Raw genomic sequence first — 57,671 nt, 5'->3', positions numbered from 1 at the left:
CAAAGCGCATCAGCGTCTTGATGCCCGCCGGGCCGGGCACGCCGAGGCGCACCGGCGCATCGATGCCGCGCGCGCGCAAGGTCTCGATCCAGCGCAGGAAGGGCTCGGCATCGAAGCCGAACTGGGTGACGATGACGGGCTTCATGCCGCGCGCCGTGATCGCCGCGCATTTCTCCTCCAGCACCTGCAGGCATTGCGCCCCGGTCATATGCGGGTGACCTTCGGGATGGCCGGCCAGCCCCACGGTGCGCACCCCGGCGCGCTCGAAAGCGCCCGTGGCGATCAGCGAGGCTGTGTCGGCGAAGGGCCCCGCCGGTTCGGGCGGATCGCCCGCGACGACAAAGCAGCGCCGCACGCCGGATTCATCAACCAGCCGCTTGAGGAAACCCTCGAAATCATCGTTGGAGGTCAGGCGCCGGGCGGAGAAATGCGGCATGGGCACAAAACCCAGCAGGCGCACCGCGCGGGTCGCATCAAGGCGTGCCTGAGCATCCTCGCTGGGCAGGAAGGTGATGGCGACGATGGTGCGCGGCGGGATCAGCGGCGCGGCGGCGGTCAGCGCCTCGACATCCTTGGCGGTGATCTCGATCGAATAGCCCTGGGTGACGTCATGATGGGCATCGTCGCGGGGAGGCTGGATCAGGGGCGGACTCATCATGGGATCACCTCGAACTCGGGCATCATCGTGCCGGGGCGCGTCACGCGCAGGCTTCGCCGTTCCCGTCCGCGCGATGGTGTGCGGGCGGGCGGGGCTGTCTTTGGGAGGGGGCCGGAGGGAAGATGCCCTCCGGCCTGTCCTTCTTACTTGCGGTAGGTGTTGCGGGCGTGGGCGCCATAGGGGGCCGGGGCCACCAGCGCCTTCACCTCGGCCTGGTCATGCGGCTCGACCTGCGGCTTCTTGGAAACCGGGTTTTCGCCCCACAGCACGGTGACTTCGGTGTCGGTCGCGGTGAAATCCTGATCGACCACCGCCAGCGAGACGATCTTGCGCTCATTGGCGATGTAACCGCAGTCAAGCGAGATGCCCACAGACTTGCCGCCGACCAGCACGGCATCCATCTGATAGAGGCCATAACGCGCCTTGGGCATGTTGAAGTGCTTGTACCTGGGGCCATCGCGCCAGGCCGAGGAGACGACGCGCGCCATATCGTCGGCATCCCACACCAGCGTCACCTTCTTGCGGCGCTTCTCGATCTTTTCCAGCACCTCGCGGCCCACGAAATCATGGTCGAACTTGACGATGCGGTCATAGCCCAGATCGAAGGGGGTGACGTAATAATCCTCGATGTTGGCCGAGGCGAAGCTGCCCGCCAGACTGCCCGCCGACTTGGCGGGGAGCCATTCGCGATAGGCCTTCATGCTGTCATGGCTGAAGATCGCGGGCAGGGGGCCGGGCACCCAGCCGGATTCCAGATTGGCGGTGGAATAGGCGATCGAGCCCACGCGCAGCAGGCCGAATTCCTCGCCTGCCTTCAGGATGGCGTCGCGCACGGCATCGCCCTGCGACCAGGGGCCGAACATCTCGAAGCCGACCGCGCCCGCCATGCCGTGACGCAGCGCGCGCACGCGGTGGCCGGCGATGGTGAAATCGCACATGCCGAAGAACTTCACATCGGGAACGGGCTGACCGGTGACCTTCTCCATCAGCGCGCCGGCCAGCGGGCCCTGCACCTCATAGCGGTATTCCAGCGGCGGACGGCCACCGCGGTCCATCGACTGCGGGTCGCGCTCGGTGGTGACGTTCCAGTTGCCGGTCTCGACATGATACTGCACCCAGTCGAGCGCGGTGGGGCGGCCCACGAGGTTGAACAGCTCGTCCTCAAGGTAGAAGAGCACGCAGTCGCCGAGGTAATAGCCCTCGGGCGTGCAGCAGACGAACTGCTTGGCCATGCCGGGGGTGAAGCCCTCGAAGCTGTTGACCGCCAGATATTTGAGCAGCTTGAAGGCATCGGGCCCCTTCATATAATGGTCCACCATATGGTGCGACTGGTCCATGAAGCCCACGCCCGTGCGCCAGGAGTTGACCTCGCTCTGCCAGTTGGTGAACTGGCCCGAAACCGTGCCATGCGAGAAGGCGCGGCGCTGGCTGTCGCGCAGCAGGGTGACCGCGCTTCCGGCGCGCTTGATCGCCGCTTCCAGGCTTTCGCCGAGGGGTGCATTCATGAGACGTGTCCTTTCCTTGGAACTGATGCGATCGCTTTTTCGGTACGCCCGGCACGGGGTGCAGGGCTGATGCGAAACAGGGCCTTGGCCAGCAGGGACATCCCAATGGGTTTGCCATATGGGTTCGAATGCCGGCGCCGTGTGACAGCGATGTATCAATCTGGGCGGCCCAGATAAGACGCATTTTGCGCAATCTAATCTTGCGTCAGATGATCCAATCGGACGCGTTCCTTATTTGCCCTTGGCGCAAACGCGGCCTAGTCTCGCGGCATCGGATCTGCATGACAGCCGGACTGCATCTGCGGATGCGGCGTGAAGAGGAGAGGCGGCTTGGACCGCATGAAGGCCATGGAATCCTTCGTGGAATCGGTGAAGCGCGGTGGCCTTGGGGCTGCCGCGAAGGCGCTGGGCGTCTCCCGCACGATTGTCAGCCGCAACATTCAGGCTCTGGAAAATGACCTTGGCGTCAGGCTGATGAACCGGACCACGCGGTCTCTGGCGCTGACTGAGACCGGGCAGGGCTATTTCCATTTCTGCGACGATATTCTCACCCGCGTTGCCGAGATGGATCAACAGGTTGCGGTCCAGACCTCGGAAGCGCGCGGCGAGCTATCGGTTCTCGCGCCCAAGTGGATGCAATCGACCGCGACCCATCTGTTGGTCGATTTCGTGAAAGCCTATCCCGATATCCGCCCCACGCTGATCCTGGGCGGCATGGCGCAGACAGCTTACGGCTTTCTGGAGCAGGGCTGCGACATCGCGCTGCATACAAGGCAGATTCCCGACAGCCGGATCATCGCCAAGCGCCTTGTCGAGATCCCCTATCGCCTCTGTGCCTCGCAAGCCTATATGGATAAAGCGGCGGCGCTGTCCGCCCCCGCCGATCTGCAGCATCATCAGCTGCTGGTGCAATACAATTACCATACCTGGCAGTTCACCGCAGAGGGCCGCGAGGAGCGCTTCCAGCCGGCGCCGACCTTTTCCGCCAACACGTTTTTCGCGCTGCGCGATGCCGCGCGCCGCGATCTGGGGCTGGCCCTCATGCCCGAGCCGCTGGTGCGCGAGGATCTGGCGCAAGGCGATCTGGTGGAGGTGATGCCCGGCTGGGTGCCCTTCGGCCAGATGCTCTATGTGGCGGTCGCGCCGGGCGGCTCCATTCCCACCCGCGTGAGGCTGCTGCTCGATTTTGTGCAGGGCTGGTTCGCGCAGCATGGCATTTGAGATGTTAGTCCTCCGCATCCATGATGAAGGCGGCGCGCGGCGTGAAACCGGGCGAGGCGGTGCAGCCCAGCAGGCTCCACGCGCCCAGGCTGCGGCAGGATTGCCAGAGATAGGCCGGGATCGCCATCTGGGGGCGCTGCCCTGCCGCCAGCTCGGGGCCCAGCGTGCTGGTGAGCTGCATCCGGCTGCCATTGGTGATGACGAATTCGGCCGGAGCGCCCATGAAATGACTCCAGACTTCGACCGCGTCACTCTTGTGCGGGGCCATCGGTTCGTCACCGGCAAGAAGATAATAGATCGCGGAGAGTTTCGCGCGGCCCATGGTCTCGCTGTCACTGTAGTGCAGGCAATACCAGCCTGAAACGGGGTGACGCTCCATCGCGAATGTTTCGATAATATCTCGAATCGACAGAGAGGAATTTTCAACCATGGCGATGACATCTCGCTGATCGTGCGACGGTAGAGCCGGATAACACCGGCGCCGGTCAATCAACATAGAGTGCTGACGGTTCAGACCGGTCTTTGCCGGAGTCTGGACCAGGTGGCGCATGATCTCAACCCTGTTTCGCGCGGGCTCTGCCGGGCTTGGACGGGATTTCGGGAAGGATGTGCCATGCCTGCCGTCTGCCAACATTCCCTGGAAAGTGAACATGTGATGGTGTTGAAACAAGTCATGCCGCTGGGCGGCATTCTGCTGCTGGGATTGATGGGCGCGGGCGCGCAGCTGGCGCAGTCATCCGCGCCCGATGCCGCGCCAGCCGGTGCTGCCAGCCATGCCGAGAGCGCGGGCGGCACGGTGCCCTCGCTTGCCGCGACCATCGCGGCCATGCCCAAAAACCTGCCGCGCGGCGAGGCCCCCGCGCTCGCGCCCGCCATTCTTGCTGCGCAGGCCGCGCAGGCCCGTTGTGCGCAGCAAGGCGCAAAAGTGAGCGTGCTGATCGCCGATGTTCTTGGCAGGCCGGTGGTGATGCTCTCGGGCGATGGCGCGGGTTTTCGCTCGCAACTGATCGCGCAGACCAAGGCCAACATCGTCGCGCATTATCACGAATCCTCCATCGATGTCGCCAACCGCGCGGCGCATGATCCGGCCCTGGCCGCGCAGGCCGCCGCCGATCCGGACATCGGCGTGCTGCGCGGAGGAGGATTACCTGTCACCCGGCACGGTGAACTGATCGGTATTGTCGCGGTATCCGGCGCTAGCCTTCAAGGCGGCGATCTCACCCTCGATGAGACATGTGCCCGCGCGGCGGTTGCAAGTCTGGAGGCACGATAAGCATGCGCCGGACGGACGATGCCCGGGCGGAACAATTCAAGCAGATGACGATGGGAATGATGCGGTGGTAAAAGCCTTTGACAATGCCGCGAGGCAAGACATGCGGGCAGCCAAAGCCCCGGAGGCAGCTGGCGTGTCGTCGGCGGTCTGGTCTTTGCTGTTGCTGCTCACGCTTGGCGTGCTGATCGCTTATGTCGACCGCACCAGCATTTCCTCGGCGCTGGCCGAAAAGCCCTTCATCAAGCATTTCGGACTGGGCGATCTCGATCGCGGCTGGGTCAATGCGGCGTTCTTCTGGTCCTATGGGCTGGTGCAGATGCCGATGGGCTGGCTGGTCGATCGCTATGGCGTGAAGACGCCCTATACGCTCTGCTTCACGCTGTGGTGTCTGGCCACGGTCGTCACGGGCGCGATCTCCACGCTGACGGCGCTGATCGTGATGCGCATCATTGTCGGCGCGGCCGAGGCGGCGGTGATCCCGGCGAGTTACCGCTGGATTCGTGACAATTTTCCCGAAAGCCACAGCGGCACCGCCGTGGGTATCTTCACTGCGGGCAACAAGTTGGGCCCGGCCATCGGCGCGCCGATGGCGGCCTGGCTGATCGTCACCTATGACTGGCGGGTGATGTTCTTCGTCACCGGGGCGGCGGGGCTGCTGTGGCTGGTGCCCTGGATGCTGGCGGTGAAGAACGACCTGCCCCCGCCCGAGGCGCGGGCCGAAATCCGCCGCAAGGCTGCGGCAGTGACGCTGGGCGGCATTCTGTCCAGCCCGATGGTGTGGGGCACGCTGATCGTCGCCTTCTGCTACGGCTATTTCACCTTCTATTGCATGACCTGGATGCCGGCCTATCTGGTCGAGGCGCGCGGGCTCTCCCTGGCCAATTCCGGGCTCTACACCTTCTTCAGCTTTGCGGGCATCGCGGTGGTGGCGGTGGTGGCGGGCTGGGCGGCGGATCGCATCATCGATCGCGGCGGCGATCCGGTGCTGGTGCGCAAGGGCTTCGTGATCGCCGGATTTCTGGGGGCCTGCACCGTGCTGCTGGGCGCCTATGCGCAATCGCTTCAGGCGGCGCTGTTCTGGAACGTCTTTTCGCTCTCCTTCCTGGGGCTGGCCACGGCCAACAATCTGGCGCTGTGTCGCCTGACGCTGATCCCGCGCCCCGCCGTGGGTCTGGTGACCGGGGTGCAGCAGGTGGCCACCAGCCTGTCGGGCGGTGTGGCAGCCAGCCTTTCGGGTTGGTTGCTGCATGTGGGGGGCAGCTATGTGCTGCCGATGCTGGCGATCGTGGTCTTCTGCCTGATCGGCGCCCTGACGACGCTGTTTCTGCTTCAGCCGCGCTGGGCTCCCAGCATTGCGGACTGATCCTTTTTCACATCCTTCAAACCTATAGGCAAAACATCATGGCCAAGATTGTATTCGGCATGGCAGTCCCCCATAGCGGGATGCTGGGGCAAAAGCCCGAGGACTGGCTCACCAATGGCGAGCGTGATCGCAACAATCCCGAACTCTGGTTTCAGGGCAAGACCTGGACCTATCCCGAGCTGGAGGCCGAGCGCGGCGCCGCTTTTGAGCCTTTCCTGACCATCAAGGAGCGCACCGAGCGCGCGACGCGCTGCCGCGCGGCTCTCGACGAGATGGCGGCGGCCTATCGCCGTGCCAAGGTCGATGTGGCGATCATTCTGGGCAAGGATCAGAAGGAAATCTGGCCCGATCAAAGCCCCGCGATCACCATCTACACCGGGCAGGAGGTTCATAACGGGCCGCCGCAGCGCGCCGTCTATGCGCCCGATCATCATGTCGTCCATCAGGCCCATCCCGATCTGGCGACCTATCTCATCAAGGCGTTCCAGAAGGAGGGTTTCGACCTCAACGACCTTCAGGCCTGGCCCGAAAACGTCTGGATGGAGCGCCAGATGAAGCAGAAGGCTGACTATCCGGTCGTGCCGCATGCCTACAGCTTCGTCTATCACCAGATCATGGGGGACAATCCGCCGCCGCATGTGCCGGTGCTGTTCAACCTGTTCTATCCGCCGACCCAGCCCTCGATGCAGCGCTGCATCGACTTCGGCCGCGTGCTGCGCGAGGCCATCGAGGCATGGCCGGAAGACATCCGTGTGGCGGTGATCGCCAGCGGCGGCCTGTCGCATTTCGTCAATGACGAGGCGTTCGACCGCGACGTGATGAGCAAACTGGCCGCCTATGATTACGATGGCCTCGCCGCCATTCCGGACAGCTATTACCAGTCCGGCACGTCGGAGGTGAAGATCTACAGCATCGTGATGATGGCGCTTCAGCACACCGGGGCGCAGATGACGCTGGTGGATTACGTCCCTTGCTGGCGCACCGCCGCCGGAACCGGCGAGGGCATGGGCTTCATGTATTGGCAACCCGGGCAATGATGGCCTCGCCCGGCCGCGGCGCATGACGCTGCGGCCGGGGCTGGAGGGGCCCATCGCGCAAGCCCCCGACATTCGATAAAAACAGGGAGAGTATCATGAAAACACGTTCCAGCATCTTGCTGTGCGGCGTCAGCGCCATGGCATGGGCCATGCCGGCGCTGGCCCAAACGGCAGCGCCGCAGCCCGATCAGGCCGCCGCGGGCAGCGCGTCGGCGGTGCGGCCGAGCGATCAGGACATCATCGTCACCGGATCGCGCACCATCAAGAACGGCAACGCCAGCCCGATGCCGGTGACGGTGGTCTCCACCGACGATCTGCTCAAAGTGCAGCCCGGCGCCACGCTGGCCGATGCGCTCAACACCATTCCGGCCTTTTCCGGCTCGCGCGGGTCGAGCAGCAATCCCACCACCATCGGCAGCGCGGCGGGCGGCAATGGCTCGGCCAACCAGCTCAACCTGCGCAATCTGGGTACCACCCGCACGCTGGTGCTGATGGACGGCAAGCGCGTGGCGCCCACGCTGTTCAACGGCGCGGTGGATGTGGACGTGATCCCGCAGGCGCTGGTAGAACGGGTGGATATCGTGACGGGCGGCGTCTCGGCGGTCTATGGTTCGGACGCGATTTCCGGCGTGGTGAACTATGTCATCAACCACAAGCTGCTGGGCTTTCGCGCCGAGGCGAGCGAAGGCATCACGCAATATGGCGACGATCCCAAGACCGATGCCTCCCTCGCCTGGGGCGGCAAGCTTGGCGAGCGCGCTCATCTCGAACTGAGCTATGAATACCGCTATGAGGGCGGGATCGACAATCGCTCCAGCCGGCCATGGCTCAACCAGGTCGGGGTGACGGGCGCGGGCACCGCCGCCAACCCTTATGTGCTGCAAAGCAATCTGCGACAGGCGGGTTTTCCCTTCGGAGGCCTGACGACCATCGGCGGCAACAAGATGGTGTTCAACGCGGCTGGCGTGCCGGTGCCTTTCACCAATGGCGCCACCACGGGCACCTCGGCGATTCAGGTCGGCGGCGACGGCGGCTATTGGGATTCCAGCCTGATTTCCAAATTGAGGGCGCATCAGGCCTTCGGTCGCTTCGACTATGATGTGGCCGACAATGTTCATGCCTATGTGCAGGCCTCGGGCAACTTCAAGACCAACACCAATTATGCCGAGACGGCGCAGCTCACCAATGTGAACATCAGCCGCACCAATGCCTTCCTCTCGCCCGCCGTGCAGGCAATGTTCCCGGCCACATCGCCCACCTTCGCGCTGAGCGAGTTGATGAGCGATGTGCCGCGCGCGCAGGCCACGGCGGATTCGCAGCAGTTCATCTTTACGGGCGGTTTTTCGGGCAAGGTCCATGGCATCACCTGGAACATCGACTACACCCATGGCCTCTCCAAGCTGAACACCAATCTGGCCAATGACGTGAACCGGCAGAAGCTGGGTTATGCGCTGGATGCGGTGAACAGCAACGGCAAGATCGTCTGCAATGTCACGGTGACAAACCCCGGCCTGGCCGACAATTGCGTGCCGATCAATGTCTTCGGGCCGGGCAATGTCTCGGCGGCGGCGGCCTCCTACATCACCGATACGGTGAACTATAAGGCCACCACCATTCAGGACGACATCACCGGCGGCTTCAGCGGATCGCCCTTCTCGACCTGGGCGGGCGAGGTCAATGCGGCGCTTTCGGCGGAATGGCGCAAGGTGTCCTTCCATTCCAGCAGCAGCTCCACGCCGGCCAATCTGGTCGATTGCACCGGCATCCGTTTCAACAATTGCACCGCTGGCGGTGCGCTCAACGATTTCCAGTTCGGCCAGTCGCTGCAGCCGGTCAGCCAGACGGTGTGGGAAGTGGCGGGCGAGTTCGACGCGCCGATCCTGAAGGACAGCGCCATCGCCAAATCGCTGAGCATCAATGGCGCGGCGCGCACCACCAGCTACAACACCAGCGGCCATTACTGGACCTGGAAGATCGGCTTCGACTGGGCGGTCTCCGACAAATTGCGCTTCCGGGGCACAAAGTCGCGCGATATCCGGGCGCCCACCCTTTACGACCTCTTCGCGCCGACCTCCTCTGTGCCGGTGCGTCCCACCGATCTGCTGACGAACACCAGCCCCACGGTGCCCTCGATCAACCCCTCCAACCCCAATCTGAAGGCGGAGATCGGCAATTCCTTCACGGCGGGCGTGGTGTTCAAACCCACCCGGCGCCTCAGCTTCGCCATCGATGGCTATGACATCAAGATCTCCAACGCCATCACCCAGATCGACGGTTCCACCACCGCCTTCCAGAACGCCTGCTACGCCAGCGGCGGCTCCTCGCCCTATTGCGCGCTGCAGGTGCGCCCCAACGGCTACACCAGCACGGCCACCAGCAATGCGGTGCAGGCCTGGATCGTGCAGAACGTCAACATCTCGCAGATCGAGACCTGGGGGGTCGATTTCGAAACCAATTACGCGGCCACCCTGTTCAGCCGCCCGGCCTCGCTGCGCGCGCTGGTCGCCTGGCAACCGCATATCTATTACCAGCAGCCCAATGTGGCCACCATCGATCAGGGCGGCGCGGCCTTCGGTCCCACCGGGCTGGGCGCATCGCCTTCGGTGCGCGTCTCGGTGATGGCGCGTTTCCAGCCGGTCAACCACGTCACGGTGGACATCATGGAGCGCTGGCGCAACGCCATGAAGCTGAGCGGTGACCCCACGCAGGTCTTCGTGAACAACCATGTGGCGGCTTTCGGCACCACCGCGCTCAATGTAGCCTGGGATGTCGACGCCAGCTTCGGGCGCATGCAATATTTCGTCAATGTGCAGAACCTGTTCAACGCCACGCCGCCGATCGGCGCCTATTCCGGCAACGGGACGCGTGCGGGTCTGCGCGATGGTTTCGCCTTGGGTGACGATCCGCGCGGGCGTTCTTTTGCGGCGGGGGTCAAGATGAAGTTCTGAACTAGGGTATAAGGCGGCCGGCCACCGGATTGTTTCGCGATCCGGTGGCCGGTTGTCGCTGCGCTTCTGTCCTGTGGCATGAAGAGCATCTCTGTTGGAAGCGATGAATTCGCGACGCCTTGCGAAGATGTTCTGCTGTGGAAGTCTTGATCCTGCATGCCGATCATTCAATATGCTGCATATGCGATAGATAAGGTCATGAAGCGGATCCATTGCGCACCCCGTCCATTGACTTTGATGATGCCAGGAAACATCAAAGTCATGAATAAGCGAGCAAATATAATGCTCTGCCGGGTCGAGGCCGTCGGGTGCAACCGACGCATCATGAGTGTCTTTCCGGTGATTTAAGGAAAGACACCGCGCGAAAGGGAAAGGTTTTTCGTGACATATCCCCCCATCAACGCGGGCAACGCCGCGTGGTCGAAGGCTGCCCCCAAGCCATGTGGTTTGATCGGGCGGCGTTCCGCAGCGTCCGGTCTCAGCTTGTGGCTGGCGACCACGGCGGCCGTTCTGGGTTTCGTCGGTCATGCCCATGCCCAGACCGATCCCGCGCAACCGCCCAGCCAGTTGCCTGCACCCAACCCGCCCACCACGACCGGGGGAGACGTGCCCAGCCGTCAGGCCGCGGCGCCGCAGGCCGATGCGACCGAAAGCGACAAGTTCAAACAGCTCAACAAGCTGGTGCTGAAAGGCTGGGTGACGGCGGTTCCCACCTTCGACGATACGGTGGATCAGGACGCCGGGGGCTGGCGCAGCGCGCTGGCCAAGGCGGGTTTCGGCCTGACCTTCTACAGCATCAATCTGGTCGGCTATGACATGGCCCAGGCGGGCAGGGGGCTGACCGGCCCGCAGCTCTACAATGGGCAGAAGCTGACCTATCAGGCGGGCAATCATACCGCCGTGCTGACCTATGATCTGGGCCGCGTGAGCGATGCGCTGGCAGGCGGGCAGCTCCAGGCGATCATCACCGGCACGACCAACGGCTATCAGGCGCGCGACGGTATTCGCGGCGTGCGGGTGAAGGGCCTGTCGTGGTATCAGCCGATCCTGCACGGCAAGGTCGAGCTGGAGCTGGGCATCATCGCCAACCAGACCGACTATATGGGCACGTCGGTGGGCGGCAGCCTGTCGGGCGGCGCGCTGGGCCCGCAGGCGGGCATCCCGGTCGAGGCGGGGATGAGCTATGGCCAGTATGGTGCCCCAACCTTCAGCGCGCGCATCAACTGGACCAGCCATCTCTACACCCGCACCGGCCTGCAGCGCAGCATCAGCCCCAGGGGTTCGACAACCGAGCAGGACAGCAATCCGGATGGCTTCGCCTTCACCACGCCGGGCGCAAGACCCCTTGTCATTCAGGAACTGGGCTATCGCGTCGTGCCGGCGCCGGGCATCAAATCCTTCTGGCTGCGTGCGGGCGGGCTCTACAACAGTTCGGACTACACGGCCTTTGTCGACAAGAGCCGGCACGCCAATTACTTCGCCTATGGCGCCATCGACCGGCAGTTGACCCAGCCCGATGCCGACCACCCCGCGCGCGGCGTCTATGTGGGGGCCACCTACAATGCGGCACCCGCCAAGGTCGACCTCATCAACCGCTATTACGAGTTGCGCACCTATATGCGCGGCCCCTTTGCCGGCCGGCCCGGTGACATGGTGTCGCTGGTCGCGGCGATCAGCGGCTATGGCCGGGATGGCCGCGAGGCCAACACGCTTGGCGGCTTCACGCCTTTCGCCACGACGCAGGCCTATACGGGCAGCTACAGCTTCCGCATCACCCATGGCCTTTACATCCAGCCGGGCATCAGCGTGGTGGTGCATCCGGTCTACAACCGGAACATCGGCACGGCGGTGAATGGCCTGCTGAATCTGGTCACCTTCCTTTAGTCCGGGAGAGCGGACGCATCGGGATTGCAACCCGCTGCGGGCAGGATCAGGCAGAGGCCTTTGCGACATCGCTCTGCTCCTGCTCGGCGGAGATCATGCGGTCGATCATGCGCAGGGCCATGATGGGCGCGCGGTCGATCGCGATGGCGGTGCGCTGGCGCAGCCCGGTTTCTTCCTGCTCGCGCTGGATCGCGGCGACCATCTCATTGTCCTCGTTGAAGGTCTTTTCCAGATTGCCGCGCAGGATGGCGTCCAGCTGCTGGTCGCCCTTGCGGTAGTTGCGCAGGTGCAGCCAGAAGAAATGGGTCGAGCGATCGGTTTCGGGCGTGAGGAATTTGTAGCTGAAGGTGCGGATGCCGCCATGCATCAGATTGTCCTCGCTGCGCTCCATCCCGGCGGGGATCACGGCGATGTCGACAAAGGAGGTGGCGGGCAGCTCGAAGTTGAAAGCGACGCGGCGGTCGACGCGACCTTCCCCGAAATCGTGGCTTTTCTGGTCCAGCGGCGTCGGCGGCACATTCTCGATCCAGCGGAAGGCGGTGAGGCCCTTGTCGCCCTGCGCGACATGCACCGGAACGTCCTTGGCTGCCTTGTTGCCGATGGTTTCCTTGTGAAGGAAGGTGGTGTGGGCCGGGTCCATCAGATTTTCGATCTCGATGCGGTAATTGCCCGCATGATGCTGATAGCCGCCATCGAGCATCGCCCAGCCATCTTCGCCATAGCCCATGATATGAGGGAAACGGCTGTGATCGGGCTTTCCGGAACCGGTCCAGATCCAGATCAGGCCATAGGTTTCGATCGCGGGATAGGCGCGGGTGCGCGCGGTGGGCGGAATGATGTCCTGCCCGGGGATGCCGATGCACTGGCCCTCGGCGTTGAAGACCATGCCATGATAGCCGCAACGCAGCCCGCCCTCGGCGCATTCACCCATCGAAAGCGGGGCGAGGCGATGCGGGCAGCGGTCCTCCAGCGCGCCGACCGTGCCGTCCGCCATGCGGAACAGCACGATGCGTTCGTTCAGAATGCGGCGGGCGAAGGGCTTTTCGCCGACCTCGCCGGACCAGGCGGCAGCATACCAGTGGTCGCGCACGAAGCCCTGGGTGAAATCAGCTTTCATCGACATGATGGATGGTCCTCTCGGGGCGGCTGTCGATCGGTTTCAGCTCTGCCATTGCGGGGCAGGTTAGGCCCGCGATCCGATTTGCGGAATGCTTCGTTTCCGCGATGGACTGTTGCGCGGCATCGTGCAAATCGTGGTGAAACCGCTTCGCACGGCGATGAGACGCGCGGCCAGATTGTGGACGTATTTGTGATAGAGTAGTTCAAATTTCCGATATCGCGGCGCAAGCGCGGCTGGCCTACCACGATCTCACAAATGGAATCATGCTGGCGGGTTCTGGTGATCCCGGTCCGGACAAGTGATCCGAAAGGGAGATCTGATGGCGACTTCGCGTGCAAACCTGCGCAGCTGTTGTGCTGCACTCGCACTATCCATGACCGCTGGATATGCCCTTGTGCCGGATATGACGTGCGCGCAGACGGCGCCCGGCACCCCGACGGCCAGCCAGGCCCCGACAACCCAGGGCCTCGCCGATATCATCGTGACCGCGCAGAAGCGCTCCGAGACGGCGCAAAACGTCCCTGTCGCCATCACCTCGCTCAGCATGGGGCGCCTTTCCACCGCGGGCATCACCGATACCACAGAACTGGCGCAGCTGACGCCTTCGCTGGCCTTCAACACCAATCTGGGCGGTTTCGGCCAGCCGCGCATTCGCGGCATCGGCACCACCGCCACCGGTCCGGGCATCGAGAACCCCGTGGCGACCTATGTCGATGGGGTCTATATCGGCTCCTCAACCGGCGCGATCTTCGCGCTGGCCGATGTGCAGCAGGTCGATGTGCTCAAGGGCCCGCAGGGCACGCTGTTCGGGCGTAACGCCACGGGTGGCGTGATTCAGGTCACCACGCTGAAACCCACCGAGGATCTGCATGCCAATGCGCAGCTGACCTATGGCAATTACAACAGCTATGGCGGTTCGGCCTATCTGAGCGGGGGCCTCGCCAAGGGGCTGACCGCCAGCCTTGCCGGCGTCTTCAACGAGCAGGATAAAGGCTACGGCAAGAACCTCTACACCGGCCACGATGTGCAAAAGGGCTGGGATTATGGCCTGCGCGGCAAATTGCGCTGGGCGTCCGAGGATGACAGCACCGTGGTCACGCTGGCGGGCGACTATGCGCTCTCCAGCCGCAGCGATCCGGCGATCCGCACCTATCAGGGGCTGACCATCGCGGGCACGCCCACGCCGGGCGGCAGGCGCGACATCAACCTCGATGTCGATCCCATCGTGAAGACGAAGCAGGGCGGCGGCATGCTGAACGTCACCCATGATTTCGACCATATGCAGCTGGTCAGCATCAGCGCCTATCGCGCCGCGCAACTCTTCACCCGCATTGATGCCGATCAGACCCCGGCCAATCTGCTGACCTTCAGCGAGATCCAGAAGGACAAGCAGTTTACGCAGGAACTGCAGCTGCTCTCCACCGACAAGGGCCCGTTCAAATGGGTGCTGGGCGGTTTCTACATGTGGTCGCAGGGCAAATACGCCCCGCTCGACACGCAGGGCATGCTGGCCTGCGGCTATGCCTGCGCCAATGAGGATATTGCTCAGCAGGTGCGCCAGACGCTCAACTCTTTCGCCGGCTTCGCGCAGGGCACCTATACGCTGGGGCAGAACACCAATCTGACCGCGGGCATCCGCTACACCTCCGACAAGCGCGACATGGTCGAGAGCCAGATCATCACCACCACGCCCTTCTTCGGCGTGCCCACGGTGACGGCGCTGAACCCCGCGCCGGTCAGCAAGACCTTCCCCAAGCTGACCTGGCGCCTGTCGATCGATCATCGCTTCTCGCGCGAAGTCATGGTCTATGCCTCCTACAATCGCGGCTTCAAGAGCGGCTCGTTCCAGCCCGACAGCTTCCCGCCGCAGATCCTGCAACCCGAAACCGTCGATGCTTTCGAGGCGGGGGTGAAGACCGATCTGTTCGATCGCAGGGTGCGGCTCAATGTCTCGGGCTTTTACTATGATTACAGCAACCTTCAGGCCAATCAGATCATTCAGGGGCAATTGTATGTCTACAATGCGCCGGGCTCGATCAACTATGGTCTGGACGCCGATCTGCAGATCAAGGTGGACGATCATCTGACGCTGAACGGCGGGGCCAGCTGGCTGCATGCCCGCTACAAGGACGGGTTCCTCACGCCCTTCTGGTCGGTGCCGATCCCCAATGCAGCAAGCAACGCCAATCCCTTCTTCCATGCGGTGGGCGGCAATTCGGTGATCCAGTGCGTGGCGGGCACCAATTATGCGGGCACTGTCTTCGCGCCCTGCAACGCCTCGGGCCGGCATGTGCAGAATGCGCCCGATGTGACGCTCAACGGCGGCTTCGACTATGTGGTGCCCGTGGGCGGCGGCAAGCTGGACCTGTCGAGCAACGTCTATTTCAACGGCGGTTCCTATGCCGATCCGCAGAACCGGCTGCATCAGGCGCGTTATGCGCTGCTCGACGCCTCGCTGACGTGGAAGCCGGGTAATGAGGCCTTCTTCATCCGTGGCTGGGGCAAGAACCTCACCAACACCTATTATACCCAGCAGCAGAATGCGCTGGATGTGGGCGACAATGAGGTCGCCGCGCCGCCCCGCACCTATGGCGTGACCATCGGCTTCAAATACTGACCGGCCCGGACCGGGCCAGCCATCAGCCTGCGCCATCCGCTGGTGAAGCGTGGTGCAGGCTGTTGCAGGATGAGGATGAGTGATGACAGTCCGGTCGCCTTTCACGATCCCCAGCGCCATCCCCTTCTACCCGCAATATGGCCTCTTCAGCCTGACGGGCGGCTTTGTGCGGCAATGGGAATACAATGGCTGGAAGGCCGAGAGCCTGTCGTGGAAGCAGGGTTGCTACATCCATGCGGGCCTCTCCGGCATGGGCCAGATCAGCTATCGCGGCCCCGATGCAGAGGCGTTTCTGGCGCAAACCTTCATCAACGGTTTCGCCAAATTTCGTGAGGGCGCCGCCAAGCATGGCATCGCCTGCACGGAACAGGGCCTGATCGCCGGGCATGGCGTGCTGCAGAAGCTGGGGGCGGAAGCGTTCAAGCTCTATGTTGCCGGGCCGTGGTTCCCCTATGCCTTCAGCCGCTTCTCGGGCGATGTCGAGCAGGTGGTGAGCGACGATTTCCTGTTCCAGATCGCCGGGCCCACCGCTCTCGCCACGCTGGAGGCGGCGACGGGCGAAAGCCTGCGCGATGTGAATTTCCTGCGCTATCGCCAGACCAGCGTGCAGGGCCACAAGGTGCAGATCATGCGCGTGGGCATGGCGGGCACGCTGGCCTTCGAGCTGCATGGCCCGATGGCGCAAGCCCCCGAGATTTACGACGCCATCGTGCAGGCCGGAGAGCCCCATGGGCTGGAGCGGCTGGGCTGGCAGACCTTTCAGGTCAACCATGTCGAGGGCGGCTTCCCGCAGCAGTTCTGGACTTTTTCCTCGGCGATGCATCAGGACGAAGGCTGGCGGGCCTTTATGGCCAAGCTGCCCTATCGCTTCCCCGATCCGATCATGGCGGGCAGCATTGATCCGGCTGATTTTCGCGCCCGCTGCCGCACGCCCATCGAGGTGGGTTGGGAAAAATCGATCCGTCTCGATCATGATTTCACCGGTCGCGCCGCGCTGGAGGCCGAACTGGCCGATTCCAGGCGCACCGTTGTCACGCTGGAATGGGACGAGCGCGATGTGATCGACGTCTACGCCTCGCTTTTCCGCGAGGGGTCCGAGTACAAATATCTCGAAATCCCGGTTTCTCCCGCCAATCGCGGTCTGTGCGGCCATGCCGATCATGTGCTGGCGGGGGATGTGCCGGTGGGGATCTCCTCGGGCACGGTCTACAGCTATCATTTCCGCAAGGTGCTCAGCCATGCGACCATCGATCTCGCGCAGGCGCGGATCGGCGCCGAGGTGACGGTGCTGTGGGGCGACCATGGCGGGCGTATCAAGCCGGTACGCGCCCGCGTCGCCCGCTTTCCCTATCTGCAGGAGGGGCGCAACCAGTCAGTCGACCTCACCGCCGGAGCGAATGCATGAAGCTTGCCCGCCGCCATTTGCTGCGCCTTGCTGGAGCCGCCGCCGTAACCTTCCCGATGCGTGGCTGGGCGCAGGGTGTACCTGCCGCCAAAGGTGCGCGGATCACCCTGCTGGGCACGGCGGGCGGCCCGCCCCCGCATCTCGACCGCAGCCAGCCCGCCAGCCTGCTTGAGGTGGACGGCAGGCGCTATTTGATAGACGCGGGGGAGAATGTCGGCCAGCAACTGGCGCGGGCGGGCACGCCGCCCTCGCAGGTCGATCTGACGCTGCTGACCCATCTGCATTGGGACCATACGCTGGGGCTCGATTATCTGCTGGCCAGCGGCTGGATGCTTGGGCGGAACAAACCCATGCCGATCTGGGGCCCGCCGGGCACGCGCAAGCTGGTGGATGCCACGCTGGCGGCGGTGGGCATTGGCGAGGACATCTTCCGCCCGCAGGCGCCGGGGCGCCCGCCGCTCGCCAGCCTCTATCCGGTGCGGGAATGCGATGTCTCCACGCCGCAGGTGCTGATGGAGGACCATGGCGTGCGGATCAGCGCCGTGGCCAACACGCATTACGCCCAGATCCACAGCGCGCCGCACGACTATGGCGCCGACAAATCCTATGCCTATCGCTTCGACACGCCCTATGGCAGCGTGGTCTTCACCGGAGACACCGGTCCTTCCGCGCCCCTGACGCAGTTTTGCCATGGCGCCGATGTGCTGGTCTCCGAGATCGTCGATCTGCCCAGCATCCGCGCCGGGCTGGTGGCGGTGGGGACGCAAGGGCCCGCGCTCGAGACGCTGATGGCGCATATGGAGTTCCAGCATCTCACGCCCGAAAAGCTGGGCGCCCTGGCGCAGGAGGCGGGGGTGAAGACCCTGGTCCTCACCCATTTCGTGGCCGGGCGCAACTTCGATCCGCAGGCGCTGGCGGCCGCGCTGGGCCGCGTCTTCAAAGGACGGATCGTGGCGGGCAAGGATCTGGATGTGATCCCGCTGGGCTAAGGCGCCTGCGCTGCGCTGGCGAAGCCTCCAGCCGGTGTTCGAGTGAGCGGATGCCCACCGCCTGAGCGGCCTTATGTTTGCGCCGGACATAGATGTGGCTGGTCGAAGCATCCCCCCACCGGCACCGCCGCCAGCGTGGGGGTGGGGCCTCCTGCTGCTTGGATGGCGGTGATGCAGGCGCGCAGATCATCATCCAGCCGCCGGGCCAGTTCGTCGCCTCTCAGGATGCGGGCCATGGCTCAGTTCCCGAAGACGATCGTCTTGCCGCCATTGAGGAAGACCCGCCGGTTGAGGTGCCAGCCTACCGCGCGGCCCAGCACGCGGCTCTCGATCTCGCGGCCCTTGCGCACCAGATCCTCGGGCGTGTCTTCATGGCTGACCGCTTCGGCGGCCTGATGGATGATCGGGCCTTCATCGAGGTCTGCGGTGACGTAATGGGCTGTCGCGCCGATCATTTTCACCCCGCGCGCATGCGCCTGATGATAGGGCTTGGCGCCCTTGAAGCTGGGCAGAAAGCTGTGATGAATGTTGATGCAGCGGCCCGAAAGAAACGCCGCCAGATCGTCGGACAGGATCTGCATATAGCGCGCCAGGATCACCAGCTGCGCGCCGGTTTCATCCACCAGCGCCTTGATTTGGGCCTCCTGCTGGGGTTTGGTGTCCCGGGTGATCGGCAGATGGTGGAAGGGGATGTCGCCGATGGTGCTGACCGTCATGGCGCTGGCCGGATGGTTGGAGGCGATGCCCACGATCTCCATCGGCAGCTCGCCCATGCGGGTCTTGTAGAGCAGATAGCCCAGGCAGTGGTCGAAGCCTGACACGAGGATCAGCGTCTTGATCCTCTCTCCGGTGGGCACAAGCTGCCAGTCCATGGCGAAGTCTGCGGCCAGCTGCGCCATCGCGCCGTGCAGGCCTTGCGGGTCTTCGCTCATCTCGAACATCAGGCGCAGGAAGAAGCGGCCGGTTTCGCGGTCGTCGAACTGGCGCGATTCCAGAATGTTGCCGCCATGGGTGAAGATCGCCCCCGCAACGCCATGCACGATGCCGGGCCGATCGGGACAGCTGACGACCAGAGTAAAGGACTGAGCCAAAGGATCTCTCCAGATTTTATGATTTTTTGAAAGTGGGATCAGGCGTTGATGGGGGCGGCGCTGGTGGCCTTGGCCATCCAGTCGCCGAATTTGTAGAAGCCGCCGAAGGGGAAGACATGCAGCCGGACGGTTCCGGCCTCCATCGCATTGAGGCCCGCGATCAGCTCGCCAAGAAAGCGGTCCGGCCCGGCGCTGCCGATCAAGCGGCTGAGCGACAGGCCATATTTGGCCAGCGCGCTGCCCGAGGCGCTGACCCCGCAGCGCCGTGCAAAGCCCAGCAGCGTCTTGATGCCTGCCGGGCCAGGAATGCCGATGCGTACCGGCACATCGACCCCGCGCTCGCGCACTTCCTGAAGCCAGCCCAGCACCCGCGCGGCATCGAAGGAGAATTGCGTGACCACCTGCGTATCGAGGCCCCGCGCGCGCAGGGCGGCAATCTTGGCCAGCATCGCGTCCCAGAGGATGGGCTCGGCGACATCGGGATGGTCGTCGGGATGGCCCGCAATGCCGACATGTGTGAAGCCATGGCGTTCCAGCAGCCCGGTTTCGATCACCGCAAGGCTGTGCTCGAAGGGGCCGGAGGGCTGTGCCAGATCGCCTGCAATCAGAAAGAGCGAGGAGACCTGCGCCTGCGCCCGCAAGGCGCCCAGCAGCCGGTCAAGCTGATCCACGCTGGCTATCCGCCGGGCCGAAAGATGGGGCACCGGCTCCAGCCCCTGCGCGCGGACGGCGCGGCAGGCGGCAATGCGGGCATCATCGTGCTCATCCGGCAGCCAGGGCACGAAGACCTGCGCCGGGCGCGGCAGGCCAAGGGGCAGGGTGTTGACGGCAGGGGCATCCCTGGCCGTTGTTTCGAGGCTGTAATCCTCGAAGAGTGAGATGAGATCATGCATGATGGGGTCGCTTTATGAACAGGATGAAGCCTGCCTGCCACCGACCGGGTCCGCTGAGTAGCAACCGATCCCGCAACAATGTTGTGACAGTCGGCATAAGGCCGGGTGTGTGCCTGTCGGGAAGGCGTGCAAGTCCTTGATGACCGGGCAAGGCTGCTCTTTGTCGCCAAAGTCGCGACAATGTTGCGCGAAAAGAGGGCATATATCGGCAGGGGGGCTGCTTGCTACGTCTCGGGCAGGCCGTGGCACATGCGGCTGAGCACGAATTGCGGAAAGGAATGCCCGATGAAGCCCAAGAGCCTGCAACAGGCCATGGAGGATGCCGGTTCGCCGATGGCGCTGGTCTGGAAGCCCAACGCCAAGGCCTGGGAGGTGCCGGTGATCCAGCCCGAATATGTCGGCTGGCGCGAGGAGCAGTTGGCCTGGCGCGATGGCGTGGCGTTGAGCGATCTGTCGCATCATATGTGGGATCTGTGGATCGAGGGCCCCGATGCGCTGCGGCTGCTGAAAGACTACAGCGCCAACAATTACGAGAATTTCGTGGTGGGGCAGGCCAAGCAGTTCGTACCGGTCACGGCGCGCGGCAACCTCATCACCGATGGCATTCTGATGCGCGACGCCGAAGAGCGCTTCAATCTTTCGGGCGTGCCCGCCTCGCAGTCATGGATTCGCTATCAGGGCGAGACCGGCAATTACGATGTGGTGATGACGGTCGATCCCGATTCCGGGCTGCGCAAGGAAGGCTCTCCGATTGTCTTCCGCTATCAGATTCAGGGCCCGCTGGCGATGAAGCTGGCGGAAAAACTGTTCGATGGTCCGCTGCCTTCCACCAAATTCTTTCACTCCACGCCCGTTGAGCTGAACGGTTCGAAATTCCGCGCCTTTCGCCATGGCATGGCGGGCATGCCCGGCTATGAATTCATCGGCGACTGGAAAGACGCCGTGGCGGTCAAGGAAGCCATCCTGAAGGCGGGCGAGGAATTCGGCCTCGTCCATGTCGGTGGCAAGGCCTATTACACCAATGGCATCGAAAGCGGCTGGATTCCCACCCCCACGCCGGGCATCTTCACCGATGCCGATCTGAAGCCCTATCGCGAATGGCTCAGCGTCTTTTCCTATGAAGGGCAGAAGCCGCTGCATGGCAGCTTCTATTCGGACGACATCGAGGATTACTATGTCTCGCCCTTCGAGCTGGGCTATGGCAAGTCGATCAGCTTCAACCATGACTATCTGGGGCGCGAGGCTCTGGAAAAGGTCAAGGTGGATTACCCCCGCCGCAAGGTCACCTTCGTTTTCGATGAAGTCGATGTGCTGCGCGTCTTCGGCCAGCCGGACTATATGAACACCTATGGCCGCTATCGCATCGAGAAGGACGGCAAGCTGGTGGGCATGGTCTTCCAGACCGGGCTGATCGGGCCGTTGAACAAGATCCTGTCGCTTGGTCTGGTGGACAAGGAGTTTGCCGCGCCGGGCACGCAGCTCGATTTCGTCTGGGGTGAGCATCCCGGCCCGGGCCATGATGCCAAGGGCGATTTCGGCTTCCAGCGGCTGAAGGTCACCGTCGCGCCCTCGCCCTACAATGAGCATGCGCGCCACGAGTATCGCAAGGACTGAGGCCACCCTTTCAGTCCTGCCGCCTGTCAGGGCGCCGCATCCCGCATGTGGCGCCCTGATCCTTATGTGCGCAGCGATGGAGCCGTATCGCCCACATTGTGCAGCTTGAACCAGTCCCCCAGGAACGAGATGAAGGAGCGGATGCGGCGCGGCACATCCCCGCCGGGCGGAAAGGCGATGTAAAGCGGGCGCGCCGCGATCGGAAAATCGGGCAGCACCTGCACCAGATCGCCCTTGGCCAGCGTATCCTGCATGATCCCCTTGGGCAGCAGGGCAATGCCCAGCCCTGCCACACAAGTTTCCCGCAAGGCGAAGACGCTGTTGGAGGAAAATTTCGCGGGCAGGCGCAATTGCACCCGCTCGCCATTTTCAAAGACCCATTGATTGTCGGTTGTCTTGGCCAGACAGGAGTGATGCGCCAGATCGGCCACCGTCTCGGGCATGCCCTGCGCGGCGATATAGGCCGGGGAGGCCACCAGCAAATGGTTGATCTTGCCGATCTTCTTGGCCATGATCGAACTGTCGCGCATTACATTGGGCTGGATGCAGACATCATAGCCCATCGTCAGGAACTCATGCGGATTGGCCGAGGGTTCCTCGAAATGCAACTTCACATTGACGCCGGGATGGCGCGAGAGAAATTCGCCGATCGCCAGCGACACGCCGAAACTGCCGATCCAGATCGGGCAGAGCACGGCGATATCGCCCTCCAGCTCGTTCTTGATGGCGGAAATCTGCTCCTCGCCGCTGCGGATGTCGCCCAGCACGCGCTGGCACAACTCGCTGTAGCGCAGCCCCGCGTCGGTCGGGCTGACCAGCCTTGTGGTGCGGTTGAGCAGCTTGATCCCCAGATGCGCCTCCAGATCGGCGACATGGCGGGAGACCAGCGTGCGGGAAATCGACAACTCCTCCGCCGCAGCGGTGAAATTCCCCGATTTCACGACCTTGAGAAAGGTCGCCATGGTGGTCAGTCGGTCCATGTCTGTCTCCCGCTTCGGCCGCTCTGCTGATCGGGGCCGTAAGCCTATCCACCAATCCCTAGGGCCATCGGCGGCGCTCTCGTGATTGATTGTGTGACGGTGACCAATCGGAACGCCGCGCGCAAGCGCTCATTGTTGCGAAAACCGCGATAGTGCGGTGCCATCCCCCGCGCTTTACCCCCCGTGGGCCTTCTCCCAGACTGGTGGCGCAAAAGATGAGACGGGGCTCTGCTCCGGGGAGAAGCAGACGACCATGACCGACCCCGCCACCGCGCCCTGGGGGCGCATCGCGCTGATCTATCTGATCGGCGTCTTCGGCATGCTGGTGGTGAGCAGCGCCGTGCCCGCGCTGGGCGGCATCGCCGCGGAGTTCCATCCGCCATCGCCCGCCACCATCGGCTGGGTGATGTCGATGCCCGCGCTGGCGGCGGCGGTGTCCTCGCTGTGCGTGGGCTGGATGGTCGACCGCTTCGGGGATCGCCCGATGATGCTGGTGGGGGGCGCTCTGGTGATCGTTGCCGATCTGGGCGTGGTGATGGCCCATGCCATCGATCTGCTGCTGGCGTGGCGCGTGCTGGGCGGGCTCGGCTATGTCTGCATGGTGGTGGGCGCCGTGACGATGATCACGCGCCTGACCGAGGGGCGCCAGCGCACGGCTGCGCTGGCTCTGTGGTCCACGGTCATTCCGGCCAGCTTTGTGCTGGCGTCCTTCTACGGCCTGGTGGTGGGCCATCAACTGGGCTGGCGGATGGCCTTTGCCGGCCATGCGGTCGGGGCGGGCCTGCTGGTGGCGCTGGGGCAGACGCTGCTGCCAGCGCCTGGCGAGCGCAAACCCAGCCGCCTGCAAGGGCTGGGCGCGGTGATCCGCACGCCCTGGCCCTTTGTGCTGGGCCTCTCCTTCGCGGCGGCGGCCTTTCTGCAGACGGGCTTTGTCGCCACCCTGCCGCGCCTGCTGTCCGAAAGCATCGGCGTGGGCGAGGTGCAGGTGCTGTCCTTCAACATTCTGGCCATGCTGTGCAATGTGGCGGGGGCCTTCATGTTCGGCACGCTCTACAATCGCGGCATCAGGCCGGTGTCGATGGGGCTTCTGGCGGTGGCGGCCTGCGCCGTGGCGGGCTCGCTGCTGGTGCTGGCGCCCACCTCGCTGCTGGTGGCCATGGCGATGAACTGCATCCTGATGGCGGGGCTGGGCATTCTGGTCGGCATGTGGAGCCTCTTGCCGCTGGTGGCTCCGTCTCCTGCCTGCATGGGCGCGACAAGCGGTCTGATCACGCAGGTCACCTTGCTGGGCGTGCTGTTCGGCCCGCCCGCGGCCTTTGCGGCCCATGCTGCCCTGCCGCAGGGCAGCATGATCTTTCTGGCCTTTGGGGTGGCGCTCAGCCTTGTGGCCTGGCCGATCTGGACAAAAAAGGCGTCAGCAGGACTGCCTGCAGGCGTGGCGCACTGAAGCTTTGCGCAGTGCGCGGGCTTGGCCTCAGGGCGCGTCATGCCTCCTGGCAAGGATCGACGATCGGTGCGAATAGGCGACATAGATGAGGGCAGCCGCTGCCAGCCACACGGCAAAGATGACAAAGGTATCGCGCGGCAACTGGCTGATGAGGAACAGGCAGATCCCCACGCTGGCCACGGGAAGCACCGGATAGAGCGGCACGCCATAGCCGCGCACCAGATCGGGGCGTGACCGCCGCAGAATGATGACACCGGCCGACACCGCGCAGAAAGCCACCAGCGTGCCCATGCTGGTGGCATTGACCAGCGCATCGAGCGGAACAAAGGCCGCGAGCAGCGCGACGAAGATCGAGACGATCCAGCTGTTCTCGCGCGGGACATGGCGCCTGGCGTCGACCTTGTGGAACACCGCAGGCAATAGGCCATCCTTGCTCATGGCATAGAGGATGCGCGTCTGGCCGAAGATGCACATCAGCGTGACGCTCATGATCGAGGCGACCGCCCCCATCGACAGCACGATGGCCGGCCATTGCGCCCCGGTGACGTTATGGAGGATCACGGCAAGGCCGGCATCCTGCCCGGCGAATTTGGTCCATGGCTGCGCGCCCACGGCGCTGATGGCGACCAGCATATAGGTCACGGTCACGATGGCGAGGGCGCCCATGATCGCCAGCGGCAGGGTGCGATGCGGGTTCTCCACCTCTTCCCCGGCGGTCGCGATGGTGTCGATCCCCACATAGGAAAAGAAGATCGAGGAGGCCGCCGCGCCGATCCCGGCCATGCCCCTGGGCGCGAAAGGATGCAGGTTGGCCGGATCGGCATGCATCAGCGCGATGCCGACGAACAGCGCCAGCACCGCAAGTTTCGCCATCACGAGGATCGAATTGGTCTTCGCGGACTCGCTGGTGCCCTTGAGCAGCAGCACAAGGCACAGCCCCACCAGCATGACCGCCGGCAGGTTGACGATGCCCCCGGCTCCGGGCGGCTGCGCCAGGGCGTCGGGTATGTGCCAGCCGGTGGTCATCAGGAACAGCTCGTTGAGATACTGTCCCCAGCCGACCGCAACGGCCGAGGCCGCCACGCCATATTCAAGCACCAGACAGGCCCCGATCAGGAAAGCGGGCAGTTCGCCCAGCGTGGCATAGGCGTAGGAATAGGAGCTTCCCGCCGCCGGCACCACCGAGGCGAGTTCGGCATAGCACAGGGCGGTCAGGGTGGCGGCAATGCCGGCGATCACGAAAGACAGGGTGACCGCAGGCCCCGCTTCGGGCACGGCGGTGGTCAGGGCGACGAAGATGCCGGTGCCGATCGTCGAGCCCACCCCGATCATCATGAGGTGAAACAGGCTGAGCGAACGGGTCAACCCGCGCCCGTCGTTCTGCCTGGCCTCATCGGTATAGCTGGTGATCGGTTTGCTGCGCACGAGCGAAGCGAGATAGGCGGTCATGGCCAAGGCGATGGTCCTTTTGACCCACCATGCCCCTGAAACGTGGCGCTGGTTGTCGGGTCCGGTGTTCGGTCGGCGGCCCGTAGCGCATGGGCTGCGGAAAAGACACCCTGCCTGCTGTTTTGCGCCTCAGGCCTGCATCGCGGCGGTGATTTCGCGCAGGAAAAACCCCTCATCGGCCAGACCGCTGTCATCCAGAATGTCGGGCACGAAGGAGGCGGTGAAGAAGGCGCCGCGCAGCAGCACTTCGAACTGGATGGCGGCGCGGTCCGGGTGGGCGGCCCCCAGACGGCGGAACACCTCCTGCGTCCTTTCGGTGCGCTGGCTGAACGAGGCGCGCAGCAGGCGGTCGGTTTCCGGCAGGCGCTTGGCCATCAGAAAGCATTCATAGCGCGCCAGCATCCGCACCGGCCCCTGATCCTGCCGGACGGCGGCCAGCATCTCGGCAAACCAGCGCGCCACCGAGGCGGCATCGACCACTTCGCGCGCCAGCAGCGTGTCGAACAGCACCCGGATGCGGCGGAAATCGGCATCGAACAGGGCTTTGACCGTGGCCATCACCAGATCCTCGCGGCGGCGGAAATAGGCCGAGGTGGTGCCCTCCGGATAGCCCAGATGCTTGTCGATGGCGCGATGGGTGAGGCCCCGGCTGCCCTGCTCGCCCAGAATGTCGATCGCGGCATCGGCGATGGCCGCGCGCCGGTCGGCACGATCGCCATCCTGCCTGTTCCGGGCTGCCAGTGTCTCGCTCATGATGCCGATATCCTTTCATCGCGGTCTTTCCGCTCTCATGCCTCGCTTGACAAGCCCCACCACCTTCTACAAATGTAGATAACGGATGGAGAATCGTCATCGCAAGAGAATGACGGTCACAAAAGGGGGGAGAGATCATGCGCAAGGTTTTGCTGGCATCATCGATGCTGATCGCGGGCTGGGGGGCGCCGGTTGCCGCGCAGGACGCCGGAAACACGGGTATCCGCGACATCATCGTCACCGCCCAGCGCAAATCGGAAAGCACGCAAAAGGCGGGCATCGCGATTGCCGTGCTCAGCGGCGACCAGCTGCTGCAAAAGGGGCTCTCCAGCGCCAATGATCTGGGCAAGGCGGTGCCCGCGCTCAATGTGCAGGCGGGCGGCGGGCCGCTGACCTCCTTCTTCGTGCGCGGTGTCGGCAATTTCACCGTCAACGGCTATTCCGACCCGGCGGTCGCCTTCGCCTATGACGGCGTCTATATGGGCCGCGCCACCTCCACCTCGGGCATGTTCTACGATCTGGAGCGGCTGGAGGTGCTGAAAGGGCCGCAAGGCACGCTCTATGGCCGCAATGCCACGGCAGGCGCCATCAACGCCATTCCGGCCAAGCCGAAGATCGGCGAATGGTCGGGCAATGCCAGCGCCTATTACGGCAATTACAACGCCTTCGGCCTGCAGGGCGCGATCAACGCCCCCATCGGCGAGCATGGCGCGCTGCGGCTGGCAGGTAATGTCGTCAGCCATGACGGCTACATGTCCGACGGCACCAGCGACGAAAAGAACCAGGCCCTGCGCGGCCAGATGCTGGCCGAACTGACGCCTGAGCTGACCGTGCGGGTGGGCGCCGACTGGTCGCACACCGGGGGCAAGGGGCCGGGGGCCAGCTATGCCGGGGCCTATGCCTACAACCGCGCCAGCGGCGTCTACAGCTTCGTGCCCTCGGGCCTGAGTGTGGACACCGGGCTCTACAGCCCGGCCTCGCAGGCCTATCGCCAGACGCTGTTTCTGGGCGCCACCGGCCGCAACGCCGCGCCGCTGGACGACACCGCCTATCAGAACAACAGCTTCTACGGCACCAATGCCGAGGTCACCTGGAAAAGCGGCATCGGCACCTTCACCTTGCTGCCCGCATGGCGCCATTCGCAGCTGGACAGCCGTTTCGGCAACCCCGGCTTCGTCGGCTGGATCCGCGAGAAGGACGACCAGATCAGTCTGGAGGCGCGGCTGGCCACCAAACGGGTGAGCATCTTCGAGGCCATTCTGGGCGGCTATTATTTCGACGAGACGGTGAACGGCAATTACACCTTCGCCCAGCAACAGCTGAACGCCTATCAGGCCTTCACCTCGAAGACCAAATCCTATGCCGCTTTCGGTCGCCTGACCGCGCATCTTTCCGAGCGTTTCCGCCTGATCGGCGGCCTGCGCTTCACCCATGACGCCAAGCGCTTCGACGGGCAGGCCGATGTCTTCATCGACAGTTGCACGGTGCGGGTGGCGGGCCGCCCTTCCTGCCCCACGGCGCCGTTGCTGCCCGTCACAGCCTCCTACACCGATCTGACGGCGCCTTTCACCATCGCCCCGGCGGGCGGCGCGGCGCCCATCGGGGCCACGGGCGCAGTGCTGGTCCATGCGCAGACGCCGGTCCATGCCTCTCTGCCCAAGAGCAAGGCGACATGGCGCGCGGGGGTGGAATTCGATGTGACGCCCCGCTCGCTGCTCTATGCCACGGTGGAGACGGGTTATCGCTCGGGCGGCTTCTCGCTCTCGGCCGGGTATGAGACCTTCCAGCCGGAATATCTCACCGCCTACACCATCGGCAGCAAGAACCGCTTCTGGAACAACCGGGTCCAGCTCAACCTCGAAGCCTTCTACTGGGACTACACCAACCAGCAGGTGAACCATTCGGGCATCGATCTGAACGGCAATCAGGGGCAATTCACCCAGAATGTCGGCAATTCGAAGATCAAGGGTGTGGAGGCCGATCTGCAGCTGAAGGCGACGCACACCACGCTGTTTTCCGCCAACATCCAGTATCTGGACTCGAAATATGGCAGCTACACCTATTCGGTGCCGGTGGGCGCCAATCCGCCGATCACCGGCTGCGCCTATGCGCTCAACCCGGCCAATGCGGCGCTCTACACCATCAATTGCAGCGGCAAGCCGGGCTATCAGTCGCCGCGCTGGACCGCCAATCTGGGGCTGGAGCAGACGCTGCCGCTGGGGCGCTACAACCTCGTCGCCGCCGTGGACACGCAATACAAGACCAGCCGCTATATCGCCTTCGACTTTCTGCCCGAAGAGCTGATCGGCGCCACTTGGACCACCAATGCCGAATTGCGGCTTTCTCCCAAGGAAGGGCGCTGGTCGCTGGCCGGCTATGTCCGCAACATCGAGGGGACGCGCATTCCGGTCAATGCGCCCACCTATCCGGCGGCCTCATCCCTCAATTACATCACCAGCGCGCCGCGAACCTTCGGCGTGCGAGCAGGAGTGAAATTCTGATGCGCCATGCCCTTCTCACTGCCCTTCTGCTGTTGGGCGCCGCGCCGGTCTCCGCCGCGCCCGTGCCCGCCGCGCAATGGATCACGCTGGGCACGGCGGGCGGCCCGGTGGCTTCGCCCACGCGCAGCCAGCCTGCCAATCTGCTGGTGACGGGCGAGGGCGTCTATCTGGTCGATTGCGGCGACGGCTGTGTCGAGCAGCTGGCCAAGGCGCATATTCCGCTCGACCGGGTGAAGGGTCTGTTCATCAGCCATCTGCATTACGATCATGTCGGCGGGGTCTCGGCGCTGCTAGGGCTGCGCTATCAGACCAGCACCTATGCGCCGCTGCCGATCTATGGCCCGCCGGGCACGAAGGCGATGGTGGACGGGCTGCTGGCGGCCATGATGCCCTTCGCCATGAGCGGCTATGGCATCCCCGGCACGCCGCATGTCGATCCGGCCAGCACGGTGAGCGTCACCGAACTGTCGGGCGGCGATCATCTCACGCTGGGTTCGGTGGCGGCCAGCACCGTGCAGAACACCCATTACTCCTTCGCGCCGGGCAGCGAAGATGACCGGCGCTTCCGTTCGCTGGCATGGCGTTTCGAGACGGGCGGGCGCTCCTTCGTCTTCACCGGCGACACCGGGCCCAGCGAGGCGGTGACGCGCTTTGCCCAAGGGGCCGATGTGCTGGTCAGCGAGATCATCGATCTGGATGCCACGCTGGCCATGGTCAACCGCGAGAACCCCCATCTCGACGCGCAAAAACGCGATGGCATGATCGAGCATCTCAGCCGCCATCACCTGCCCGCCGCCGAGGTTGGCAAAATGGCCGCCGCTGCCGGGGTGAAGCATGTGGTGCTGACCCATTTCGCGCCCTCCGATCCGTCAGCGGCGCTGGTGGAGCATTTGCGGCAAGGCATCGCGGTTCACTATAAGGGCGCAATAACCATGGCGCATGATCTCGACAGCTTTTGAAGAGCGGCCGGGGTGATCGCCTGCCGCTCCGTACAGGGAATGGCAGGCTTGCCCTTGCGCAGGATTCTTACTTGGCCAAAAAGTACCGGGCGGTGCTGGGATACCGCCCGGCAGAGGGGAACAGTCAGAACTTCACGCCCAGCGTGGCGCCAAAGTAACGGTTGGCATCCTTGTTGACATAGGCGGTCAGATCCTGCGCATTGGTCGGCGTGGCCAGCAGGCTGGCGTGCGCCATCGAGGAATAGTAGTTCTGGTTGAACAGATTGCGCACGAAAACCGTCAGCGTGTAACGCTTGGCCGCATCCTGAAGGCCGACGCTGGCGTCGACGATCGCATAGGGCTTTTGCGTCAGCAGCGGATCCTGAGAGATGTCGAAGATCTGGCGGCTCTGATAGTTCACCGAGACCTGACCGAAGCCGGCCAGCCCCGTGCCGGGGATCTCATGCTCGAAACGCGGGGCGGCCATCACGCGCCACTTGGGCGCATAGGGCAGCTTGCCGTTGACGATGTTCTGCAGGCCCTGCCCGGAACCATAGCAGGTGTTGGCTGGCGGCGTGGCGCCCGGCGCCACCACCAGCAGATTGGTCTGGTTCTGCAAGGCGCAGCTCAGCCCGTTGGCGGTGACCGAACTGTCGGCATAGGTCACGCCGAAGCCGATCGAAAAGCCGGTGGCGGGGCGCAGCGTGCCTTCGATCTCGAAGCCCTTGGTGGTGGACTTGCCCGCATTGGTCTGGGTGAAGGCCGGAGCGTCGGGCGTGCCGGTGTTGGCCAGAACCTGCAGATTGGTGTAGTCCGACAGGAAGGCGGCAAAGGCATAGCTGAGCAGATTGCCGCGCGTGCGGCCCTTGAAGCCCAGCTCATAGGCGTTGACATATTCGGGCAGCACGGGGGCCTGCGTCGCGAAATTGGTCGCGGCCTCCGTGTTGAAGCCATAGCCCTTGTAGCCGCGCGTGTAGGAGGCATAGACCTGCGCATCGCGGTTGAACTCATACTTCGCCCCGACCTTGCCGGTCAGCGCCGTATCATGGGCCGAGCGATAGCCCGAAACCGCGCCGAAGCCCGGAATGGCCACATCGGTGGGATATTGCGGCGCCGGGCCATAGCGCGTGCCGGCCACGGCGTTGCTCTCATGCTGCAGGCGCGCGCCGCCGATCAGCTTGAGCCCGCCGACCACGCGATATTCGATCTGCCCGAAGGCCGAGACGCTTTCCGACGTGTTGTGGGCATGACTGGCGACCGAGCGATAGATCGGGGCCGCGCAGACCTGCCCCAGTGTACCGGCCGAACACAGCGCCTGCCGCCGCAGGAAGTCGCGGTCGACCGAGGTGTTGGCATAGAACATGCCCGCCACATAGGTCAGATCGCGCGAACCGTTCGAGCCGATGCGCAACTCCTGCGAGAAGCTGTTCAGCGCGATCGGCCCGCCATTCTGGTTGAACTGCGCGACAGTGCCCGCCCCGGTATAGACCGGCAGCGGATTGTAGATCCGGTCGACCACATTGTTCCCGAGGTTGCCATAGTTCTGATAGGCGGTGATCGAGGTCACCGTGGAGGCGCCCAGATTCCAGTTGCCTTCCAGCGAGAGCGTGGTCTGGTGTTCGTTGTTGAAGCTGTCCTGATCGTCGCTGATCTGGCGGTTTCTGGGCCCGGCGGTGATGCCCGGCGTCAGCGCGATGATCGCCGGCGTCACCGTCCGCACCGCCACAGACTGACAGCACAGCGCATTGCTCTGGCGGTAGTCCGCGCTGGCCAGGAAGCTCAGATTTTCGGTGGCGTCCCACAGGGCCTTGCCGCGCACGCCCCAGCTCTTGAAGCCATTGACGTCGCGCTGGGTCGAGATGTTGCGGATATAGCCGCCGACATCATTGTAATAGCCGCTCAACCGCACCGCGAATTTGGGCGACAACGGGCCCGAGATCGTGCCCTTGACGCGGTATTCGCCCTTTTCGGCGATGGTCGCCTCGGCGCTGCCGGTCAGCGTGTGCGAGGGCTTGGCGGTGATGACGCTGACCACGCCCGCCGTGGCGTTCTTGCCGAACAGCGTGCCCTGCGGCCCGCGCAGCACCTCGATCCGCTCGATATCGGCGAAATCGGAAAAGCCCTGCGTGGCGCGCGCCGCCACCACGCCATCGACCACCGTGGAGACCGAAGCCTCGACGCCAAGGCTGAACAGCTGCGAACCCACGCCGCGAATGCGGAAGCCGTTCGACTGCGAACCCTGCCCTTGCTGGAAGGTCAGCGAGGGAATGGCGCGGGTGAGCGAGGCGGTGTCATTGATCTGCTGACGGGCCAGCCCCTCGCTCGAAATGGCCGAAACGGCGACCGGCACATCCTGCAGGCGTTCCGCGCGTTTCTGCGCGGTCACCACGATATCCCCCGGTGCGGGCTGGTCGGCGGCTTGTTGTGCGAAGGCTGCAGGCGCAGCGATAGTCATGGCGCTGCTTGCCAGCAGCGCGCTCATCCAGAAACGCATATGTCCCCCCCCAAATAAACTTTGGTTTGCTTCTATCGCTTGAGATAATGCCATCGATGGAACTTTTACAATGTAAAATATCTAACGGAGGCACATGACGTTATCCGGTGATGCTTTTTCGCCACGCAGCCTGCGCCGCTGCTGCCCGCCGGGCCTGCTTGCCTGACTCGCCTTTCTGAATTAACACGCGGATAGACATGGGAATTGCAGACATTTGGCGAGCAAACGCCAAAGGCCTCATGCCGGGTTGGAGCGGACAGATCAGACATGGCCACAATCAAGGATGTCGCCGAGCGATCCGGTATTTCGATCAAGACTGTCTCGCGCGTGATCAACGGGGCGCAGACGGTCAGGCCCAACATTCGCGCCAAAGTCGAACAGGCGATTCGCGCCTTGAATTACGTACCAGCCCTGGCGGCAAGACAGTTGGTGACCGGGCGAAATTTCATCATCGTCCTGCTCGTGCCCGATGCCGCTCACTGGTATTATTCACGGATGGTGCTGGCGATTGCGCAGGCCTGTCGGTCGGTGGGCTGGCATCTGGTCGTGGAAGTCTTCGAACGGGCCGCGCTGGAGGAGGATGAAGGCTGGAGCATCGGCCTGTCCTGCAACGCCGATGCCGTGATCGTCCTGCCGCCATGGGCCGATCACCCGCGCATGCTGCAATCGCTGGCCGCGCTGGGCCTTCCGGCTGTTCGTGTCGCGGGGCGGTCGCCGGGCTATGGGGCAGTGCTCGATGTGCATGATCGCGCCATCTCGCGCCAGATGGTCGAGCATCTCATCGCGCAAGGGCATGAGCGCATCGCGATGATCGCGCCGCCCAATGACCGTGTCTCGTCGGAGGAGCGGCATCTGGGGTATCGCGATGCCATGATGGCCGCGGGGCACCGCGTGCCGGATGCCTTTGTGATCCGCAGCAACATGCTTTTCGAGGGTGGTGTCGATGCCTTCCGGCAGCTCATGTCGCTTCCCGTTCGCCCTACGGCCATCTTTGCCGTCAATGATTCCAGCGCTCTGGGAGCCATGACCACCGCCCTTCGTCTTGGCTATCGCGTGCCTCGGGACATTGCTTTTGCCGGCTTCGACAACTCACCGGAAAGCATGAGCTCCTACCCGTCCTTGTCCACGGTGGCCCAGTCCTTCGATACGATAGGCCGAAACGCTGTCTTGATGGCGATCGGGCGCACCTCCGATGAGGAGGGCATCCAGTCCGAGATCATCCTGCGCGAATCCAGCCTCTGTTCTTCCTGAGGCGGCTGTCCCCCGGCGCGGGCGATCACGTCCTCCATATGCGCCAGCATGCCACAGGCCTGAGCCACTGGCTGCCGTCCTCGATGCCGAAGATTGAATAGTCCGGCGCGCCATGCTGGCCCAAAGCCCGGAACAGATTGTCGGTGCGGAACTGCGCCTCCGGCACGAAAAGCGGATTGCCCGCATGGTCGTCATCAGCCAGCGGCACCTTGGCACCGGGTACATGGATATCGAGCGAAGGCGCCGCCACCTTCCAGATATCCAGCACCGTTTGGCCGGTCCACCGCCGGGATATTGGCCCGCCATGGGCTGACCATCAACGGGGCGGGTTTCAGGCTGGTCTGGGTTCGCATCCCAGGGGCTGGGGCGTGGCCTGATCGGGTTCGAGCCGCCCATTGCGCAGCCACCGCAGGACCGGCACCACCATCAGGGCGCAGGCGGCAAGGCTGACGCCCGCATCCATCAGCAGCGAGCCCGCCACGCCGCCCGCCAGCCGATAGCCATAGCCGTCAAGCGCCTGCATATAGGCGTAAGGCACGATCAGGGCGCTCTGCAGCAGCCCGAACTGACTGGAGGCCAGCGGGTCATCAGGCGCGATCGAGCGGAAGATGATGGCGTTCTGCACCACCTGGGCGCAGGTCTGCGCCACGCATTCGCCCAGCACGGCCAGAACATAGACCGGCGCTGTATGCGGCAGGGGCAGCAGCAGCAGGGTAAAACCCGCTCCCACCGAACCGACCAGCAGATAGAGCAACGGCGCGGGCACCCGCGCCATCACGAGGCGTATCGTCAGCGCCCCCAGCAGCGAGGCCACCATCTGCCCCATGCCATTGGCCGCGCCCACCACACTGGCCGAAGCATGGAAATCGCCGCCCAACCCGCCAAAGGCATTGGTCAGGGTAAAGGCCGCGCAGGGCATGGCGAGCAGGCCCGCAATCCGCAGCACCGGCCCCCGCCGCGCCAGATGCGTGACATCGCGCGCCAGCGTGCCGAAGGTCTCGCGCATCGCCTTGCGGTCCGCCGAGGGCCGGGGCAGGGCCAGCAGGATCGGCAGCGTCATCACGCCGACCCCCACAACCGCCAGCGCCCCCAGCGGCATGGGCAGGTGGGTGAGCAGCCAGAACTGACACATCGCGCCAAGGCTGAACCCCAGCGCGTTGCCGATGCCGAACCATGTGCCGACGGTCTCGTCGCAACTCTTGGGAAGGGCGGCCCCGAGCCATCCCCCGATGGCCGCATTGTAGAGCGAGGTCGCCAGAGCCATCACCGCAAGGCCGGGGGCCAGCAGCGCGCTGGAGGTGGGCAGAAGCAGCACCGCCAGCGCAAGGATGGTGGCCAGCAGCCCCAGCGCGACCGACCACCGCCTGCGGCTCATCGACGTATCGAGCACCGGGGCCAGCGCGAAAGTCGCCAGCGACACCGCCAGCACCAGAGCCGTGATGTTGGCGATCTCCGGTTCGGGTACGCCGCGCGCCGCAAGTTGCTGCGGCACGGTGACCAGCGGCACCGCATAGAGATAGCCGTAAGTGACGTTGGCCAGCCCCATCAGCCAGACCCGGCGGGGGCGTTCGCTTAGCGGATCAGGCACGGGCGGCCTCTCCGGTGCCGGAAGGCCTGATCAAATCCGCGGATGCTTGCCGTCCAGCACGTCCGGACATCATGCCCCCATTCTCTGGCCAAAGCGCTGCCTGCAGCGGCCATTCCCGCTTGCGCACGTCAGTGGAGAGAGGGCGTGCCTGTTTCATTCCTTCAAATCTTTGACTATTTTCCGAAAGGAAACTCCATTGCAGTCCCCGATGAGTCAAGCCCCGGTGGCATGCGATACTTCCACCCGATTGCGTCCTTTCGCCTTGGCCTGATAAAGCAGCGCATCAGCCGCCGCCAGAATGGCCGTGGGGGCGTCCGTTCCGTCCGTGCTGGCGATGCCGATGCTGATCGTCACCGCAAGCTCCGTGTTCTGTTCGGCCCAGTTCCACGCTTCGACGGCACTGCGCAAACGCTCGCATAAGACAGCCGCCTCGGCGCTGCCCATATCCGGCATCAGCAGCACGAATTCCTCGCCGCCGAACCGCGCCAGAAACTCGCTCTTGCGGATCAGGCCGCCCAGAATTCCGGCGATCTGGCGCAGCACCTCGTCGCCCACCAGATGTGAGAAGCGATCGTTGATGCGCTTGAAATGATCCACATCGAGCAGGGCGATGGCATAGGCCGCGCCGGTCTTCTGCGTTTCGGCCAGCGCCGCCTCCAGGGCCCGGCGATTGTAGAGGCCGGTCAGCGGATCTTCCAGATTGGCCTTTTTCAGCCGGTCGGTTTCCTGAGTCAGCTCCAGATTCGAGACTTCCAGCGCCTGTGCCTGAAGGCGCGCCGTTTCGCTCTGGTTACGCAGCTGCTCGGTTTCGTACTGGGTTGCCGCCACACGCGCGCTGCGCTGGGCGGTGTGCGTGCAGTAGCGCACATAATGCTCGTGAAATTCGCGATGCCAGTGCAGGGCCATTTTAAAATCGCCCTTGCGCTCATAGGCTTCGGCCAGGGCCTGACAGCCCGGCACGCCGGATTCCAGATCATTCACCTGATCGGCATGCTCCACACCGGTCTTGAGTGCGACGATCGCCTCGTCGATCCGTCCCTGCGCGATCAGCACCTGCCCGTTGCAGCGATGGTATTGGGTGAGGTCGCGGTCCCCCAGCTCGCCGGGAAGCTGCTGCCAGTGGTCCATATGCGCCATGGCGCGATCGGTGTCGCCCAGATGCAGCGCGAATTCGGCCAGATTGCCGAGGCAGATCCGCGCGCCCCAATGGTCCTGATGCGCCAGCGCCAGCGCCAGCGCCTCTTCGGTGAGGCTTGTGGCATGGTCGACGGTGGCGACCAGATCGCGGCGGTCTCCCTGTGCTGCCTTGATGGCGGCGTGATCGCCCCGGATGCCGCCATCGTTGATCAGCCACCAGCCCAGCGCCACGGGATCGTCAACCGTTCGTGCCAGCGCCACCGCCTGCGTGCTGAAATCGAGCGCCTGCTCGAACTGCTTGTACATCCACAGCACCACGGCCACCGTGTTCTGCGCCAGACACAGCGCCGCCGGATCGCCGGCCTTTTCGGCCTGTCGCAGGGCCTGCATTGCCTCATGCTCGGCGCCGGGCATGCCCATCTGGCACAATTGCCAGGCGTAATAACAGCGGCAGCTCGCCTCGCGGGCCGCATCGCCGGTGACCTGCCAGAGTTCGATGGCTTCCAGCGCATGCACCGCGCCCTGCTCATAGCGAGCGGTCATGAAATAATACCAGGAAAGCTGACTGGTGCTCAGCGCATAGATGTGCTGGGAGCCATTGGCGAGCGCCTCGTTTCTCACCTGTTCGGCAAGCGCGATGGCCGAAATCGGCAGGCCGGACCGCGACAGGCGTTCGGCTTCGGCAAGCCTTTCCCGCGCGATGCCCGATGCGCTGCGCGACATGGCCCGCTTCTTCGGGAAGAGCGAGGCAAGATTGGACGTGCCGGTCGTTAACTGCTCCGAAGATAAAATCATTTTAAAAAACAATCCACTCGCCGAATCGCAACAGCATTTATGATCCAGTTGCGAAGAGTGGCTTGGAACATGAAAATTCTTTCCTAAGATCCCGACTGGGAAATGTCTTAAGAAGGCTCTGTCGTCAGTCCGCCTCGCGCCGAATGAGCATCGGAAGGCGCTTGGATTGTTTGGGTAAAGCGTCCCCGGGATGCCTCATGGCGTGGTTAACATCTTCTCCTTGGCATAAGGGCGTTCGCGCCTATTTTGTCGCCATTCCGGGCATGATGAGCGCAGCCACGGCCCGTGCCGGCGATCGGCACATCATCCATGCGTGCAAGCCTCCCCTGCCACGCCAGTGTGCGTGGCAGGGGAGGCAACGGCGATCAGTCGGCGGTTTCGCTCAGTTGCGCGCCTTCGGGCATTGCGGGCGCCTGCTCCTCGGCGATGGCGCGGTTGATCACCAGCCGTGAGCGGGCGCCACCGGCATCGATGTTGAGCTTGAGCAGCTGGCGCTCGGGATAGTCCAGCAGGTTCTGCTGCTGGCGCTCCAGCATGTCGAGGTCTTCGCTGAAGATCTTGCCCTGTCCTTGGCGGATCGTGTCGGTCAGCGCGGCATTGTCCACGGCGAACTGGCGGGCCATGCCCCAGAAATAGTGATGCGAGGTCTCGGTTTCCGGCGTGATGAAATCAACGACGATGCTGGAGGCCTTCTGCGACTGGGGCGCTTCATAGCCGCCATGCCCTTCCAGCGCGACGCCGACCTCGATCATCACATGGCTGGGCAGGTTGAAGCGGCAGATCTGCCAGCGGTCGACCGTGGCATCCCCCGGCAGCCCGGCGCCTTCCAGCGCCATGCGCCAGAAGGGCGGGGCCTTGACTCCGTCCATCATGCGGCTGGTGATGACCTCCTGACCCTCGACCCGGGTTTTGACCGGGGCTTCGTCGATCTCCTTCTGGCCGATGCTGGAGGCATGCACATAGGTCTCATGGGTCAGGTCCATGAGGTTGTCGATCATCAGGCGATAGTCGCACTGTATGTGATAGAGGCCGCCGCCATAGGCCCAGCCCTCATTGTCGGCCCATTCCAGATGATGCAGCTTGTCGGCAGAGGCCGCCTCGGGATCGCCGGGCCACACCCAGATGAAGCCGTAGCGCTCGATGACAGGAAAATGCCTGACCGCCGGAAAGTTCTTCACGCGCTGGCCGGGCATGTTGTCGGCATGGCCCTTACAGCCCACCGCCAGCCCGTGATAGCCGCAGACCAGCGTGTCATCGCGCACAAAGCCAAGCGAGAGCGGCGCGCCGCGGTGGGGGCAGAAGTCTTCCAGCGCCGTCACCGGCCCCGTCTTGGGGCGGAAGAACACCATGCGATGATTGCAGATGCGCCGCCCGAGGGGCTTGTCCGCCACCTCATCGCTGGCGGCGGCGACATACCAGGCGTTGCGCGGCCAGGGGGTTGGCGCGGGCGCGTCGGACGTCTGGCCGGAATTAGGGTGGGTGGGGTGGGTCACGATGTCATCTCCCGATCAGGCTTTGAGACCCTGATTCTGCTGTGCCCGGTTTGCCGCTCTGTTCTGGCTGGGCGGCATGGACTGTGGAGGGATCATACCGCGCCCGCCGATCATAAGCATCGCACCATCTTTTTATAGTCTGTATAAGCAGTGGAAATGATTCTCGATCTCAATCTGCTGCGTGTGATGGACGCGATTTTTGCCCATGGCTCGATTTCGGGCGCGGCCCGGGCGCTTGGCCTCAGTCAGCCCGGCGTCAGCCTGGCGCTGCGGCGCTTGAGGGAGCATTTTGGCGACGATCTGTTCTTTCGTCAGGGAAGCGTGATGACGCCGACCGCGCTGGCCGAGCAGCTTCGCCTGCCCGTTGCGCGGATCATGGGAACGGTGCGCAACGAAATCACGGTGGCGGGGGGCTTCGATCCGCTGAAGGCGGAGCGCAGTTTCGTCATCAACCTCTCCGATCTGGGGGAATTGTCGTTCCTGCCGGATCTGGTGGCATCCTGCGCCGCCGCCGCGCCAAGGGTCACGCTGCGCTCGGTTGATGTCGGGCTGGATGAACTGCTGCGGGAACTGACCGCTGGAACCATCGATCTGGCCGTGGGCCATCTGACGGCCATGGACAGCACCAGCCTGTTCGAACAGACCCTGTTCGATCACGAGTTCGTCTGTCTCGTGCGTGAGGGACATCCCGAGATCATCGATACGCTCAGTCTCGATCACTATCTCGGGGCCGACCATATCGTGGTGATGCAGCCGGGGCGCAGTCAGGAGCGGTTCGAAAACCGGGTCAGGGAACTGGGGCTTGAGCGCCGGATCGCCTTGCAATCGCCCCATTTCATGAGCGTGCCCTTGCTCGTTTCGCAGTCTGACATGATCACCGTGGTGCCCCGGTCCGTGGGGACGATCTACACCAAGCTGCTGCGGCTCAAGGTCTTGCCGCTGCCCTTTCATGTCGATCCGGTGGAGCTCAAGCAGTTCTGGCATCGCCGCGCCCATGCAGACCCGGGCGTCATCTGGTTGCGCAAGCAGGTGGCCGATCTTTTCCGTGGCAGGAACCCCACGGAAAGCAGCCAGTCGCCATTCTGGTCGGGCTTTCGGGCTTTGCGCTAGTTCTCTGCCGCTATCGCCGGGTTGCGCCGGGCAGGCACAGGCACTGCCGGTGCCATGATGGTACATTCGGGCCATTCTCAAGCAATGTGCTGTAATGGTTATTCTATATTTACCAGAGTAACCGTGTTTAGGTTTTCAGCGCATCATCTGAGTAATTTAACATAGGATTGCGTGCTGAAATGTGCATATCTTGCGATATGACGCAGGAGTCGCCCTTCTGTCCTACCACACTTCGCTTCGCGGCGGCTCTTGCTCGCCGGCGAAGCGAGCGGGCCGCCATGTGCCTTGAACAGAGTGTGACGCTGCAGATGGCCATACAGGCTCTGGAAAGGCTGGCGAGTGATCTGGATGCGACAGCCGAGGAGATGGAGCGCGGCTATCGGGCGGAACCGCCTGAGGAGCTGATCTAGCCTCCGGCTCCGACCCGACGGGCCGGGGATCGAGCGCGCCTTACTGTCGATCCCGGGGCAAGATGCCGATCAGAGTTCTTGCCCCGGCGCCCGTTGTGTCGGAGCCGGGGGCGTCTGTGGGCCGCTCAGCCTTCACCCAGCAGGTGCAGCGCCTTGTTCAGCGGGCAGAGGGCGCCCCTGGCTTCGGCGGCGCAACCGGGGATGGGGATGGCCGCGCGATAGGGCCCCTTGGCCGCCAACGGGGCGGCAGAGCGGATTTGCTCAAGCGACTGGGCGCGATAGGATGCGCGCACATAAAGCTTGCCGTCGCGCGCCTTCACTCGTTCCAGCACGATGGCGCCGCCGGGCGCCGGATCGTCCTGAGCTAGACCCGGCACCTGCCAGTGCAGATCCAGCAACCCGCCCAGATTGGCGACATTGGTGTCATGGCCGGAAATCATCGTGACGGCAGTGCTGCCAGTCAGCCCCTCGCGCATGATCGGCAGCAGGCCCGACAGATTGGCCGAGGCCACCGGGTAAGGCCGCGCCAGCAGGCGGAACTCCAGCGCATGCAGCGCGGAAAGCCGGGCGATCTGCGCCGGCGTCACCCGGCCCCAGCCGACCTGCGCCATGGGCTTGCCCTCGCCATATTCCAGCAGCATGATCTGCGCCACGGTGGAGGCCCGATCCAGCGCTCCCTCCATTTTGGGCCGCTGCCTGGCGCTGGCCGGAGCGATCACGCTGGGTTCCTGACCGATGCCGCAGCTGGCCGAAGGACCATCCTTGCAGAGGATATGATCGGCCAGCGCCAGCAGATCGCGATGCGCCGCCTCGACCGCCGCCATGCCGCCGGGCCCCACGCCCTGCGCCACGGCGGCATCGACCTGCGCCGGGTCCAGCGTGACCAGACCGGCCTGAATGGGGCCGAAGCGTGTGTCCTTGCTGCCCTGCGGCTGGTGATCGCCGGGGATGGCGCAGCCCGGCGCGAAGGCCCTGGCCCAGCTTTTGGCGGTTTCGATGGTGCGCTGGTCGCTGTCGGCCACGATGCGGACCGTCGGGCAGCCCTTCGCTGGGATCACGCCCTGAGCGCGCAAGGTCGCGCCATCGCTGGCGCCCAGCCGCTCGACCGCCAGCGCGCCATGCGGGGACAGGAATCCCGGCTCGACGGGCCATGAGGGCCATGTCTCGGGGGTGACCCCGGCGGGCATGGGCTGGGCCTTGGTGGGCGGGCGCACGCCGTGGCGCATCACGATCACCACGCGCTCCACCGTCAGGCCATCCGGAGCGGGGGCCGCATGCGCGGTCCCCGCCATGAACGCCAGAGCGGCGGTTGCCAACAGGCGGCGCATCAGAAATGCACCTGCACGCCGCCGCGCAGCTGGGTGCCGTAATGCTCACGCTCGATCAGATAGGCGCGGCTGGCGCCCATGTAACGGCGCCACGGGGCGTCGGTCAGGTTCACCGCATCGCCGAAGACGGTGACGGCGGGGATGATCTGATAGCTGACATGCAGGTCCAGCTGGCCATTGGCGTCGGTGTACTGGTCCGTCGCCGCCGAGCCGCCCAGCGTGTCGAGATAGGCCGAGCGGTAGCTGAAGGCCAGTCGCGCGCCGAAGCCGTACTTTTCGTAGAAGAGCTGCGCCGTGCCGACATTCTTCGACTGATAGGCCAGCGGCACCTTGCCGCCGCGGATCGCCGTCGCATTGGCGCTGCCCCACACATGGCTGAAGTTGGCCGAGATGCCAAAGCCCGACAGCGCGCCCGGCAGTTTGGTAAACTGGTGCTGCACGTTGAACTCCACGCCGGTGACATTCTCATGGTCGGCGTTGAAGGGCTGGGTCACATTGGCGGCGCTGTAAAGCACATTGCCCAGCGTGACGTTGTTCTGCAGCGTGGTGGTCGAATAGATCGGATTGTCGATGGATTTCGTGAAGATCCCCGCCGAAACGATGCTGCCCTGCGCCGGATAGAACTCCACCGAAGCGTCGAGATTGACCGAACGATAGGGCTTCAGATTGGGGTTGCCGACCGAAACCGCCGTCGCGGTGGTCGAGGTGTCGGTCACCGTGACATAGGGCGCCAGCTGCGGATAGTTGGGGCGACCGATCGAGGTGGTCACCGCGCCGCGCAGCAGCAGATCCCTGGTCACGTCATATTTGGCGTTCAGGCCGGGGAAGACATCGGTGTAGTTCACCTTGCCGAAGGTGTTGAAACCATCGGTGATCTTCGAGGCGGCATTGACGATCTTGGCCTTGGTGCTGTCGTAGGTGTTTTCGACACGGACACCGGGGATCAGCGTCAGCGCGCCGAATTTCAGCTTCAGCTGGGCATAGCCCGCCGTGATCCGTTCACGCACGTCATAATCGCTGGCCAGCGAGTCCGAGATGTTCCCCGAGGTGGTGGTCGAGCCGGTCGCCAGCGTCGAGAGGTTGCTCATCAGATAGTCGCGCGCGGCGAAATAGTTGATGCGCTGGCCGAAGGAGAATTCATTGCCATAGAAACCGGTGTTGCCGGTGTAGCCGACATTGTTCAGATACCACTTGGTCGAGGTGGCCGAGTAGGTCATCTTGTTGTGATCGTCATTCTTGTGGCGATCGGTGATCTTGGCGCCAATGCTGAATTCCGAACCATCGCCGATCTCTAGCGGATGGGTGTAATCCAGCTTGCCTTGCCACAGCTGCTCATAGGCATAGCGGTTTTCGATGTTGTATTTGCTGAAATAGAAATTGCTGGCATTGCCGAAATAGCCGGCGGTGGCGGGCGTCAGCGTGTAGGGATAGGTCGATCCGTTATAGGCCAGATTGACGCCGCCCTTGGCCGTGGTGAAGGTGAATTCGCTGCGCAGCGGATCCTGCTTGACCGCGCGCGTATAGCCCGCCGCGATCGAGAGCGTGCCGCCCGCCACATCGGAAAAATCGCCGCCCAGCGTGGCGCTTTGCGTGTGGTCGTTTTCCTGGCGCTGGCGCACCAGAACGGTGGCGGTGCCCTTGGTGGGAACGCCGGTGGCGGCGTCATAGGCGGTCACGGCGAGGCGGTTCTGGTCGCGCGTCTCGTGGTCCTGGAATTCGGAATAGGAGGTGCGCAGGTAGAGCTTCACCTTCTCATTGGGGTGCCAGTCGAAATTGCCGACCACCCCAAGGCGCGTGCGCGACAGATTGTAGTCGCGGATGCCATTGCCGTCCGGCGCGCCGGCGGAGGACCAGTTGCTCGATCCCTGATAGTTCTCGCTCTCGATGGGGCGCCTGGAATAGCTGACCGAGACCACCGCGCCGAACTGCTTTTCCGCGCCGAAACGGCCGCCCACCGTGGCGTCCAGATCATAGGGCGTTTTGTTGTTCAGCGTGTAATGCCCCACCGAGGCGCGGGCATCGACGAAGAACATCTTCTTGCTGTCGAACGCCGTCTTGGTGCGGATGGCGACCTCACCGGCGATGGCATTGGCATCCTGACTGGCCAGCAGCGATTTCGACACCGAGACCGACTGGATCATCGCGCTGGGCAGATCGTCCAGCTTCACCTGACGGCCATCGGGCTCGGGCGCGGGCAGGGTCATGCCGTTGAGCGTCACATTCGCCAGACCCGGATCAATGCCGCGGATCACCACATAGCGGCCCTCGCCCTGATCGTTGGCGGCGGTCAGGCCCGGCAGGCGCTTGATGGCTTCGGCGACGTTCTGGTCGGGCAGCTTGCCGACATCGTTGGCATGCAGCGTTTCCACCGTGTTGTCGGCATTGCGCTTTTCGGCGACGGCCTCGCGCTGGGCGACCATGGCGCCGGTGACGACGATGGGATCATGCGCATCGGCCTCGTCATAGGCGGTGGGCGTGGGATCGGGCGCGCCGCCCACGATCACATAGGTGTTATCGCCGGTGGCTTTGGCGGCAAGGCCGGTGCCTTCGAGCATGCGATTGAGCGCCTCGCCCGTACCCATGCGGCCGGTGATGGCATGGCTGCGGCGGCCCTGCGCCACGCTGCCGGAAACGACGATCTGCACGCCAGCCTGTCGCGCGAAGAGGCGCACCGCGCTGGTCACATCTTGTGCCGGCACATTGAAGCTGGAAATCGGGCTGGCGGCCTGAGCCTGCACGCAAGTGGCGGCCAGAGCAGCCAGAGTGGTGGTCGCAACCAGATGGCGACGGAAGGAAAGCATGGTAATCCCCGCAATAACGGCCCGCTTCCGGGCCCTTGCCTGCTCGACAGGGCGGGACGGCATTTCCTTCGGCTTTTATGATTATTTTATAATGCGGATAGTGTCGCCCTGATCGCGCGCCTGAGCGCCGACACTGAGCGCGGCGGTGCGGGCAAAGCCTTCGGGATCGTCGAGGCGGAAAGAGCCATAAAGCTTTTCACCGCCAAGGGCGGCATTGCCGAGCGTGATTTTCAACTGGTTGTGGCGGTTCATCTCATCGATGGCGCTGTCCAGCCGTTCACCGTCCAGTTCGATGCGCCCGCTGGTCCATGCCGTGGCGCGTTCGATGGCGGCGGGGGACAGGGCTTGAGCCACGGGCTCGCCATGACCATCGAAACTGGCGCTCTGCCCGGCGCCCAGCCTCAGCGTGCCGCCCGGCGTGCCGACCTCCACCATGCCTTCGCTGACCAGCACGGTGACGGCATCGCCTCGGCGCACCACCTGAAACACCGTGCCGATATCGGTGATGGTGATGGCGCCGGCCTTTACGAGGAAAGGCCGGCTGGCATCGTGGCGCACGCGCAGCAGGGTGCGGCCTTCCTCCAGCCGCACCACGCGGGCGTCGCTTTCCATCGTCACCTTCAGCCTGGTCTGCGTGTCGAGCGACAGCGAAGACCCTTCGGCAAGGGTGACCTGACGCATCTCGCCCGTGCCGGTGGCATAGCGATCCGTGCCCGGCGCATAGAGCAGCACCGCCGCGACGCCAGCCGCCGTCAGCGCCGCCCCGCCCGCCAGCCAGCGTTGATGGCGGCGCATCCAGCCTTGCGCCCTGTCCCGCCGGGTGGGCTGAGGGGCAGGCCCGGCGTCCGGCACAAGCTGAACCGATGGGGTGAACAGCGCCAGCGTGGCCTGAGCGCGCAGCAGCGCCCCGGCATGGCGCGGGTTTTGCGCCAGCCATGCCTCAAGGCCCTCAGGGGTGGTGTCCGGGTTCGCATCAAGGGCCGCCGCCCAGCGCGCGGCGGCAGCTTCAACCGTTGATGACGAAGTTTCGACGCTGCCTGTCAACGAAGTTCCCGTGTTCCTGAGCCGATCCGGTGTCCTCCCCGGGCAGGCATGCTGTGGCGCGCATTTCGGCCTGAATCAACCTCAGGGCTTTCTGCACGTCATTTTCCACCACGCTTTCGCTGACGCCAAGGCGCGCGGCAATCTCCTTTTGCGAGCATCCCTCCACGCGTTTCAGCGTGAAGATGGTGCGGCACCTTTCGGGCAGCCGCGCCAGCATCTCTTCCACCATGCGCAGCTGCTGACGCGCCGCACAGGCTTCCTCGATGCCCATCGCCTCTGCCTCGACGAAGCTGGAGGCATTTTCCGTAAAATCCTCGAAGCGGATAATCTGCGCGCGGCGCAAATGATCCCGCCAGAGGTTTTTCACCATCTGCATGAAATAGGCGCCGGGCCGCTCGATATGCGCCACGCAGGGCAGGGCGGCAAGGCGGCAATAGGCGTCCTGAATGATGTCGTCGGCATCGCTCTGGCTCACGCCCAGGCGGCGCAGGCTGGCGCGCACGGCCCCCTCCTGAGGCACCACATGCGTGGCGACCCAGCGGATGATCTCTGGCGAGGCGGTAGCGGCAGACATAATACGCGGTCCTGAGGCAGCGGGCCTTTCGTGCCCGCCGCGCTACCGTGGCTTTGCGTAAGTTTGGTGACAGGGTGCTGTCAGTGGATGGTGGCCTTCGTCAAAGGGCCGCCGCGATATAGACCGGATTGCCCACCAGCAGCAGGCGCCCCTGCGCATCGCGCACATCGGCGCGCAGCCAATGCGCCCGCCCGTCCGCATGCCAAGGCGACAGGAAAAGCGATCCATCGCCCGCGAACGCGACCCGACGGGCCGGATCGCTTTCCCCATCGACGATCAGTTGCAGCGTGCCGCTGCTCACCCCTTTGACCTCCACCGCCAGATCGGCGCTGTCGCCCGCATGCAGACGCAGGGTTCCGCCCATATCGGCCTGCTGTGAGCCCGCCCTGGCGGAGAGGTTGAGGATGCGATCGTGCGTGCCCTCCACATCGATAAACACGCGGCCACCGCGGAGCCCGGCCAGCAGGCCATGGACCGAAAGGTCTTGCATATAGACGACGGTGGTGGGCATGCCCAAAGCGCCGGCTTCGGTGGGGGAGCGATCGGCCTCATGGCTGTCGCTGCCGCCGATGCCGGTGACATGTGCCCCGCTTTTCAGCAGGCGGTTCCAGTAAGCGAAGCCTTGCAGCGGGCTGTCCGCCGCGCCGGTTTCGCGCATGGTGCCGCCATTGACCACTTCGACGGCATCGGCTGCGCCTTGCGGCAGATCGTCCACGCGCCAGCCGCAGCCCATGCAGATTTCGCCCGAAGGCGCGCCGGGGTGATTGATCGAGACGATGCCGCCCTCGGCATGGGCGGCGTCGATCCAGCGCCGCGCCTGATCCCAATTGGGCGAGCCCATGCGGAAATCCAGAACATCGGTGGGGCCGAAGACATTGCTGTGGCCCCAGAAAGTGGTGATCTCGCGCCCGGGCACCAGCAGCAGCCTGTCGAAGGCGGGCTGCAGTTCGCGCAGGGCGTTGAAATTGGCGGTGCTGTTGTGATCGGTCAGCGCGATGAAATCGAGCCCGCGCGCGGCGGCGGTTTCCACGACGCGATAGACCGGGCAGGAGACGCTCTTGCCCGATTGCGCGCGGCAATGGCCGTCGCTGTCGCCGCTGTGCATATGCAGGTCGCCGCGATACCAGCCGGGATGGTTTGTCAGCGGCGCATCGGCGAATTCGGTGATCTGCGGCGCGCGTTCGATAAAGATCTGCGCCCGGTAATGGGTTTTGGCCCCGGGTCGAATGTTGGGCGCGCCAAGGATCAGGTTCCAGCGCCCGGCGGGCAGGGGGCCGGGTAGATAGCCCTGCGTGGCGTCTTCGGTGCTGAGCGTCATATGGTCATGCGCGCCGCCGCCCCAGCCACGAAACCTTTGCGGATCGCGCAGGCCCAGATCGATCACGCTGTGCTGGGCGCGATCATAGGTGAAGCGGATGGTGACGCGCGTGACGCCTGCGGGCAGGTCAAAGGGCAGTTCGGTGTAATGTTCGAAGCGATCATGGCCGAGGTCCCCTTCGAGAACCTGCCATGGAGCGCCCGCCTCCACTTTTGCGGGTGTGGGAGCCTGCGCCCAGGCTGCCGCAACCGACAGACCAAGGGCGCAGGACAAAGCGACAAGAGCGGAGGCAAGACGCATGGGCATGGCTCAGAACTTGTACATCACGGCGCCGCGGAAATTCCGCCCGATCAGCGGCCGCGCGATGAAGGTGTTGGCGCCCGCATCGCCATTCTGCAGCTCGCCCGCGCGCGGATTGCCCTCGGTCAGGCCCAGCGAGTTGTTGAGATTGTCGATATAGCCATAGACCGAAAGGCGCGGCGTGATGTCGAAACGGGTGCTGACATTGATCGTGCCATAGGCGGGCAGTCGCACCGAATTGGCGGTGTCGACATAGCGCGCGCCCTCATACTCCCACGATCCCTGCACGCGCAGGCGGCCATGCAGCAGGTTGAAGCCCGGCACGATGCGCAGGCTGACCTTGGGCACGCGGATCAGCTGGTTGCCGGTGTAATTGTTGGTTTTGCCCGAGGCATCCACATAATTCAGTCCGCGATATTGCGGATCCTGCAAGGTGGCCGTTCCCGAAAGATCGAACCAGCTGGCGGGGCGGATCGTGCCTTCCAGCTCCACGCCTAGGGTGCGCGTGTTGGCATAGAGCGCCTCGGTCACCGAAGCGCCGGTGTTGAGATCGAAGCGATAGTTGGTGAAGGAGATGTTGTTGTATTTGGTCCAGAAGCCGGTCGCATAGAGGTCGAACAGGCGGCTGGCGTATTTCAGGCCGATCTCGCCCAGATCCATCGTCTGGGTGATGGGCGTGGCGGTGGGGCTGGTGATGTAATTGCCAAGGCTGGGCATGCGGTTGGCCGCCGTGAAGCGCGCGAAGGCCCCGGCCTTGCGGGTGATCTGATAATCCAGCCCCACCGTGTAGGTGGCATGGCTGAAGGTGTTGTCATAATTGGCGTAAAGCCCGCTGCCGGTGATGATGGACGAGGTGGCGGGCGTGCCCAGATTGGCGGTGGTCTTCAGCGCCACCGTGCCGCGCGCGCGCATCGTTTCCCAGCGCACGCCGCCATCGAGGCGCAGCTTGGGCGTGATCTGCCACTCATCGCCCAGATAGAGCGCATTGGTGGTCTGCTCCCCATGAGCGTCTTCCCACTCATAGCCATATTTGTAGATGCCGTGATCGGTGAAGGTCTTCACCACATTGCCCGCATTGTTCACCGCCACCAGATCGAGCAGCCGCGCATTGTTCTGCACATCGAGCAGGGCAGTGGAGGAATAGCGGCTGAAATTCTCGTCGAGATGCGCGAAATAATAGCCGAAGGTCAGATCATGCGTGGTCGAACCCATGTGGAAACGGTGCGAGACATGGGTGTCACTCATGAATTCATTGACCGGCATGGTGATGCCGCGCAGGCCGCCCACGATGACCAGCCCGTTACCGTTCTGATTGGCGGTATCATAGACCTGCCCCGAGGTGGCATAGCGCAATTGCAACGCACTGGCCCCCGGCGCCTGCGAGAGCAAGCCGGACTGCTGCGATAGCAAACTGGAGGCGCTTTGCAGCGTGTTGGGATAGACGCCGTTGCGCTGGGTCCAGGTGCTGTCATAGCGCGAGGTGTTGCTGATCTTCCAGCCGTCCCACGGTTCGAAATCGAACTTGCCGGTGATCTGGGTGCGCTTCACCTGCGTGCCCAGGCTGTTGTCGAAGTTGTACCTTGTGCCGTCGCCCTCGATCATGCTGATCTTCTCGGTTTCGGGCCCGGCCACCGTGCCGTAATTGCCGCTGAAGCCGGGCACGGCGCGGATCTTGCCATCGGGATAGGTGCGCATGGGAATGCCAGTGTAGAAGGCCACGATGTCATCCAGCCGCTTGACGTCCAGACTGAACTTGGCCCGGTTCCACTCGCGCGAGACGGTGGCGCGGATCTGCCCGCCCCGGTTGCCGGTGAAGCCCGGATCGCGCACGCCCCCTTCGGAGCGGTAGAAGCCGCCCAGCGCGACTTTCCATTCGCCCACCGGCAGGCCCACCCAGAAATCGCCGCGATAGAGGCTGTCGGCCCCCAGCGTCATCTTGACCAGCCCCTCGGCGGTGTCGCCCACCTTGCGCGGGATGAAGTTCACCGCGCCTGCCGGAGCGTTGGAATAGAACAGCGAGGCCGGGCCGCCACGCACCACCTCGATGCGCTCGATGGTTTCATCGAGACGGAAGGCCTGATCGGCGTTGAGATAGCCCAGCGCGGGATCATGCTGCACCGGAATGCCATCCTCCAGCAACTGGATCGAGCCATAACCATCGACCGGCACGCCGCGTGCCCGCACATTGCCGCTGGCCTCGCCCCCTGAGGACTCCACCCAGAAGCCGGGCACGGATTTCAGCGCCTCGGTCACGCTGGTGGGGGCCTGCAGGCGCAGCGCTTCCTCATCGATGCGGGTGACCGAATAGCTCATCTGCGCCTTGGTGCGCTCGCCGATGCCGGCGCGGCCCGTCACGATGATGTCGGTGGACTGGCCGCCCTGCGCGGTCTGGCCATCGGTGGGCGCGGCATCGCCGGCCAGCGCCGGATGGGCCCCCAGCAAAGCGATCAGCGAGGAGGTGACAAGCAAGGATTTCATAAATGCCCCTTTGAACCTGCGGTCATGCCGGGCCGCCATCAGCGGCGATTGTCCGGTCATGCCTTCGGGGCGCAGACGGGGGCGTGCAGGCTTTCCACTACCCGCTTCGGCGAAAAAATTGGCGATGTGCGAAAGATTTTTTAGCGGCGCCGGATGTCAGATTTCTGTCACGCAAGCGCCCTAAACGGTGCCGCGCATCGCTCCAGACCGGGGTGGTGGCAAAGGATGGAGAGGCGCCTGTGGCCTGGCTGCGCGACATCGACGTCTGGTTCGCCGATCATGTTTTCGCCTTTCACCAGCAGACCCGCCGCTATGCGATGAGCCTGCTGCGCGACGAGGATGAGGCCGAGGAGCTGGTGCAGGAAGCCTATGCGCGGCTTTTCACGCTGGAGGACTGGCGCGGCATCGCCAACCCTCACGCCTACACCTTGCGCATCATCCGCAATCTGGCGGTGGAGCGTTTCCGCCGCGCCGATGTGGTGCGGATCGATCAGGGCGCCGCGCTGCAGATGCTGGAGGTGCCCGATGACGATCCCACACCGGACCGGGTGGCGATGGACCGGGCCGAACTCCATCAGGTGGCCCAGGCCATGGCGGAGATGCCGCCAAGGATGCGCGAGGCGCTCACGTTGCGAAGAATTGAAGGGTTGCGGCCCGGGCAGGTAGCTGAAACAATGAACATCTCCGTCTCCACAGTGGAGACACATCTGGTCAAGGCCCTTCGTTTTCTGATGCAGGCAGTCGACCGACACGGCAAGAAAGCGGATACGGAGCAGTCAAGGGCATGGGAGAAGGCGGAAAAACTGGAACGGAGCTGAAGGAGGAAGCCGCCCGCTGGCTGGTCGCGCTCGATTGCGGCACGGCTGACGCGGAGGCTTTCGAGGCCTGGCGCCGCACCAGCCCCTTTCACGCCTCGGCCTTCGCTCAGGCGGCGGCGGTCTGGCGCAGCACGGGCGACCGGCGGCTTGCGGGGATGATCGATCAGCCGGTTGTGGAAGAGGCGCCTGTTCAGGAAGAACTGCCCGCGCGGGGTGTTTCGCGTCGGGCGGTGGCGGGCGGTGCTTTCGCCGCCTTGTTGGGGCTGGGCGGTGTGGGCGGCTGGCTGGCCATGCCCGGGCGCGCCTATGCCGCCACCGGCGTGGGCGAGCAGCGCAGCATCCGTCTGCCCGATGGCAGCCATGCCATGCTCAACACCGACAGCAAGGTGTCATGGCGCTTTGGTCGCCAGCGCGAGTTCTGGATCGAGCAGGGTGAGGCTGCGCTGACCGTCCGCCCCGATGCCGCCGCCTTTATGCTGCACAGCGCACCCCTTGCGGCGGAACTGAGCAGCGGCAGTTTCAACCTGCGCCTGATCGGCAAGGAAGGCCATCTGCTGGTGCAGAGCGGTCAGGCGCGGCTGGATACAGGGGAAAGGCTGGCGGCAGGTCAGATGGCCACGGCGAAAGCGGGCTCCATCATCATCAGCGATGCGCCTGCCGATCAGATGAGCGCTGCCACCGCATGGCAGCAGGGCAAGATTGCCTTCAACGGCATGCCGCTGGGGCGGGCGATCGCCGAGTTCAACCGCTATCTGCCCGGCAAGATCGTGCTTCAGGATGCCGAGCTGGGCGAGACGCGGCTGGGCGGCGAATTCCGCATCGACGATCCCGACCGCTTTCTGGCCGCGCTGTCCGCCGGTTTCGACATCGCTCATCGCCAGCAGGGCGACCGGATCCTGCTTTATCGCAAGCCGCCGGGGGCCTGAACCCAGACCTGTCACGCCCTGGCAGCATTTGAACGCCATGCGCGGGCGCATGAAGGGACCGGGGCGTCACCACAGAATCAGGGTGAGAGGGCGAAGGGCGCACAGCGCTTCCCGGCGCGCCATGCTCTGTGCGCTGGCTCCCGCCCTGCTGATCGCGGCGCCGGCCCCGGTTTCTGCCCATGCCGCGCCGCCCGCCTCGGCGATCGGCATCGATCTGCCCGCCCAGCCGCTGGCCCATGCGCTCGACAGTCTGGCGCATCAGAGCGGCTGGGAAATCCTCTATCCCTATGCCACCGCTGCCGCGCGGCGCAGTGTGGCGGTCCATGGCCACATGCCGGTCGCCAGCGCCCTGCGTCATCTGTTGAAGAACAGCGGCCTGGAGATTGCCAGCATTGCCCCGGGCACGATCATTCTGCGCGCCGCGCCATCACGCAAGGCGGAACCGGTCGTTCACCCTCCGCGCCTATCTCCGCCTCCGCCCATTGCTTTGCTACCTTCGGCCGATATTCTGGTCACAGGCCGCGCTGCCCAAGGCGCGCTGGCCCAGACCGAGCTGAGCTACGCCGTCACCCGCATTGATGCCGATGCGCTGCACCGCAATGGCCCGCTGCCCTCCACCGCCGATCTCTTCCGCCAGATCCCCGGCTTCTGGGTTGAGGCCACGGGCGGCGAGGCCAGCAACAACATTCGCGCGCGGGGCATCCCCACCGATGGCTATTCCTCGGTGGCGATGCTGGAGGACGGGCTGCCGATCCAGTATGATGGCGGCCTTGCCTATCTCAACACCGATCAGATCATGCGCGTCGATTCCACCATCGAACGCGTGGAGGCGGTGCGCGGCGGCCCCTCGGCGATTTTCCAGCCCAATGCGCCGGGCGGCAGCATCAATTTTCTCACCCGCAGCGGGCTGAAGAATCCGGGGCTGACGGTCTCCACCACGCTGGGCAGCGCGGCCTATCGCCGGGTCGATGGCTATTGGGGGATGCGGATCACGCCGGAACTGGGCCTGTCGCTGGGCGGTTTCTATCGCCGGGACAATGGCTTGCGTAATCCGGGCTATCCGGCGGATGAAGGCGGGCAGATCCGCGCGGGGCTCGATTATGACAGCGGGCGGTTGCAGCTTTCGCTCAATGGCAAATGGCTCGATGACCGGGTGATCCTCTATCTGCCGGTGCCGCTTCAGGCTGACGGGCAGGGCCGGGTGCAGGCGGTGCCCGGCTTCGATCCGCTGTACGATACGCTGGCCGGGCCGCAGCAGGTGCATGTGCCCTTCAAGACGGCGAACGGCCCTCAGGATTTCGATCTCTCGCAGGGGACGCATAGCCGCATCGGCTTTCTCACCCTGCGCGCGCGGCGGACGCTGGACGCCCATGGCGCGCTGGAGATCAAGAGCCGCTTGCGCAGCGGCACCACCCTGCGCAACGGGCTGTTTCCCGTGGGGCAGCCGGTGACGGGCAGCAGCTATCTGGCCGGCATCTGGCCGCAGCTGTCCTCGGCCTTTCCTTCCGCTGCCAGCGCGGCCATCCGCTATGCTGGCAGCGATCAGCCCTTTCTGCCCGGCAGCAATGGCAACGGGCTGGTGGTGGGCGCCAACCTGCTCTCGGTGCGCATGCCCATGACCGAATGGATCACCGATGCGAGGCTGATCCAACGGGTTGACGCCGCCGGCCATCACGATCTGGCGCTGGGCCTGACCTTCGCCGACACCAGCCTTGGCTTTGCGCGCAGCATGAGCACCGCCTTGCTCGATGTGCGCGGGCAGGCGCGACGGCTCGATGTGGTGGCGCTGGATGGCGCCGGGCGGCAGGTGGGGGCGCTGACCGACAATGGCTTCACCCGCTACGGCTCGATTTTCGACAATGCGCATCTGCATACCAGCAATCTGGCGCTCTATCTGGCCGATGAGTGGAAGCTGGGGCGGCGCTGGCGGGTCGATCTGGGTGGCCGATGGGAGCAGACGCGGATCGGCGGCCGCATGGAGAACGCCGCCGCCGTCAATCTGGGCGACGCCACCACGCTGGCCGATGATGCCGTGCTGACGGGGACCGGCCAGTTCACCCCGATCCACCGCCGCTTTTCAGGGCTGAATGCGACGGTGGGCGTCAACTATCGGCCTGTTTCCACCCTTGGCCTGTTCCTGCGCTACACCCGGATCAACCGCCTGCCCAGTGCCAGCGAATTCACAGCCATGCCCAACCGCAATGACGAGGCCGCAGTCCCCATCACCATGGCCGAGGCCGGGATCATCGCCGAGCACCCGCGCTGGAACCTTTCCGCCGTGGGCTTCGCCACCCATTTCGCGCGGCTGCCCTTTACCGATTACCGCTTCGACACCGCCAGCAACGCCTATGTCGAAACGACCTCCATCGCGGACACCAGCACCCTCGGGCTGGAACTGTCAGGCCATGCCGAGCTGCTCGGGCCGATGTCCATCGATATGCAGGCAACGCTGCAGGATCCGCGCTATCGCAATTTTCATTATGTCACGCTGATGGGCGGCCAGCCCGTGGCGCAGGATGCCACCGGCAACCAGTTGATCCGCGTGCCCGTGCTGGCCCTGCGCGCTGCCCCCGGCCTGACGCTGATGGGCGGCAGGCTGCGGCTGGGCGCGGAGCTGGCGTATTATTCCGCCCGCTATGCCGATATCGCCAACAGCCAGCGCCTGCCACCTTATGCGCTGATGAACGCTACGCTGAACGCCAGGCTGAACGAACATGCGACGCTGGCGCTGAGCGCGACGAACCTCACCAACGCACTGGGCGTGACCGAGGGCAATCCGCGTGCGGGCTCCTTCAACGCCGGGGGGCTGACCAGCTTCTTTCTGGCCCGCCCCGAATTCGGGCGCGCGCTGCGCATGACCCTTTCGGTGATCCGTTAGGCGTTGAAACCGGAACCTTTGACCTTGCGCTCAGCGCTTGATGGTCAGCGCATCGACCAGCGCGCGGGCTGTCGCGAAGGAGGAGCCGGGGTTCTGCCCCGTGATCAGCAGCCCGTCTTGAACGACATAGGAGCCCCAGTCCGGGCCGCGCGAAAAGACACCGCCCTTGGCCTTCAATTCGTCTTCGACCAGAAAGGGGACGACGTCGGTCAGGCCGACGGCCTCTTCCTCGCTGTTGGTGAAGCCGGTGACCCGCTTGCCCTCGACCAGCGAACGGCCTTCCGGGGTTTGCCCATGGCGCAGCACGCCGGGGGCATGGCAGACCAGCGCGGTGGGCTTGCCGGAGGCCAGAAAAGCTTCGATCAGCGCGATGGACGTTGCGTCCTCGGCCAGATCCCATAGCGGGCCATGGCCGCCGGGATAGAAGACCGCGTCGAAATCGCGCTGGTCGACATCCGCAAGGCGCAGCGTGCTGGCCAATTGGGCCATGGCGGCGGCATCGGCCTCGAAGCGGCGGGTGTCGTCGGTCTGGAAGGCGGCTTCGTTGCTCTTGGGGTCGAGCGGGGGCTGGCCGCCCTTGGGCGAAGCTAGCGTGATCTGCGCGCCAGCCTGCTGGAAGGCGTAATAGGGGGCGGCCAGCTCCTCGATCCAGAAGCCGGTTTTGTGGCCCGTGTTGCCGAGCGTGTCATGCGAGGTGAGAACCATCAGGATTTTCATGTCGGAACTCCTTGCCGTCTGCGCCGCATGAGGCGGCGGGGGTGGTTAAATTAGACCGGTCGTCTTGCGATTTGGACCGGTTGGCGCCGATGCTGTTATCAAACGAAACGCGGTGTCGCTGCCGACAGCGACTCAGATAGCCATATATAGACCGGTCGTCTAGTAAAATTTCTTGCGGTGCGAATTGACCTGATATCGTGAGAGATGGGCATCAATATCCCATGATTTCTGAGTGGGGTGATTGCTATCCTCAGGCTTCCATTTTTGAACCGACTGGTCTATGAGTGAGGAAGGAAAGGTTGCGTACATGTCGGTGATGGAAAAGGATACACGCAGCGTCATTCTGGCGACAGGGCAGGCGATCATGGGCCGTAAAGGCTTTTCCGGCGTCGGCCTGATGGAAATCCTGGCCGAGGCGGGTGTTCCCAAGGGCTCCTTCTATCATTATTTCAAATCCAAGGATGCCTTTGGCGAGGCCTTGCTGGACGCCTATTTCGCGGACTATCTCGCCGCGATCGACGCCATTCTGGCCAAGCCGGGCCTGACCGGCGCCGAGCGGCTGATGCTCTATTTCGCCAATTGGCGCGAGAATCAGAGCACCTCCGACTGTCAGGGGCGCTGCCTCGCGGTCAAGCTGGGCGCCGAGGTTGCTGATCTGTCGGAGCCGATGCGGCTGGCGCTGAAAGCGGGCACCAACGGCATCATTGGCCGGATGCAGATCATGATCGAGGCTGGCGCGGCAGATGGTTCGCTGCGCGTGCCGGGCCAAGCGGCGGATCTGGCCGCGACGCTCTATTATCAGTGGCTTGGCGCCAGCGTGATGGTCAAGATCCTGCGCACGCATGATCCGTTTGAGAAGGCCTTGGAGGCCACGCGGATGGCGCTGGGCATGCACGCTCGATAGTCGCGCTCCGTCTCCGCCATGGCGGGCGGTTCAGCCGCAGCAATGGCGTGGCCACCGACGATCCAGATCCGGCCAATGATGCCGTGGACAGGCGCCCCGGCCTCGCCAGCCATATCGACATAGCTGACGGCCCGAAGATTTTGCTCCTGCATGCATAATTGATTTGATGGCAAAGCGGTTCGATTCTATAAAAATGCATCTTGGTATAGAATCTTGAAGGGAAGAACGGATGGCTGAAGCCTATATCGTGGCCGTGGCGCGCTCGGCGGGCGGCAAGCGGGGCGGGCGTCTGGCCGGGGTGCATCCGGCCGATCTGGCGGGCAAGGTGCTGTCCGCGCTGATCGAGCGATCCGGGATCGACCCGCTGCTGGTCGAGGATGTCATCATGGGCTGCGCCTGCCCTGGCGGCGAGCAGGGCGCCAACATCGCCCGCAACGCCGTGCTGGCGGGCGGCCTGCCTGAATCCGTGCCCGGCACGCATGTTGACCGGCAATGCGGCTCCTCGCAGCAGGCGGTGCATTTCGCGGCGGCCACGGTGATGGCGGGCATGATGGATGTGGTGATCGCGGCGGGCGTGGAAAGCATGACCCGCGTGCCGATGGGCCTGCCCTGGACGCTGGCCGCCAAGCACGGTTTCGGCACCTATCGCAGCCCCGGCATCGATGAGCGCTATGGCGCAACCCCCTTCAGCCAGTTCGGCGGGGCCGAGATGATGGCGCGCAAATATGGCCTCTCACGCGAGGTGCTCGATGCCTATGCGCTGGAAAGCCATCGCCGCGCCGCCGCTGCGGCTGAAGGCGGAAAATTCGATGCCGAGATCGTGCCGCTGGAGGTGGTCACCGCCGAGGGCGAGACCGTGATCCACAAGGTGGATGAAGGTATCCGCTTCGACGCCAGCCTCGAGAAGATTTCCAGCGTCAAGCTTTTGACCGAGGGCGGGGTGATCTCCGCCGCCAACGCCAGCCAGATCTGCGATGGCGCCGCCGCCGTGCTGGTGGTGAGCGAGAAGGCGCTTAAAGCTCTGGGCCTCAAGCCACTGGCCCGCCTGCACCAGATGACGGTGCTGGGCCACGATCCCATCATCATGCTGGAAGCGCCCATTCCCGCCACCGAACTGGCGCTGGGCAAGGCGGGGCTGAAGATTTCCGACATCGATCTGTACGAGGTGAATGAGGCCTTCGCCCCGGTGCCTCTGGCCTGGCTGCAGGCTCTTGGCGGCGATCCGGAGCGCCTGAATGTGCATGGCGGGGCGATTGCTCTGGGGCATCCGCTCGGTGGGTCGGGCGCCAAGCTGATGGCGACGCTGGTCAGCGCTCTGCATGACCGGCAGGCGCGTTATGGGCTGCTGACCATGTGCGAGGCGGGCGGGATGGCCAATGTGACGATCGTGGAGCGGTTATAAGAAAGGGAAGTTTCGCCTCCGGCGGGCAAAGGGCCATCGCCCTTTGCAATCCCTTTATCTCTCGCGGCGATGGTGTCGTGAAAACGCGGCGGACAACCGGTTCCGCGCCTTGATTATAAAAAGCCTGCGGCGCCTTCTTCTTTGGCGCCGCAGGCTTTTAAATGTTCAATGCTGCGCCGATCAGCCATCGCCGAACCCGATGCACCACGCAGACATTCA

43 protein-coding genes (1 of these 43 running past the window's edge) are annotated in these 57,671 nt (G+C 64.3%); 21 read left to right on the top strand and 22 right to left on the bottom strand.

The window, feature by feature from the left end:
* Together SR3_RS11305 and SR3_RS11300 are read right to left on the bottom strand one after the other, a co-directional pair.
* On the bottom strand, nt 1–655 hold the 5' portion of the coding sequence (locus SR3_RS11305; protein ID WP_068085555.1) for a methylenetetrahydrofolate reductase. 215 nt of this gene lie to the left of the window's left edge; the window shows 655 of its 870 coding nt (coding positions 1–655); it begins with the start codon at nt 653–655; the stop codon falls past the left edge of the window.
* A gap of 146 nt (nt 656–801) precedes the next feature.
* Nucleotides 802–2,163 carry an aminomethyltransferase family protein gene (locus tag SR3_RS11300; protein ID WP_068085468.1) on the bottom strand — a complete coding sequence of 454 codons (1,362 nt, stop codon included), beginning with the start codon at nt 2,161–2,163 and terminating at the stop codon, nt 802–804.
* 339 nt (nt 2,164–2,502) lie between these two features.
* Between SR3_RS11300 and SR3_RS11295 the strand changes: the two genes are divergently transcribed.
* Nucleotides 2,503–3,384 carry a LysR family transcriptional regulator gene (locus SR3_RS11295; RefSeq protein WP_068085464.1) on the top strand — a complete coding sequence of 294 codons (882 nt, stop codon included), beginning with the start codon at nt 2,503–2,505 and terminating at the stop codon, nt 3,382–3,384.
* A gap of 4 nt (nt 3,385–3,388) precedes the next feature.
* On the opposite strand, the gene SR3_RS31830 is transcribed toward SR3_RS11295, so the two are convergent.
* Nucleotides 3,389–3,814: a cupin domain-containing protein gene (locus SR3_RS31830; protein WP_281198722.1), complete on the bottom strand. Its 426-nt coding sequence runs from the start codon at nt 3,812–3,814 to the stop codon at nt 3,389–3,391.
* 225 nt (nt 3,815–4,039) lie between these two features.
* Here SR3_RS31830 and SR3_RS11285 point away from each other — a divergent pair, with 225 nt between their 5' ends.
* The 5 genes from SR3_RS11285 to SR3_RS11265 all read left to right on the top strand — a co-directional run bounded on the left by SR3_RS11285 (nt 4,040) and on the right by SR3_RS11265 (nt 11,889).
* Entirely contained in the window at nt 4,040–4,657 is a 618-nt protein-coding gene (locus SR3_RS11285; protein WP_169805614.1) for a heme-binding protein, read from the top strand.
* 100 nt (nt 4,658–4,757) lie between these two features.
* A complete protein-coding gene (locus tag SR3_RS11280) occupies nt 4,758–6,020 on the top strand; it encodes an MFS transporter (RefSeq protein WP_068085455.1) in 1,263 nt (420 codons plus the stop codon).
* A gap of 38 nt (nt 6,021–6,058) precedes the next feature.
* The gene (locus tag SR3_RS11275) at nt 6,059–7,057 is read left to right on the top strand and encodes a DODA-type extradiol aromatic ring-opening family dioxygenase (protein WP_068085451.1); all 999 of its coding nucleotides are present in this window, start codon (nt 6,059–6,061) and stop codon (nt 7,055–7,057) included.
* A gap of 95 nt (nt 7,058–7,152) precedes the next feature.
* On the top strand, nt 7,153–10,005 hold the full coding sequence (locus SR3_RS11270; protein WP_068085449.1) for a TonB-dependent receptor domain-containing protein: 2,853 nt from the start codon (nt 7,153–7,155) through the stop codon (nt 10,003–10,005).
* Between the two features lie 381 nt (nt 10,006–10,386).
* Nucleotides 10,387–11,889, top strand: a complete 1,503-nt coding sequence (locus SR3_RS11265; protein ID WP_157098794.1) for a carbohydrate porin — start codon at nt 10,387–10,389, stop codon at nt 11,887–11,889.
* Between the two features lie 46 nt (nt 11,890–11,935).
* Here SR3_RS11265 and SR3_RS11260 read toward each other — a convergent pair whose 3' ends face one another.
* Nucleotides 11,936–13,012, bottom strand: a complete 1,077-nt coding sequence (locus tag SR3_RS11260) for an aromatic ring-hydroxylating dioxygenase subunit alpha (RefSeq protein WP_068085443.1) — start codon at nt 13,010–13,012, stop codon at nt 11,936–11,938.
* Nucleotides 13,013–13,412: 400 nt separating this feature from the next.
* On the opposite strand from SR3_RS11260, the gene SR3_RS11255 reads away from it, so the two are divergent.
* The 3 genes from SR3_RS11255 to SR3_RS11245 all read left to right on the top strand — a co-directional run bounded on the left by SR3_RS11255 (nt 13,413) and on the right by SR3_RS11245 (nt 18,020).
* Entirely contained in the window at nt 13,413–15,626 is a 2,214-nt protein-coding gene (locus SR3_RS11255; RefSeq protein WP_068085440.1) for a TonB-dependent receptor, read from the top strand.
* A gap of 82 nt (nt 15,627–15,708) precedes the next feature.
* On the top strand, nt 15,709–17,031 hold the full coding sequence (locus SR3_RS11250) for an aminomethyltransferase family protein (RefSeq protein WP_068085438.1): 1,323 nt from the start codon (nt 15,709–15,711) through the stop codon (nt 17,029–17,031).
* Nucleotides 17,028–18,020, top strand: a complete 993-nt coding sequence (locus tag SR3_RS11245; protein WP_068085435.1) for an MBL fold metallo-hydrolase — start codon at nt 17,028–17,030, stop codon at nt 18,018–18,020. The genes SR3_RS11250 and SR3_RS11245 overlap by 4 nt, the downstream gene beginning before the upstream one ends.
* A 71-nt stretch (nt 18,021–18,091) precedes the next feature.
* On the opposite strand, the gene SR3_RS31275 is transcribed toward SR3_RS11245, so the two are convergent.
* From SR3_RS31275 to SR3_RS11235, 3 genes are read right to left on the bottom strand one after another with little or no spacing between them, the layout of a single operon-like run.
* Nucleotides 18,092–18,256: a hypothetical protein gene (locus SR3_RS31275; RefSeq protein WP_157098793.1), complete on the bottom strand. Its 165-nt coding sequence runs from the start codon at nt 18,254–18,256 to the stop codon at nt 18,092–18,094.
* 3 nt (nt 18,257–18,259) lie between these two features.
* A complete protein-coding gene (gene purU, locus SR3_RS11240; RefSeq protein ID WP_068085432.1) occupies nt 18,260–19,111 on the bottom strand; it encodes a formyltetrahydrofolate deformylase in 852 nt (283 codons plus the stop codon).
* 38 nt (nt 19,112–19,149) lie between these two features.
* Complete coding sequence (locus tag SR3_RS11235; protein ID WP_068085428.1) at nt 19,150–20,004, bottom strand: methylenetetrahydrofolate reductase; 855 nt, start codon at nt 20,002–20,004, stop codon at nt 19,150–19,152.
* 285 nt (nt 20,005–20,289) lie between these two features.
* On the opposite strand from SR3_RS11235, the gene SR3_RS11230 reads away from it, so the two are divergent.
* Entirely contained in the window at nt 20,290–21,618 is a 1,329-nt protein-coding gene (locus SR3_RS11230; RefSeq protein WP_068085425.1) for an aminomethyltransferase family protein, read from the top strand.
* Between the two features lie 62 nt (nt 21,619–21,680).
* On the opposite strand, the gene SR3_RS11225 is transcribed toward SR3_RS11230, so the two are convergent.
* The gene (locus tag SR3_RS11225) at nt 21,681–22,598 is read right to left on the bottom strand and encodes a LysR family transcriptional regulator (protein ID WP_068085422.1); all 918 of its coding nucleotides are present in this window, start codon (nt 22,596–22,598) and stop codon (nt 21,681–21,683) included.
* Between the two features lie 253 nt (nt 22,599–22,851).
* Here SR3_RS11225 and SR3_RS11220 point away from each other — a divergent pair, with 253 nt between their 5' ends.
* Nucleotides 22,852–24,045 (top strand): MFS transporter, encoded by a 1,194-nt coding sequence (locus tag SR3_RS11220; RefSeq protein ID WP_068085419.1) that lies wholly within the window; start codon nt 22,852–22,854, stop codon nt 24,043–24,045.
* Between the two features lie 27 nt (nt 24,046–24,072).
* Here SR3_RS11220 and SR3_RS11215 read toward each other — a convergent pair whose 3' ends face one another.
* Both SR3_RS11215 and SR3_RS11210 read right to left on the bottom strand, forming a co-directional pair.
* Nucleotides 24,073–25,494 (bottom strand): APC family permease, encoded by a 1,422-nt coding sequence (locus tag SR3_RS11215; protein WP_068085416.1) that lies wholly within the window; start codon nt 25,492–25,494, stop codon nt 24,073–24,075.
* A 129-nt stretch (nt 25,495–25,623) separates the two neighbouring features.
* A complete protein-coding gene (locus tag SR3_RS11210) occupies nt 25,624–26,247 on the bottom strand; it encodes a TetR/AcrR family transcriptional regulator (RefSeq protein ID WP_068085413.1) in 624 nt (207 codons plus the stop codon).
* A gap of 137 nt (nt 26,248–26,384) precedes the next feature.
* Here SR3_RS11210 and SR3_RS11205 point away from each other — a divergent pair, with 137 nt between their 5' ends.
* Together SR3_RS11205 and SR3_RS11200 are read left to right on the top strand one after the other, a co-directional pair.
* A complete protein-coding gene (locus SR3_RS11205; RefSeq protein ID WP_084455416.1) occupies nt 26,385–28,748 on the top strand; it encodes a TonB-dependent receptor in 2,364 nt (787 codons plus the stop codon).
* Nucleotides 28,748–29,707, top strand: coding sequence for an MBL fold metallo-hydrolase (locus tag SR3_RS11200; RefSeq protein WP_068085410.1), 960 nt, complete (start codon nt 28,748–28,750; stop codon nt 29,705–29,707). Before SR3_RS11205 ends, SR3_RS11200 begins: the two co-directional genes overlap by 1 nt.
* 124 nt (nt 29,708–29,831) lie before the next feature.
* Here SR3_RS11200 and SR3_RS11195 read toward each other — a convergent pair whose 3' ends face one another.
* Nucleotides 29,832–32,180, bottom strand: coding sequence for a TonB-dependent receptor (locus tag SR3_RS11195; protein WP_068085408.1), 2,349 nt, complete (start codon nt 32,178–32,180; stop codon nt 29,832–29,834).
* 267 nt (nt 32,181–32,447) lie between these two features.
* Here SR3_RS11195 and SR3_RS11190 point away from each other — a divergent pair, with 267 nt between their 5' ends.
* A complete protein-coding gene (locus SR3_RS11190) occupies nt 32,448–33,431 on the top strand; it encodes a LacI family DNA-binding transcriptional regulator (RefSeq protein ID WP_068085405.1) in 984 nt (327 codons plus the stop codon).
* A 25-nt stretch (nt 33,432–33,456) separates the two neighbouring features.
* Here SR3_RS11190 and SR3_RS11185 read toward each other — a convergent pair whose 3' ends face one another.
* The 4 genes from SR3_RS11185 to SR3_RS11170 form a co-directional block, all read right to left on the bottom strand.
* Complete coding sequence (locus tag SR3_RS11185; RefSeq protein ID WP_068085402.1) at nt 33,457–33,699, bottom strand: hypothetical protein; 243 nt, start codon at nt 33,697–33,699, stop codon at nt 33,457–33,459.
* A 63-nt stretch (nt 33,700–33,762) separates the two neighbouring features.
* Complete coding sequence (locus SR3_RS11180; protein ID WP_157098792.1) at nt 33,763–35,019, bottom strand: MFS transporter; 1,257 nt, start codon at nt 35,017–35,019, stop codon at nt 33,763–33,765.
* Between the two features lie 213 nt (nt 35,020–35,232).
* Nucleotides 35,233–36,879 (bottom strand): tetratricopeptide repeat-containing diguanylate cyclase, encoded by a 1,647-nt coding sequence (locus SR3_RS11175; RefSeq protein WP_068085396.1) that lies wholly within the window; start codon nt 36,877–36,879, stop codon nt 35,233–35,235.
* Between the two features lie 437 nt (nt 36,880–37,316).
* Complete coding sequence (locus SR3_RS11170; RefSeq protein WP_068085394.1) at nt 37,317–38,444, bottom strand: aromatic ring-hydroxylating oxygenase subunit alpha; 1,128 nt, start codon at nt 38,442–38,444, stop codon at nt 37,317–37,319.
* Between the two features lie 156 nt (nt 38,445–38,600).
* Between SR3_RS11170 and SR3_RS11165 the strand changes: the two genes are divergently transcribed.
* Entirely contained in the window at nt 38,601–39,554 is a 954-nt protein-coding gene (locus tag SR3_RS11165) for a LysR family transcriptional regulator (RefSeq protein WP_157098790.1), read from the top strand.
* A gap of 278 nt (nt 39,555–39,832) precedes the next feature.
* Nucleotides 39,833–39,964, top strand: a complete 132-nt coding sequence (locus SR3_RS32640; protein ID WP_281198721.1) for a hypothetical protein — start codon at nt 39,833–39,835, stop codon at nt 39,962–39,964.
* 125 nt (nt 39,965–40,089) lie between these two features.
* Here the strand turns inward: SR3_RS32640 and SR3_RS11155 are convergent, their stop codons facing one another.
* The 6 genes from SR3_RS11155 to SR3_RS11130 form a co-directional block, all read right to left on the bottom strand.
* Nucleotides 40,090–41,292 (bottom strand): histidine-type phosphatase, encoded by a 1,203-nt coding sequence (locus SR3_RS11155; protein WP_068085386.1) that lies wholly within the window; start codon nt 41,290–41,292, stop codon nt 40,090–40,092.
* Entirely contained in the window at nt 41,292–44,093 is a 2,802-nt protein-coding gene (locus SR3_RS11150; RefSeq protein WP_068085383.1) for a TonB-dependent receptor, read from the bottom strand. Before SR3_RS11150 ends, SR3_RS11155 begins: the two co-directional genes overlap by 1 nt.
* An 81-nt stretch (nt 44,094–44,174) precedes the next feature.
* Nucleotides 44,175–45,137, bottom strand: a complete 963-nt coding sequence (locus SR3_RS11145) for a FecR family protein (RefSeq protein WP_068085380.1) — start codon at nt 45,135–45,137, stop codon at nt 44,175–44,177.
* A complete protein-coding gene (locus SR3_RS11140) occupies nt 45,100–45,711 on the bottom strand; it encodes an RNA polymerase sigma factor (RefSeq protein WP_084455412.1) in 612 nt (203 codons plus the stop codon). Before SR3_RS11140 ends, SR3_RS11145 begins: the two co-directional genes overlap by 38 nt.
* A 100-nt stretch (nt 45,712–45,811) precedes the next feature.
* Nucleotides 45,812–47,329: a CehA/McbA family metallohydrolase gene (locus SR3_RS11135; protein ID WP_068085377.1), complete on the bottom strand. Its 1,518-nt coding sequence runs from the start codon at nt 47,327–47,329 to the stop codon at nt 45,812–45,814.
* A gap of 9 nt (nt 47,330–47,338) precedes the next feature.
* The gene (locus SR3_RS11130) at nt 47,339–49,807 is read right to left on the bottom strand and encodes a TonB-dependent receptor (protein ID WP_245653872.1); all 2,469 of its coding nucleotides are present in this window, start codon (nt 49,805–49,807) and stop codon (nt 47,339–47,341) included.
* A gap of 239 nt (nt 49,808–50,046) precedes the next feature.
* Between SR3_RS11130 and SR3_RS11125 the strand changes: the two genes are divergently transcribed.
* The 3 genes from SR3_RS11125 (at nt 50,047) to SR3_RS11115 (ending at nt 54,429) form a co-directional block, all read left to right on the top strand.
* Entirely contained in the window at nt 50,047–50,625 is a 579-nt protein-coding gene (locus SR3_RS11125; RefSeq protein ID WP_068085370.1) for an RNA polymerase sigma factor, read from the top strand.
* Complete coding sequence (locus SR3_RS11120; RefSeq protein ID WP_068085367.1) at nt 50,592–51,551, top strand: FecR family protein; 960 nt, start codon at nt 50,592–50,594, stop codon at nt 51,549–51,551. The genes SR3_RS11125 and SR3_RS11120 overlap by 34 nt, the downstream gene beginning before the upstream one ends.
* Before the next feature lie 121 nt (nt 51,552–51,672).
* Nucleotides 51,673–54,429, top strand: a complete 2,757-nt coding sequence (locus SR3_RS11115) for a TonB-dependent receptor domain-containing protein (protein ID WP_068085365.1) — start codon at nt 51,673–51,675, stop codon at nt 54,427–54,429.
* Nucleotides 54,430–54,459: 30 nt separating this feature from the next.
* On the opposite strand, the gene SR3_RS11110 is transcribed toward SR3_RS11115, so the two are convergent.
* Nucleotides 54,460–55,146 (bottom strand): type 1 glutamine amidotransferase domain-containing protein, encoded by a 687-nt coding sequence (locus tag SR3_RS11110; RefSeq protein ID WP_068085362.1) that lies wholly within the window; start codon nt 55,144–55,146, stop codon nt 54,460–54,462.
* A 307-nt stretch (nt 55,147–55,453) separates the two neighbouring features.
* Here SR3_RS11110 and SR3_RS11105 point away from each other — a divergent pair, with 307 nt between their 5' ends.
* Both SR3_RS11105 and SR3_RS11100 read left to right on the top strand, forming a co-directional pair.
* Nucleotides 55,454–56,050, top strand: a complete 597-nt coding sequence (locus SR3_RS11105; protein WP_068085359.1) for a TetR/AcrR family transcriptional regulator — start codon at nt 55,454–55,456, stop codon at nt 56,048–56,050.
* 229 nt (nt 56,051–56,279) lie between these two features.
* Entirely contained in the window at nt 56,280–57,452 is a 1,173-nt protein-coding gene (locus SR3_RS11100; RefSeq protein WP_068085356.1) for an acetyl-CoA C-acetyltransferase, read from the top strand.
* Nucleotides 57,453–57,671: the final 219 nt, after the last annotated feature.

Source organism: Novosphingobium rosa NBRC 15208, assembly GCF_001598555.1.
In the GTDB taxonomy this organism is placed as follows: domain Bacteria; phylum Pseudomonadota; class Alphaproteobacteria; order Sphingomonadales; family Sphingomonadaceae; genus Novosphingobium; species Novosphingobium rosa.
Note: the sequence above shows the minus strand (reverse complement) of the source record. Positions and strands in the feature narration are given on the sequence as shown.

What these genes read in the sequence shown, in the direction of transcription:
- SR3_RS31275 (WP_157098793.1), bottom strand. Translation starts at nt 18,256, where the DNA reads ATGGCCCGCATCCTGAGAGGCGACGAACTGGCCCGGCGGCTGGATGAT.
- SR3_RS11130 (WP_245653872.1), bottom strand. Translation starts at nt 49,807, where the DNA reads ATGAAATCCTTGCTTGTCACCTCCTCGCTGATCGCTTTGCTGGGGGCC.
- SR3_RS32640 (WP_281198721.1), top strand. Translation starts at nt 39,833, where the DNA reads ATGTGCCTTGAACAGAGTGTGACGCTGCAGATGGCCATACAGGCTCTG.
- SR3_RS11200 (WP_068085410.1), top strand. Translation starts at nt 28,748, where the DNA reads ATGCGCCATGCCCTTCTCACTGCCCTTCTGCTGTTGGGCGCCGCGCCG.
- SR3_RS11150 (WP_068085383.1), bottom strand. Translation starts at nt 44,093, where the DNA reads ATGCTTTCCTTCCGTCGCCATCTGGTTGCGACCACCACTCTGGCTGCT.
- SR3_RS11260 (WP_068085443.1), bottom strand. Translation starts at nt 13,012, where the DNA reads ATGTCGATGAAAGCTGATTTCACCCAGGGCTTCGTGCGCGACCACTGG.
- SR3_RS11100 (WP_068085356.1), top strand. Translation starts at nt 56,280, where the DNA reads ATGGCTGAAGCCTATATCGTGGCCGTGGCGCGCTCGGCGGGCGGCAAG.
- SR3_RS11225 (WP_068085422.1), bottom strand. Translation starts at nt 22,598, where the DNA reads ATGGACCGACTGACCACCATGGCGACCTTTCTCAAGGTCGTGAAATCG.
- SR3_RS11285 (WP_169805614.1), top strand. Translation starts at nt 4,040, where the DNA reads ATGGTGTTGAAACAAGTCATGCCGCTGGGCGGCATTCTGCTGCTGGGA.
- SR3_RS11270 (WP_068085449.1), top strand. Translation starts at nt 7,153, where the DNA reads ATGAAAACACGTTCCAGCATCTTGCTGTGCGGCGTCAGCGCCATGGCA.
- SR3_RS11175 (WP_068085396.1), bottom strand. Translation starts at nt 36,879, where the DNA reads ATGTCGCGCAGCGCATCGGGCATCGCGCGGGAAAGGCTTGCCGAAGCC.
- SR3_RS11295 (WP_068085464.1), top strand. Translation starts at nt 2,503, where the DNA reads ATGAAGGCCATGGAATCCTTCGTGGAATCGGTGAAGCGCGGTGGCCTT.
- SR3_RS11120 (WP_068085367.1), top strand. Translation starts at nt 50,592, where the DNA reads ATGGGAGAAGGCGGAAAAACTGGAACGGAGCTGAAGGAGGAAGCCGCC.
- SR3_RS11255 (WP_068085440.1), top strand. Translation starts at nt 13,413, where the DNA reads ATGACGTGCGCGCAGACGGCGCCCGGCACCCCGACGGCCAGCCAGGCC.
- SR3_RS11275 (WP_068085451.1), top strand. Translation starts at nt 6,059, where the DNA reads ATGGCCAAGATTGTATTCGGCATGGCAGTCCCCCATAGCGGGATGCTG.
- SR3_RS11220 (WP_068085419.1), top strand. Translation starts at nt 22,852, where the DNA reads ATGACCGACCCCGCCACCGCGCCCTGGGGGCGCATCGCGCTGATCTAT.
- SR3_RS11210 (WP_068085413.1), bottom strand. Translation starts at nt 26,247, where the DNA reads ATGAGCGAGACACTGGCAGCCCGGAACAGGCAGGATGGCGATCGTGCC.
- SR3_RS11135 (WP_068085377.1), bottom strand. Translation starts at nt 47,329, where the DNA reads ATGCGTCTTGCCTCCGCTCTTGTCGCTTTGTCCTGCGCCCTTGGTCTG.
- SR3_RS11215 (WP_068085416.1), bottom strand. Translation starts at nt 25,494, where the DNA reads ATGACCGCCTATCTCGCTTCGCTCGTGCGCAGCAAACCGATCACCAGC.
- SR3_RS11190 (WP_068085405.1), top strand. Translation starts at nt 32,448, where the DNA reads ATGGCCACAATCAAGGATGTCGCCGAGCGATCCGGTATTTCGATCAAG.
- SR3_RS11230 (WP_068085425.1), top strand. Translation starts at nt 20,290, where the DNA reads ATGAAGCCCAAGAGCCTGCAACAGGCCATGGAGGATGCCGGTTCGCCG.
- SR3_RS11300 (WP_068085468.1), bottom strand. Translation starts at nt 2,163, where the DNA reads ATGAATGCACCCCTCGGCGAAAGCCTGGAAGCGGCGATCAAGCGCGCC.
- SR3_RS11280 (WP_068085455.1), top strand. Translation starts at nt 4,758, where the DNA reads ATGCGGGCAGCCAAAGCCCCGGAGGCAGCTGGCGTGTCGTCGGCGGTC.
- SR3_RS11245 (WP_068085435.1), top strand. Translation starts at nt 17,028, where the DNA reads ATGAAGCTTGCCCGCCGCCATTTGCTGCGCCTTGCTGGAGCCGCCGCC.
- SR3_RS11165 (WP_157098790.1), top strand. Translation starts at nt 38,601, where the DNA reads ATGATTCTCGATCTCAATCTGCTGCGTGTGATGGACGCGATTTTTGCC.
- SR3_RS11235 (WP_068085428.1), bottom strand. Translation starts at nt 20,004, where the DNA reads ATGCATGATCTCATCTCACTCTTCGAGGATTACAGCCTCGAAACAACG.
- SR3_RS11105 (WP_068085359.1), top strand. Translation starts at nt 55,454, where the DNA reads ATGTCGGTGATGGAAAAGGATACACGCAGCGTCATTCTGGCGACAGGG.
- SR3_RS11110 (WP_068085362.1), bottom strand. Translation starts at nt 55,146, where the DNA reads ATGAAAATCCTGATGGTTCTCACCTCGCATGACACGCTCGGCAACACG.
- SR3_RS11140 (WP_084455412.1), bottom strand. Translation starts at nt 45,711, where the DNA reads ATGTCTGCCGCTACCGCCTCGCCAGAGATCATCCGCTGGGTCGCCACG.
- SR3_RS11205 (WP_084455416.1), top strand. Translation starts at nt 26,385, where the DNA reads ATGCGCAAGGTTTTGCTGGCATCATCGATGCTGATCGCGGGCTGGGGG.
- SR3_RS11250 (WP_068085438.1), top strand. Translation starts at nt 15,709, where the DNA reads ATGACAGTCCGGTCGCCTTTCACGATCCCCAGCGCCATCCCCTTCTAC.
- SR3_RS11155 (WP_068085386.1), bottom strand. Translation starts at nt 41,292, where the DNA reads ATGCGCCGCCTGTTGGCAACCGCCGCTCTGGCGTTCATGGCGGGGACC.
- SR3_RS11115 (WP_068085365.1), top strand. Translation starts at nt 51,673, where the DNA reads ATGCTCTGTGCGCTGGCTCCCGCCCTGCTGATCGCGGCGCCGGCCCCG.
- SR3_RS31830 (WP_281198722.1), bottom strand. Translation starts at nt 3,814, where the DNA reads ATGGTTGAAAATTCCTCTCTGTCGATTCGAGATATTATCGAAACATTC.
- SR3_RS11195 (WP_068085408.1), bottom strand. Translation starts at nt 32,180, where the DNA reads ATGCGTTTCTGGATGAGCGCGCTGCTGGCAAGCAGCGCCATGACTATC.